Below are 57671 nucleotides of genomic sequence, written 5' to 3' on the forward strand. Positions count from 1 at the left end.
AGTTTCTGGTTATAGATTTCAAACTCGCCACCAGTTTGACCTTGTGAAGCATAACCTTTAACAGTTACAGAAGCAATATCACTACCTTTCACAAATTTAACAAAAGAAGCTATCGCATCTTTGCCTTTAGTATTTAGATCAGTGCTATCATACGCAAATTTAGTATCTAAATAAACAGTAACATCATCACCATCAACAGTATAGCAAGCTACTCCATCTTTAGTTAAGTTGAAGTTACCTTCGCATTGTTGAATACCTTCTGGAAGAGTATATTTACTCTCATCAACTGTAGGGATTGTTTCTGCAGCAGTCTTAGCACCGTTATCTTGTATCGCTGATGTATTTTGAGCATTCTCATCACCACCAAAGAACCAAGTTAAACCAGCACCAATATTATTTGTAGCACCCATAGCATTAGAGCCTGTGCCCACTGGAGCCATTGTTTGAATATATCTATAGTCAACACTTGCCTGAACATGTCTTGATAGTTCAAATTTAAGACCACCACCAACATCCCAAGCACCAGTTGCTTGACCTGATAAATTACCCCAACCAGCACCAGCAGCAGCATATGGAGTAAACATAGTACTATTACTCAGATTAAGGACACCTTCACCTATACCAGCAAAATGCTTACCTACCATTTGATTATATTGAACAGCAAAATATTTATTGATGTTATAACCTAAAAGGAAATTAGCTGCACCACCTGAAGGGGAGTTACCACTATCCGCAAGACCACTAGCACCTACACCTAGATACCATTGACCTGTTCTATCCTGAGGACCCCAAGTATCATTCTCATTCGTTATAGAGCTATAAGTGCTAGCAAATGGAGTAATAATAGAATTATCACTAACACTAGAAGCCTCTGGCTTATCCATTGTAGATGATACATCAGTTGTCATACTAGTATCAGTATCAGCTACTGCATCAGCAGCGAAAGAAGCTGTAAAAGTACCCAAAAGCACTGAAGTAGCTAGAACTATTTTCTTAAGTTTCATTATAGTAAATCCTTATTTTTAAAAGTATTAACACTTAAACTAAACTGTATTAAGTAGGTGAATCGCCGTGATTATATATCACATATAAAAGCTTTTCAATCCTTTTCAAAACGAAAAAACATTTTATTCGACACAAATCACCAAAAATAACTAAATTTTTTTTCAGTTATTTTTAAATAAATTCTATAAGCTTACTAATATAGGCGCCTTGTCATAACTCTTATTAGCTGAAATTACGCACTATACTTAATCGAGTAGACAAACTCTAATTACTCAATGCATTTGCCCCATTTAAACTGTATGAAAACAGTTAATTCAATCATACTTTTATAAAGAGCCTAGAAATAAATACTTATTAATTACAATAAGACTTACTTATAAACCACTTGAGCATTATAGTCCCCGTCTACAAAACGGAATTCACCATCTAGAGCTTTTATAATTCATTTTATAAGAAATTGGTTTCAGAAATATAGATAGAGATATTAAATTTGATTATAGATCTTACAAACAAGGTTAAGACATGAAGTTCTCAACACCATCTTTAAAATCAAAGCTGTGCTCTGCTGTAATATGTCTTACAGTTTTTGTTGTAGAACGCATTACTACACTATGAGTAACTGCAAAAGAACCACGAAGTGGGCTTTTAATACGCTTTACACCTTGAAGCATATTACCGTCAGTTACACCTGTTGCAGCGAATATAATATCACCTGAAGCAAGATCATCTATATCGTATTTTTTATCAAGATCTGTAATACCCCACTTATGTGCTCTTTTAATTTCAGCATCATCATGGAAAACAAGTCTTGCTTGCATTTGTCCACCTAGACACTTTAAAGCAGCAGCAGATAACACACCTTCAGGAGCACCACCTGTACCTATAAACACATCTATACCAGAACCTTCCGTAGCTGTAGCTATAACTCCAGAAACATCGCCATCATCTATAAGTATTACTCTAGCTCCACATTCACGAGCTTCTTTAATAATACTTGCATGCCTTGGTCTGTCCATAGTACATACAACTAACGCTGACATATGAACTCCTTTATACTCAGCAATTCTTTTTAGATTATCTGTCACAGAATCATCAAGATCAACTATGCCTTTAGGAGCAGTAATGCCACCTACAGCAATTTTCTCCATATAAACATCTGGAGCATTTAAGAAACCACCTTCATCAGCCATTGCCAATACAGTTAGCGCATTAGCACCACCTTTAGATGTGATTGTAGTTCCTTCAAGTGGATCCAAAGCTATATCAACCTTACAGCCACCAGCACCAACTTTCTCACCAATATACAGCATAGGAGCTTCATCCAGCTCACCTTCACCAATAACTACAGTACCATCAATATCAACGTCATTAAAAGCCTTTCTCATTGCATCAACAGCCGCCTGATCAGCAGCTATCTTATCACCTCGACCCATTTGTCCCCAAGAAGCTAATGCTGCCAACTCTGTTATTCTTACTGCTTCAAGTGCTACTTTTCTGTTCATTGATATATCCCTTCTGTGTTTTTTACTATTATTTGATTATAGGTTTTACAAAATCTTCTATTGTTACTTTTAGATCAGTAAGTTTGCCATGAAAAAAATGTCCTACATGATTTTTCTTTACTAATGTCAAATCTGAGTTCACCTTATTTAGCACAAAATCAAAAACTGATGATGCTCTAACCGTATCATCATCTATACCCTGTACAACGAGCCACTTAACATCCCTAGGTTGAGGATAACTAGTAAGATCAAATCTGTCAACAGCTGGCGCTACAGTAACCAAGATATTCGTTTCTAAAATGCTCGAAAGCCCTTTATATGCGATAGCTCCACCAAATGAGAATCCACATAAAATAATCTTTTTAAATTGGGTATTAGTTTTAATCCAATCATATACAGAAAGTAAATCCTCAAGCTCTCCAATCCCATCGCCATACTGACCTTCACTATTTCCAACCCCACGATAATTAAATCTATAAGACTCAATGCCAAGAGTTTTCATTGCTCTTGAAATAGTCGTAACTACTTTATTATGCATAGTCCCTTGATATAGTGGATGAGGGTGACAGATTATAGCAACAATATCTTCACTAGAATTTTTTACTTCATCATGAGCTACTTCTAGCTTTCCAACATTACCATCAATCAAAAAAACACTCATCTTGCACCTAAGATTCTGAAGTTAAATCACAGTCTTCTAACTTTATAAGCTTGGTCTTCTTAATATATTTATAACCAAAGTATAATGCTACAAAGCCAAAAAAACCTACATATGTTGTTATGAACTCAAATAAAAGACTAGCCCAACTTCTATCATAATTAGAAAAAATCACACCTGCTTGGCCTAATATTATTATAGATACAAGTAGTAATGCGAATATAGGCGCAAAAGGGAAGAATTTTGCTACAAATGGAAGATCTTTAAGGTTCTTACCTTGCTTAATATAAGCTCTTCTAAAACGATAATGACTTATAGCTATAGTAAACCAAGCAATAAAGCCTGCTAAACTAGAAATATTCACTAATAGACCAAAAAATCTATCTTCCCCAACCAACGGTTCAAAAATAAAAGCTGATCCAATCAAACATGTTGCTAATAAAGCATACATTGGAGTTCCATTAGAATTAGTTTTTGCAAAAAACTTAGGTGCTTGATTAATTTTGGAAAGATGCCACAAAACTCGGGTAGCACTGTACATACTAGCATTACATGCTGAGATTATAGCTGTTAAGATGATAACATTCATTATAGTTGCTGCCGAACTTAAACCTATATCTTGAAAAACGATTGTAAAAGGACTAGCAGAAACATCTTCACTAGCTGCCCCATTTATTAAAAACGGGGCATTATATGGGATAAGTGTACTAATAACAATTACAGCCAACACATAAAACAAAAATAGCCTCCAAAATGTTTGCTTAATTGCTTTTGGAATTGAAGTACTGGGATCTTTGGCTTCTCCTGCTGTAACACCTATAAATTCACTACCTTGAAATGAGAATCCTGCTATCATAAATACGGAAATAAAGCCTAGCCACCCATTATGAAAAGGAGCGTCTCCTATATGCCAGTTATGAAAACCAATACTCTCATGATTACCAACCAACCCTAATATAGATAAAAATCCTACTACAATGAATATAATAACTGTAGAAACCTTTATGAAAGACAGCCAATATTCAAACTCACCAAACACTCTGACAGACAAAAGATTTATAATAAAAACTAACGCAAAAAAGCCTAGTCCCCATAGGATAATTGAAGTACCAGGAAACCAGTACTGCATTACTACACCAGCAGCCACAATTTCTACAGCTATCGTAATCGCCCAGTTAAACCAATAACTCCACCCTGTACTGAAGCCAAGAGCAGGATCAACATAACGAGTAGCATATTCACAAAATGATCCACTCACAGGCCTATGAGCCGCCATCTCACCCAAGCTAGTCATTAAAAAATAAACCATCACCGAAATCACAATATATGCAAGCACTGTACCTCCTGGGCCTGCATCTGCTATTGCACCACCAAGAGCTAAGAATAGTCCTGTACCGATACAACCGCCTAAAGCTATCATCGACATATGGCGGGATTGTAAACTTCTATTTAACTTTTCTGACATTTATACTATCCTTTTTTTAACAATTCATACTTAAAATTTATTACTAAATAAATTCTCTGAAAGCTTTCAAAAATCAAGAGGCTGAGACCCTGCATATATTTATGCTAAGACCAGAAGCTCTCCACACTCAAGCAAGTGTGACAGTTCTAACACCTTTCAGTACTAGACCCAAAAAATCAAATCATAACTTTTTGACTTTTTTCGGCATAATCTCTAGAAACATAATCATCATTAAGTGTTATGACTTTCAAATTAGTTCTATAGAATTACGCATCCTCTTCTTTTAAAATTATCTGTGGTAAAAAACCGACATCACTAAGTGTAACATAGCAGACCAAAAGCTGTCAAACTGACCTTCTAGCATCAAGTCTCAACAGAAGGTTTCTTTCTCTCATACATAACCCAGTAAATAAGCCATGTACAAATATAGACAAACACCCCACAGAAAATCACATCACTAAAGAAGTGTCCTCCTTGTGCCATTCTCATCCAACCTAACCCTCCTCCAGCTAATATAGCTGCAGTAAAAGCTACCAGTTTCTTTTTACGAGTCACTAAAAGTGGCATAAATGCAAACAACCAAAACCCCATTGATGCATCACCACATACAAAAGAGCAGTTTTTACCACATTGATTGGATATAACAAATGGTTTTTGAAAAACCATATCACCAGAGAATTCTTGCACCATAACAGGTCTAGGCCTACCCCAATGATCTTTAAATATATAGTTAACGACCAATCCTGGTCCTATCCACAAGCAAACTGCAACAAAAAAAACTTCTTTGCGATGCTTAATCTGAAAACATTTGATAAATAACGACCCTAGGAGAAAAAGAATCACACCAATAGAAAAAAATATTGGAAAGAATCTAGCAAACCAGTGTAAAAATCCAAGAACCCCATCATAACCACCAACAAAACCTTGCGTTGAAGGATCATAAAAATGACTAGCTACATCTATATCAACATTAGGGAAAATTAAGAAAAATAGCCATACCAAAAAACAAACTACTATACCAAGTGCAACATGCATTTTCGCCAAAATATTTCTCCTTAGCTATCTTAAGATATTTTAATTTATAAAGACTCTAACATTTTTATGCTTTTTTTTGTTAGAATATCCTTTGATTTTATTAACAAGCTTAACACCTATATTCTATACAAAACCATGACAGATAGTAAACATAAAAATACAAATCATGCAGTTGGAAGGCTTAAAATTGCTTTAGTCCTAATATTAGCAGCTATAGTAATCTATCTTTTCATTGCTCTTTTCACTTTTAATATCAATGATGCTGGCTGGAGTAGTATCTCTTCAGAAACTATCACAAAAAATTATGCCGGCCCTGTTGGAGCGTATATTTCTAGCTTCCTACTAGCAATATTTGGTGTAATTGCTTTTTTAATACCTTTTTTAATAATTGACATCATCCGAGTGCTACTCATAAAACCTAAAGACGAGCAGCTTAGCTATGTTATGTTTACAATCAAAATCATTGGAATAGTCATTTTCATCCTTTCATGTACTGGTCTTGCTGAATTATATTTAAGCTTTGCAAACTATTGGGTTCCTCAAAGATCTGGAGGTATTCTTGGATATGAGAGTGCAAAATTTGTAGTTAAATACCTAAGTACTGTTGGTGGATCTTTTACTCTCATCATAACTCTTTTTGTTGGACTAACTCTTTATTGTGGAAATTCTTGGTTAAACTTAATAAAAGAAGTGTCAAAGTTAATAACTAAAACTCTTGCATATATTGCTACCTCTAAACCTAAAGAAAAAGATAACATTAATAGGATTGATGATTTTGAGGAATTTAAAAATAAATCCTCCAACTTATCAAAAGATGAAAAAGCATCAACAAACATAAGTTTAGATAATAAAACAGATCAAAGTGTACAGCAAAGTGATGAAGATACTTTTAGAGAAATTTTAGGTCACCCTAACAACGATGAAGAACTTACTTTTATAGATAATAAATCCTTTGAAGAAGACTCAGAAGAAAATATAGTTAACGGATCTGAACATGGAGGTTTTGAACCTGTAGTTCCAGAAGAAATAGAGTCAACTGAGACTAAAAGATTCGATTCCTTTGAAGAGTTTGTAGAAGCTACTCCAGCCCCAGTAATGCCTAAAGCTAAAACTGAGCAACCATTAAATAACCAATCTGTTACACAGAATAATCCAGTTAACAATGCAGTTACTACTAGAGACAACTTTAAAAAAGTTGGACTGCCGTCAATTGACCTACTCTTAGAACCTGAAGATAAAAAAATAGTTGTATCACAGCAAGAACTCAATGAAACATCCTCTTTACTAGAACAAACCCTAAATGACTTTAATATAAACGCTAAAGTTGTAGGTGCTTACCCAGGCCCCGTAATTACAAGATACGAAATAGATTTAGCTCGTGGAACTAAAGTAAGCAAGCTTGTTGGCATATCTCAAGATTTGGCTAGAGCATTATCAACTACAGCTGTAAGGGTTGTTGAAGTAATCCCAGGCAAGCCTTATGTAGGTCTTGAATTACCTAATCCTACACGTGAAATGGTTCGTATTAAAGAAGTCCTAGGCTGTCCCGAATTTTTAGACTCTAAATCCCCAACACTAATGGGAATAGGTGTTGATATATCTGGTAAACCAACTTTTGCTGAACTTGCTAAAATGCCACATCTACTAGTAGCTGGTACAACAGGTTCTGGTAAATCTGTAGGTGTTAACTCAATGATTATAAGTATGCTTTACAAATGTACTCCTGAGCAACTTAAATTCATTATGATAGATCCAAAAATGCTGGAACTTTCTATCTATGATGGTATCCCTCACTTACTTACGCCTGTAGTTACAGATATGACAGAGGCTGCTAATTCTCTTCGCTGGTGTGTAAAAGAAATGGAACGCCGTTATGCATTAATGTCTGCAGCTGGTGTAAGAAATATTGCCTTACTAAACGATAAAATTGAGCAAGCTGAAAAAGATGGTCGCCCACTTAAAGACACAATGTTTATTAAGATGAATCCAGAACGAGCACATGAAGCACCAATACTTACTAAGATGCCATATATCGTAGTTGTTGCTGATGAGTTTGCAGATATGATAATGGTAGTTGGCAAAAAGGTGGAAGAACTTATTGCTAGACTCGCACAAAAAGCTCGTGCTGCTGGTATCCATATTATATTAGCAACTCAAAGACCTTCAGCAGATGTGGTTACAGGACTTATTAAAGCAAATATTCCAACAAGAATGTCTTTCCAAGTTTCTGCAAAAATTGATTCTAGAATTATGCTTGATCAACAAGGAGCTGAGCAGCTCTTGGGGATGGGTGATATGCTATATCTAAAACCAGGTTTAGGAGCTCCTATGCGTATCCATGGTGCTTTCGTCGATGATAACGAAGTACATAAGGTTGTTGATGCTTGGAAAGAGTATGGTGCTCCTGAATATATTGAAGATATCTTAGAAACTAGTGAAGATGGTGAAAATGGTTCTAGCGGAGATAATGGTAGCAGTGAAGATCCTCTATACAATGATGCTGTTGAAATTGTAATCAAATCTCAAAAAGCTTCTATTTCTGCAGTGCAAAGAAAATTAAAAATAGGCTATAATCGTTCAGCTAGACTTATGGAAGAAATGGAAGATAACGGTATAGTTTCCGAAATGAACCAAAATGGTATGCGTGATGTACTAATAAATAGGGAACAATAATGAAAAAAATAATCCTAACTATATTTATCACACTTCTAGCTACAACACTTTTTGCTTCTCCTACGAACGATTTAATTTCAAAAATTAAAAATATCAACTCAATGTCTGCTGACTTCACACAAAAACTTATCGATGGTCAAAATAACAGCAACAATAACTCAAAAGGTATAATGAGCCTTAAAAAACCTGGTGATTTTAAATGGGTTACAAAAACCCCAAACAACCAGCAAATAGTGTCAAATGGTGCAAAATTATGGATTTATGACGCTGATTTAGAACAGCTTATTATTAAAAAAGTTTCTAATAATATCGCTCAATTTCCTTATTTAATTTTACTATCTAAAAATGCAAATAACTTAGATAAGTTATTTAACATAAAAGAAAAATCAGAAAACACTTACATCCTAAAGCCAAAAGATGATGAAATGATAAATAGCATTACCATTAAATTTGATAGTAGTGGTGAGCTAGAATGCTTAGAGATCTCAACATCTTTACATCAATACACTCAAATAAAATTTGATAATGTAAAAATGAATACCTCAAATATCAAAACTGAGGATTTTAATTTTAAAACTCCAAAAGGAACTGATGTAATTGATGAGACCAAAGCTTAACACTCGCCCTGATACAAAATGAGATATTTGTCGTAAAGGAGTTTATGTCTAATTTAAGTATCTACTTAGGGTTATATCTTCCATTCTATTTCACCAAGATTATTTTTCTGTAGATAATCATTGGCTAAAACAAAATGTCCACAACCTAAAAACCCTCTATATGCAGATAATGGCGATGGATGTGAAGACTCTAGCACCAAATGCTTAGATGAATCAATCAAAGACTTTTTTTTGCGTGCATGAGCACCCCATAACATAAATACAACATTTTGCTTATACTTAGAGATTTTCTGAATCATAGAATCTGTAAAAGTCTCCCAGCCAATATCTTTATGGGAATTTGCATTGTGAGCTTCAACAGTAAGAGTAGTATTTAGCAAGAAAATCCCCTGTTTTGCCCATTTTTCAAGATTACCATGAGTTGGGATTTGAAATCCTTCAACACTAGCTTCCAGCTCTTTATACATATTGCGCAAAGATGGCGGAATGTCGACACCTTTTTGTACAGAAAAAGCTAGCCCATGAGCTTGATTGTAATTGTGATATGGATCCTGCCCCAAGATAACTACTTTAAGATTATCAAATTCTGTTAATTTAAAAGCATTAAAAACATTTTCTTCAGCAGGAAAAATAATTTTACCCTGCTCTTTTTCAGCCTCTAAAAAAGAGAGTGTTTGCTTAAAATATAGTTTTTGCTTTTCTTGTGAAATAAGATCTAACCAATTCATTAGGACACTCCTAGAGAGTTTTTTGAAATTTCAGGAAAATATTAGTTGTAGAAGATTATTTAATTAAAGCTTTATAAATAGAATCTTTCAACTCAAGTCTTTGTTTTTTAAGATCCTCAAGTCGGACATCTTCAAACTTACCAGTGCTTTCTAAGTTGAATACTTCTTTATCTAAATCCTCATACTGTTTCATCTGCTTACTTACATGATGGTCGGCTTTGATATTATGAATTTGTGCTTTTAGTTCTGGAAACTCTTTTATTAATGGATGATGCTCTAACATATGAACTCCTTTTACATTGTAATGTACTTTACACAATACCACCAATATTACTAAATTTAAAGGCTCACAGTAAATATTTGAAAAGTAAACTCAAACATCAAAAGACTGTCGATTTAACAAAAATAAAAAAACAAAATAAATAAAAAAGTTATTTATTAGCTATTGCTCGATAAGTTTCCATTACGATAGCATCTGTAGGATCCATCTCTAAAGAGACCTCATAAAGCTTTTTAGCAATATCATCATAAGCAGGTTTTGTAATCCCTTCTTGATCAAGTAGATATTCAACATATCTTGTAGCTCTATCTATCAGCTTATTATTGCCTGGTGTTACAAAAGTCATGATATTACTAGTGAAACGACCTAGTCTAGCCATTACAAGTGTAGAATGGCTATTCATCACCATTTTTATAAGCACTTGAGAGCTTAATTCAGACATATCTTTATACTTTATCTCTAATTTTGTATCGGCATAGTTTATAACAAACATATTTTTAGCACTTGATACTTCAATTACTTGATGATTAGGCAACACACTTCTTCTTTCTAATGCTTGTAAAGATATATCAAAACCTTGTAAGTTTTTAACACCCGTTTGCTCTTTTGAAAAGTCCCACTCTAGCGTTCTAGGTTCATGGTTAAGAACTTGATCCCACACATTTTCTTTGGCACTGTCTTTCACAGCTAGATAACAATAACTTGAAACAGGGTTCTGATGGTTTGTATTTTCAAAAGGATTTACACTAAATGTTGGTGTGCGTTCTGTTGTATCTGTAAGTACAGTTAAACCTAAGTTACTATCAGTAAGGTAAGTTGCATAGCCTCCTTGCTTATAACAATTAGATTCAAACTGTGTAAACTTAGCAACTTCATTACAATCAAGATTTCTTAACGCATCAAGCAAAGCATCGCACTCTTTAGCGTAGTCAATATCTTCAATGATAGAAAATAATGCCAAACCAACAAATAGCGTTTGTACAGAAGTTGCTTGCATTCTTGTACTTCCGGCTAATGCCATCGAACCAATTTCAATACAAACATTTTTTACATCATCCGCTTTTATAAGATCATCCGAGCGTTTCACATTAGCTAAAAGTTCATCACCATTACAATAAACCAACCATGGATTATATTTTGAATGCTCTCGTGCATACTCAACTGTTGAAAGTACGAAAGGTGTTTCACCACCCTCTGTAACACCAACCATCATATCCTGCTCTGTAAATCCAAGTTCTTTTATGTGGCGAATAGCATACTCTTCATAATCTTCAAAACCTTCAACAGAACGAACTAAAGCACCATCACCACCTGCCATGAAGCCAATTACTTTATCTTTTAATTCAGCTGGAGCCCTACTTTTCCATAAACTTTCAATAAACATCGCCAAACGACCAGTTGCACCACAACCTGATATATAAACTCTACCTGATTGCATTACTTCAATTAAATCAGCTTTAAGCTCATTAATTTCCGCACCATACTCTTTAACTTTAGTTATCGCATCAATATCTACCGCTCTAATCATCTCTACAGCTTTACCTAGACCCGAATCTGCCATTTCGGCAAGCCCTACTGTTTCAGGGTTAGGTTTTTCTGTTGTTAAGTGACCTAGTTTGAATTTTTCACGATTGTCCCAAAAAAAATTCCAGTCTTTAATAAGTGCCATTTTTTATACTCCTATGTTATACATTTTTATATTCTCTAATAATTCCTAATATTTTTTAAACTTTGTTCAAATAGAATTTTTCCATTTTCAAAATATGTTTCAAGCTGGCTTTCCAAATGATACTGCCCTATATCGTAACTATCATCTAGCACTATTGTTTCATATTCACCATGCTGATTTTTTATCAAATCTAGTCGCCCTTTTTTAGACTTTTTATTAGGGTCTGTAATAGGGTTTTTCGATACTGTACAAAGCTTACCATCTTTTATAATTGCAGAACATTTTATTGCAAACTTAAATGAATCACGATTAAGAGATGACTCAAAGTTACCTTGTAACAATGCTCCACCCATACCAAATGCAATATTCTCAGCTGAATATCTGTGCTCTTGCATTGCTAAAAGTATCTCTTCTATAAGATTAATATTTACTCCATCTCCTTGGATAAGTGCAACATTTTTAATAACTTTGTAACCTTTAGAGTTGATTGTTACACCAAAACCTTTTTCTAGCTCCTCAAGTGCATATAAAATATTATCTAAAGCATCTCCTGAATCTGGTCTGATAACTAAATTTGCTTTTTTCTCAGCTATCTTATCTTTGAGACTAACCCAAGTTTTTATTGCTTTTTTAAAATCCCAGCTATCTGAAACGCAACCATATAGTACACTAGCATCACCAAATTGCTCTATCATATTTTCAAAAGCTTGTTTTTCACACTCTGAACCTTCACCCCAACTTGTAATAGTTGAATGCTCACTTGCTGGTATCGAAAAACCTGCCATTTGCTCATCATAATAATCTTTACAAACTCTCAACCCTGCTAGTGTGTCTGTGCCCATAAAGTTAGTCAAATGAGCAGCTCCACCTATTCCTGCTGACTCTTCAGATGAAACACCTCTATAACCAAAATCATGAAGCATAAAATTTAGTTTATCTAGCGTATCTGACGTTTGTTGAAGATACTTTTTAATAGTTTCTTTTATATTTGAGCTTATTGAAGCGACTGTTGTTGGGTACCATACTTTTAAAAGCAAAGTTTCCAGCATACCTGGTAACCATGCAAGCTCTTCATCTGTACTTTCTATAGTCATTAAGACATTGTGTGTTGGCACCATTGAGCCCTCTCTCACAGCTCTTACCCTAACTGGAAAATAACCATTATGCTTTTCTAAAACTCGTTCAAAACCTTTACGGTAAAAAACCAAACCATGAGCTTTCAAAACTTTTTCAGCTTCATCAATCATAGCTAGCGTTATTGGTTGGCTTAGATATTTTTTAAGATAATACTGTAATCCAAAAAACCTGGTAACACTTCCAAGATAAGCATTTGCCACACCTCTACTTTCCATATAAAAATGAGTGTATGTAGTGTTTTTAGGATACTGATAGGGATGTGAGTGCTTATAACTATCTGTCATAAGAATCAAATTCGAAGGATTCATAATACTAAATTAAACAACGATAAAATAAGCTTGTAAGATAATTATAAACAGATAGATATTAAGAAGGAAATATTTTTAACCTTTAATGTTTCTTTCGACAAGTCTTAAAAGGTTTTGCATGTATTCTAATGAAACTTTTGTTTTGTCTAAAAGAGGATTATATTCTGCAATTTCAAAACAAACTAAACTGCCAAAATTAATTTGTCTAATAGTGTTATAAAAAACTATTGAATCTATACCATCTTCAAACGGCGTACCGACAGCATCAAGATTTGTTGAATCAAGACCATCCAAATCAAAACTAATACCAACATTTCCATTTGTGATTTTTTCTAAGCGTACAAACTCTTCTAAGAAGATCTTTTCAAAATTCTTAGTATTTAAATCTTCTTGATAATAAATTTTAACGCCTAAGCTGTCAAGCAACTCTTTTTCTGGAGCCTCGTAAGACCTTATCCCAAAAAACACTATATTTTCAGGTTTTAATTTTGGCTCATCATTTAATATTTTCTTCAACTCATCATGACCATAACCAAGTAGATGAGCAACTGGCATACCATGTATATTGCTAGTATATGAAGTTCTGGTCGATGACTATCCAAATGTGCATCTATCCATATCAACCCTAACTCATTATTTTGCTTTTCTTCATGTTGCCATAGCACAAGAATGATCTCCCCCAAGAACTAAAGGAAACTTATTCTTATCAAGTAAGTCTGAAACTTTCATTGCAACTTTATTAAAGTATTTTGCCATAGTTTCAACTTCTGATCGACCACCAATATAATTAAGAATCTGAGAGTCTATTCTTCTATCCCTAAGAGCATCTAATAAAACATATGGTGCTCTACCACAACCTATTTCACGCCCAGCATTTCCTATTGCTACGCCGATTGCTTCTACTTTCTTCATAAAAACCTCTGCTTATATAGCTGAAAATAAATTTTTAGGATCTTTGATTGGTGGAACCATTTCCATATCATGCCCTATATCGTATTTTTCTGCTAACTCATAAACCATACGAAGTACTGAAAAATCCTCTACAGCAAAACCTACAGAATCATAAATTGTAATTTCTTGATCGTTTTCACGACCTTTTTTAAGTCCTGCTGCAATTTCCCAAACTTCTGCATGAAGTACCTGCTCAACCTCTTGTTCTGATAAGTTTTGAATTTCTCCTTCAATCATTGATTGCTCAGTGTACTCAACAACAACCTTACCTTTAAATAATATCTCCGATTCAAGTTCTGTTTTACCAGGGCAGTCACCACCAAGCCCACTAATATGCATACCTGGTTTGACCCATTCCTTTTCAATTACAACAGCATGAAGCTTACAGGCAGTACAAACTACTATTATGTCAGCTCCTTCACAAGCATCTTTAGCGTTGTTGCAAGCAACTAGCTCAAGCCCTGCATCTTTCATATTATTAGCATATTTTTTCATCGCCTCTGGATCTGTATCAAAATACTGTACTTTCTCAATTGGACGAATAAGCTTATGTGCTAAAGTTTGAAACTCACTCTGTGCTCCAGTACCTATAAGTGCTATAGTTTTACTATCTTTTCTAGCCAAAAAATCTGCCGCTAAGATTGTAGCAGAAGCTGTTCTAAGAGCTGTTAGTACTGTCATTTCAGATATAAGTAGAGGATAACCATACTTGATTTCATTCAATTGCCCAGTAGCAACAACTGTTTGTTTGCCTTCGAATGGGTTTGCTGGATGTCCGTTAACACATTTGTATGCAAAAAGCTCATTATCTGCTGTAGGCATAAGCTCCAAAACTCCACCAGGAACATGCGCTGCATAACGAGGCGATTTATCAAACTCATTCCATCTGATAAAATCGTCTTTTATATAATTTTTAAGATCTCCCATAAACTGGTTAATCCCATGCTTTTCTACTATTTTCGCAACATCTTGTACTGATAAAACTTTCATTTTAATCTCCTCACTTTCAATTTACTTAATCACTATTATAATTCAAATATTTTACTTTAGACAGTCAACTCCTGCCTCTTACTATTGTTTAATAAAACAAAGCAAATATCATAAAGATAACTGCTATTATGAAAATCAGTGCTCTAACACCTCGACCACCGCCAAAGAAGTAAGAGCCATCACGATTATACTTATCAAATAATTTACAGGACACACTAGCAGGCAAAACTATAGAATAAGCTATACCTGCAAACCCTGATACAGCTAGAGCTAATACAAATATATCATTAAAGTATACCGCTATCAACAACGATGGTATCAATACTATTGCTCCAGCAATTATACGACCCTTTAAATTAGGACTTAATTTTAAAGCATCAATCCAAAAATCAATAAATGCTAGTGATATCGTAATAAATGATGCAAACAGACTAACATTTAAAAAAATATCTAAAGCACTAACTGCCAATGAACTTGAGCTGCTTTGTTTTATTATTGAAACAAGTCCGTCGAGTGTCGGATCAGCCATAAATATCTCATCTGCCCCAGCATGCTTTATGAACCCAGACATAATAACAACCCATAGTGTATATATAACACAGGTTATAAAGGTACCTATAAGTATAATTTTTTTAATCTCTTTCTTATTTTCAGGCCCAACATAATTCACAATACTTGGTAATATAGATTGATATGAAAATGCCAAAATAACTATGAGAGTTGCTTGAGTTATAGCTGTAAAATTCATAGGTACTACAAAAAGACTTTTAAGATCAATATACCTTGACAACAGTAATATCACCAAAACCAGGGAAATTAACTTAACTGTCATAACAACTCTATTAATTTTCTCGGAATACTTCATACTACCGATGAGAACTATAGATAAAATAGCTGTAAATAAAACTTCTGCAATTGAGGGGCTTATGCAACTGTATAAGTTAATATTACAAGCATTTGAACCTAATAAAGAAGGTACCGCACCAATATAAGCTGTCAAACTGGCATATATAGCCACTGAAAATGCTATCAATGTTATTATCTTACCAGGCATACCAAATGCTTCTTGAGCTAGAGATGTATAGTGATTCCTAAATTTTGGCAACTTCGTACTGACCTCAACGACCAACATCCCAGATATAGTCATTAATATATACATTGAAATAGTTAAGACTATAGTTGCAATAATTCCTACTTTAAATGCCATTATTGGTAGTGCAAATATTCCACCTCCGATCATAGAGCTTATGACCAATAAAACACAACCACAATATTTAAAAAAACCGACATTACTACTCAAAACATTTTACTCCTACTAAGGTTTAGTAATTAACTTTAAAATCAATAAAAAACTTCTGCCAACATGCATCTGGCACTTCCGCCACCAACTGTTTCAATATTTTTAATGCTGCACGGAAGACAAGTTATATAATTAGTCATTTTATCTAGCTGTTGCTGAGTAAATCCGTTGTGAGCAGTTTCCGATAAAACTAAGAAACTTTTACCTTGCTTATTTTTCACTTCTAAAACGTTACCACACATTTTATACATTTGATCTAGAGATATATCTATGATTATTTTATTTGCCTGCTCCAAACTTTCAACTACACTTTGTCTTTCTAAGTCTGACCTTATAGATTCCAAACAAACAACAGCAACATGTTCACCAACACTCATCATCACATTCGTATGATAAATTGGTCCTTTCTTATCAAAACTTGTAAAGGTAACCAATTTATAACCAATTTTCTCACATACTTTTTTAGCTAAACTTATATCTGCTCGAGGTGATACAGACATATAAGCCACTTTAAACTCATGATCAAATATAAAAACTCCTGTGCCCTCTAGAGCTTTTGAAAAATCTCCACGAAAATCTAAAACCTTATATTCTTTACCCGTATTAGACTCCAAGTTTTTCAATAAATTTTCAATTTGAACTTCATTACGACGATTTTGTGTATACATCGGATAAATAAAAACATAAGGATTACCATTTATAATATGTGTTGAAAACCAGTTGTTTGGAAATACAGCATCAGGAGTGTTATCGTTAGATTCTAAAGTAATAACATCAATACCTTTTGATTTGATATTACAAACCATTGTTTTAAACTCTTTCAATACAGCAGTTTGTAATTGCTCATTTGTAATATCAAGTTTACTTTGAAAAGAGTTATTAACTGATGTTTCTTGGTTGAAGCGAAAGTGCTTAGGTTCAACCATCACGATAGTATTAGCAATATTTTTTTGTTCCATTTTGACAGTATATTTAAAAAAGACTGACTATCACTATATATTTTTAAACAGTATATTTCCAACTTATTTCCAAAAAATCCTGAAATAGACCTCATATACTCAAAAAATAATATTAATATAAAAGCAACCATTACTTTAATAAAAACAAATATACTCAATTCTTAAAAATCATTAGTTTTTAGCAGGACAAAGCAGACAAATAACAAATATAGCGTTATAATTATTCATATTTTTATTTATTATATAAAACCTTAAACTTGAGGATATCATGAAACAAACTACTCTTTTAGTCATCCTAGATGGATGGGGATATAGTGACAATGATTATTTTAACGCTATAAAAAATGCTGATACTCCAACTTGGGATAGTATTTGGAATGAGTTTCCTAAAACACTTATTAATGCATCGAGCCTAGAAGTTGGACTACCTTCAGGTCAAATGGGTAATTCCGAAGTAGGCCATGTAAATATCGGTTCAGGCAGAATTATCTATCAAGAACTTACTAAGATAGGTAAAGCTATTGCTGAAAAAACATTTGAGCAAAACCCTGCACTTTGCCAATCTATGGATAATGCTATAAACAATGATTCTGCTCTTCATATCATGGGATTGCTATCAGCTGGTGGTGTACATTCTCATCAAGAGCACATATTTGCAGCAATAAAAATGGCAAAAGATAAAGGTGTTAAAAAAGTTTATATTCACGCATTTTTAGATGGCCGAGATACTCCGCCTCGCTCTGCAAAAGAATCTATTGAAGCTACAGATAAACTTTTAAAAGATTTAAATATTGGTCATATAGCTTCTGTATCTGGTAGATATTATGCAATGGATAGAGATAACCGTTGGGATAGAGTTGAAAAAGCTTACAATGCAATAGTAGAAGCAAATGCTGAATATACTTGTGACTCAGCTTTACAAGCATTAGAACAATCTTATGATAGAGACCAATCTGACGAGTTTGTACTACCAACTTGTATCTCAAACAATGGCTCTACTATAAAAGTAGAAGATAACGATAGCGTATTGTTTATGAATTTCCGTGCGGATAGAGCTCGTGAAATAAGTCATGCTTTTACAGATAAAGATTTTGATGGTTTTGAGAGAAAAAGACCTTTAAACATAAACTTCACAACTCTTACTCAATATGATTCTAAGCTTAAATGTCATGTAGCTTACCCTCCAGAGCAACCTATAAATACTCTAGGTGAAGTACTAGCTAACAACGACAAAACCCAACTAAGAATCGCTGAAACAGAAAAATACCCTCATGTAACTTTCTTTTTTAATGGTGGTAAAGAAGATGAATTTGTAGGTGAGGATAGATTACTAATTCCATCACCTAAGGTTGCAACTTATGATTTACAACCTGAAATGTCTGCACCTGAACTTACTGAAAAATTAGTAAATGCTATCAATAGTGGCAAATATGATTGTATAGTTTGTAATTATGCTAACTCAGATATGGTTGGACATACTGGTAATTATGAAGCTGCTATGCAAGCTATTGAGTATCTAGATAAATGCTTAGCTACTTTGAAAGACACTATCTTAAACAATAATGGCAATATGTTCATTACAGCTGACCATGGTAATGCTGATGTTATGGTAAACCCAGACACTCAAAAACCACATACAGCCCACACTACAAACCTTGTACCATTTGTTTATGTTGGTCAGCATACTGCTGAAACTACAGTAGAAAATGGTAAAGGAAAACTTTCAGATATTGCCCCAACAATGTTACAAGTAATGGGAATTAAACAACCTAGTCAAATGACTGGCAAATCTCTATTTAACTTCGATAAATAAAAGGTATAAAACTAATATGCTTGACGCTAAATACATCAAAGATAATCTCCAAGAAGTAGCTGACAGACTAGCTACTAGAGGCTATAAATTAGACACAGAACTTTTTGAGAAAAATGAAGCAAAAAGGAAAGAACTACAAGAAAAAACTCAAGAACTTCAATCAAAAAGAAATACCACTTCAAAAGAAATTGGTAAAAGAAAAGCAAAAGGCGAAGATGCCAGTGACATTTTTGCTAAAGTTGGTGCAATAAATGAAGAATTAAAAGTTGTAGAAAAAGACTTAAAAAAACTTCTTGAAGATATAAATCAACAGCTTCTATCTATGCCAAACATTCCAAATGAAGATACACCAATAGGTAAATCTGAAGATGATAATGTTGAGCTTAAAAGATGGGGAACTCCTCGTGAGTTTCATTCTGAAGCACAAGCGAAAGACCATGCTGACTTAGGTGAAGCACTTGATATGATTGATTTCCAAGTTGCTGCTAAAATCACAGGTAGTAGATTTGTAGTTCTTAAAAACAAGATTGCAAAGTTACACAGAGCTTTAAGCCAATTTATGCTTGATATTCATACAGACAAGCACGGTTATGAAGAGCTGTATGTACCTTTCATTGTAAATAAAGATAGCTTATACGGTACTGGTCAACTTCCTAAGTTTGGTGAAGATTTATTTAACTTAGAAGGTGACTTTAACTATAGTCTTATCCCTACTGCTGAAGTCCCTCTCACTAATATGGTTAGAGATGAAATACTTGATACAGAATCTTTACCAAGACTATATACTGCTCATACACCTTGCTTTAGAAGTGAAGCAGGATCTTATGGTCGAGATACTAAAGGGATGATTCGCCAGCATCAGTTTGAAAAAGTTGAACTCGTGCATATAACTACTGCAGAAAAAGGTGAAGAGTCACTTGAACTACTCACATCTCACGCAGAAAAAATATTACAAAAACTAAACTTACCATATCGTGTAATGCGTTTATGTACTAGTGACATGGGCTCTCATGCTAAAAAGACTTATGACTTAGAAGTTTGGCTACCTTCTCAAAACACTTACCGTGAAATATCTTCATGTAGTTGGTGCGGGGATTTCCAAGCTCGTAGAATGAAAGCTCGCCATAAAAATGTCAGCATGAAAAAACCTGAGTTAGTTCATACATTAAATGGTTCTGGACTTGCTGTTGGTCGTACACTTTTAGCTGTTATTGAAAATTATCAGCAAGAAGATGGCTCTATAATTGTGCCTGAGGCTTTAGTCAACTATATGGGTGGTATCTCGGTTATTAAATAACTTATAGCGTAAAATCATTTTTTTTGTTATGATTTAGTTGTAATCAATACTTTAAAGGAGTGATTATAATGTCAGAAAAAATGCAAAAAACCAAAGTCTCTACCGCAAAAACTATGGAAAACAAATATGGTGAAGAGAATCATAAGCACAACAAGAATACACTAAAGCATAGAGATCACGAAAAATCTCATCCACACACTCAACATGGTGGTGATCCAAATCAAAATAAACATGCTGTCCAAACACATAGTGACCCAGATAGTCACAAACATCATAAAACTAAACACCATGATCATAAAGAGCATACGAGAGAACACCATAAGAAAAGTAAATAACATAATCCAAATATAAACCACTAACCTTTTGAGGTAACAATTCAAAACACCTCAATAGTTAATATTAAGAGTTTATACGATCTAAAACGACTCTCCCTAAATCAATAAAACTACTCTAAATAGTGATTAATTTTATAATCTTTTAATGGTATTATACAAATATTAATCCTTTAAAATCTTTAAAATGTATATAGCAGGAATAGAAGCTGGCGGAACCAAGTTTTTCACAACTGTTGGCGATACGGAAGGCAATGTAATTGAAAGACATCGTACAGATACTACCACTCCAGCTGAAACAATGGCTGAAACCCTTGAAGTTTTAAAAAACTATCAATCCAAATACGATATCAAAGCTCTTGGACTTGGTTGTTTTGGGCCAATAGATATAAACCTTAATTCTCCAACTTATGGTTTTATTACCAATACACCTAAAATTGCTTGGCAAAACTTTGATATTGTTAGTTCTATTAGATCAGTATTTAATGGTCCTATAAACTTTAATACCGATGTAAATGCTGCTGCAATCTGTGAGCAACTTTGGGGATCAGCTCAAGGGCTTGAAAACCTGATGTATTTGACTATCGGTACAGGTATTGGTGGTGGTGCAATATGTAACAACCGCATAGTTCAAGGTGCCACACATACAGAGCTCGGTCACATAAACATTTCCCAGAATCCAAATGATGATTTTGTGGGCTGTTGTCCTTTTCACAACAATTGTCTTGAAGGATTAGCCTCTGGTACTGCTGTAAATACTCGTTGGGGTGTATCAAATGCGAGTAAACTTGCTGATGATCATATTGCATGGGTGTATGAAGCTGAATATCTAGCAAAAGCTATTGTAAGCTTCATATTTACACTCTCACCTGAAAAAGTAATTTTAGGTGGTGGAATAATGAATAAAAATATTCTTTTTACTAAAGTCAGAAAAAATGTGAAAAACCTTCTCAACAATTACTTTGACTACCCTTCTCTTAAAAATATGGACAACTTCATAGTCCCAGCATCTTTTGGTGATAATACAGGTGTTAAAGGCTCATTAGCATTAGCTTTAAATCTATTAAATGAAAAATAATCTCCCTTAAAAAAACCTGCCTTACATATAACACTTTATCTTTATACTCTAACTTATGTTTAGTGAGTAATTTGGGTTCTTAATTTCATTTACACTATTATCAGAATACTGTTAAACTTTAATATACCTCTAAGTAAGTTTTGGTAATGTGAATGATAAATCTACTAGAATCTCTTAAAAGAGCCTTATACAACCTTAGAAGTAAACTTTGGTATAGACCATTATCCTATAGCCTTATTGCTATATTGTGGGTTTATCTATGCTTTTTACTTCAAGAGCTCGATGTAAATATCCACTCAACTAAAATAAACATAGAAACTGTTAATTCTCTATTATCTATAATTACAGGCAGTATGCTTGCGGTAATTGTATTTACAGTAGGTTCAATTGTCACAGCTTATAATTCTGCTAGCAACTCTGGTACGCCAAGAATCCTTTCTTTACTACTAAGAGACAATACTTCTCACGATGCTACATCCTGCTTCATAGGTACTTTTATCTATGGGGTTGTAGCTACTGTAGCTATTAAATCAGGTATTTTTGATGAAACAGGAATATTTCTTATTTTTCTTATCACAATAGCTGTATTTGCCTGGGTTATTTTTACTTTTATTGTTTGGATTGATAGTATTGCAAAGCTTGGTCAGGTAAAAACACTGATGAACAAGACTGAATCTCAAGCATTAAATGCTATACAAAAATATATATCCGATCCATACCTTGGATGTAATCGATTAGAAAAAAATAAGCTTCCGAATAATACCAAAATAATTTATGCTAATGAATATGGTTATTTAAATGGCATAAATATTGAGGGCTTAAATGCGTACTGTAAAAATGCTAATATAAAGCTTTATATTACAAAACATAAAGGCGAACATTTAGCATGCTCTGAAGTTTTAGCTCATGCAAAAGCTTCAAAAACTTTATCAGATGAACAATTATCAGACATAGCATCTTACTTTACGATTTCTACTGAAAAAAGTTTTTTAGACGATCCTGTCTTTGGGGTTGAAACACTGAGTGAAATAGCTGCAAAAGCTCTTAGCCCCTCTACTAATGACCCTGGCACTGCTATACATGTGATTGATGCTATTAATCGCTGTCTTAAAAAGATATTTACTGAATCCTCGCAAGACCATCAAATTAATTATGAACAACTATATCTTAGAGAAATTTCTATAGAAAGATTCATCAAAAGTAGCTTTGAATATATAAGAGTTTATGGTGGTGGAAACATTATGGTTGCAAAACGAATCCAAAAAAGCTTGATACATATATCTAAGCATCTCAATGGGCAAAATAAAAAAGTTGTTTTAGCATATGCTAAAAGTTGTCAAAAACAAGCTGATGATCAGCTAACTTACGACTTTGAAAGAAAAGAATTTAACGATATAGTTAAAGAGTTAAGCAAGTTTGAAAGTTAAATAACTATACATTCTTATACCATATTTGCTAGAATCTTCTTACATCTTCAAAAAATAATTATTTTGTGATTAATCGTATTCGTTCAAACCATATCCTATCAAAATCATTAATGACAATGTTTGTTCAAGCTCTAGGGCAAGGCTGTGCTTTTATAACAGCTATAATGCTTGCTAGACACCTTACAATGGATCAGTATGGATTTTATATATTTGGGGTTACAGTAGCAACTATCTTAGCTGTTATTGCTACTATGGGAGCAGGTGGGATACTTGCTCGTACTTGGGGTAAATCAGATGAGTTGGGTTTCAAAAGAGATCAGGAGACTTTTTTAGCACAAAATTGGTATTTCAAACGCGGTTTGGTCTTAATCATTATCGTTTTAGCACTAATTACTATACCCAATTATTTAAGTTCATCTACAAACCTTATTCAAACATTTGCGCTACTTTTTGCAATACCTTTTTTTATAGCAAACATATTACAGTCATTTTTTGTTGCCAAGCGAGTTGTTGTTTATGCAAACCTTATCCAATTAGGCTTACGACTAATAATGTTTGCTATAGTTTCATACTTTTTCTTTATGCAGATAACTAACTCAACTATCTTGATCGCTTTTATAGCTATATGTATGTTCAGTTATATTTTCATGATATGGTTAAAACAACTCAAAAACTATAGTTTTAAAAGCTTTAAACCTGCTGGAAGCAACTTATCTTTTGCTTTAATGCAATGGGGGTTACTACTTTTATCTCAGATAGATATTATAATATTAAAAGTCTTTAGTGATACTTCAAATGTTGCATTATTTGGTGTTGCACTACAACTTTCTGCTTTAGTTAGTTTTGTTCTAAATGCAGTAAATTCAAATGTATTATCTCAAATAGCTGACGATTATAAAAATTGCTCTAAAGAGGTTTTCCAAGGAAGAATAACATCTTACACTAAAATTATCTTTATACTTTCCATATTTGCAATAAGTGGATTAATAATTTGCGGTTACCCAATAATTTTATTATACGGTGAACAATATACAGCTTCATATTATATTTTTTGTATTTTAATGGTTGGTCAAATTATAAATGTACTGTCAGGATGTGTAGCAACTATACTTAACATGGCAGGGTTTGAGAGAAAAACTTGTATAGCATTTTACTTTGCTTTAGCCATAAATATAATTTTGGGTATATTCCTAACTCTAGAATATGGAGTATACGGCTTAGCAGTTGCTTCTAGCCTTTCAATGATATATTGGAATATACATTTACTATATAAAGTGATAACCCTGATAGGTATAAACCCCACTATATTTATCAGGAAAAAAATTAATTAGAATCGTCAGCAAGAGGTGTGCTATCATCAGCAGCATTATTTAACTTCTCAGAAACCTGGTCAACAGTATTATTAACAGTTTCTTTCGCCTGATCAACTGGACTACTATTAATATTGGCTATTAGAAGCAAAGAACCTGATATAAGCAAAAATATAACAAGAGGAATATTAATTGTTAGCTTAATTTTTTTAAGTATTTTTTTCATAGATTGCATTTATTAGCTTACTTGATCTTCCATACCTTTGTTAAAATCATCAACGGCAGCATCTGTTTTAGCTTGTATATCTTTAGCCTTTTGAGAGCTGCTATCAGCCATATTTTTAGCACTGTTCGTTGCATCATCCGCTTCATTTATCATGGTGTTTTTCATACCTTCAGCTTTGTTAGAAACATCATCTGAAGTAGAACCCATACTTGTTGTTGCATCATTTGCTTCATTAGACATAGCATCTTGCATATCATCAACTTTATCAGATGTATCATCTGCTATAGATTGTGCTTTAACCTGGGCATCATCGATCATCTTATTCATATCATCTGAACTTTGACCAGTTTTCTCAGCTACAGAATCTTGCATTGCATCTAATTTTTCTGATGCATCATCAGTCATATTCTGCGCTTTATCTTGAGTATCATCAATAGCCTGATTCAGAGAAGCTTTAGCTGATTCAGACTTATTAGAAACAGTATCATTCATATTTTGAGCATTTGTTTTAACACTATCAGACATTTCGCCAGCCGATACAGATGCTTGATTTGCTTTATCTTTAGCAGAGTCTGCAATTTGTCCAACCTTTTCACCAGCATTATAAGATGCACTTTCAGTATTCGATGAACTCATTGCAGTTGCTATTAATGGCGTTGTAGATAAACCTAGTGCCATCATTGCTAAACAAATTTTTTTCATAATATATCTCCATGGTTTATTATGTAAACTTACAAATCGTATATCTATACGCTACCATAAACACTGCAGTATTTCTAGCGTTAAGCTCTACTAATAAACAATAAACTCAAGATTAAAAAAATAATTTTCTTTGGAAAAAATTAAGTGTGAGATGATTTATATAATGACATTTTGATAAATTTTAGAGCTTACTATATTGAAAAAGAAGATTTTAGAGCTTCAGCCTTATCAATTTTCTCCCAATTAAATTCAGCTAGCTCTCTACCAAAATGTCCATAATTAGAAGTCTTACGATAGATAGGTCTTAAAAGATCCAAATTTTCTATAATCTTACCAACTCGCAAATCAAAAACTTCAGATACTATTTGCTCAATTTTACTATCTGCAACTTTACCAGTACCAAATGTATTTACCATAAGAGAAACAGGACTAGCCACTCCAATTGCATAAGCTACTTGTACTTCACATTTATCTGCTAAACCTGCTGCCACGATATTTTTAGCAATGTATCTACCCATATAAGCACCTGAACGATCAACTTTTGATGGATCTTTACCAGAAAATGCACCTCCTCCATGATGAGCTGCTCCACCATAAGTATCAACTATAATTTTACGACCAGTTAATCCACAATCTCCTTGAGGTCCACCTATTAAAAACACACCTGTTGGGTTTATGTGATATTTAGTATCCTTAGTAAGTAAATCGGCTGGTATAACTTCTTTTACTACCTCTTGTATGATAGCGTCATGAAGATCTTTTTGAGAAATGGTTTCATCATGTTGAGTCGATAATACCACTGTATCAACAAATTTCGGCTTACCATTCTCATAAGCTAATGTAACTTGTGCTTTAGCATCTGGACGCAACCAAGCAAGTTTGCGCGATTTTCTAAGCTCAGCTTGTTTCCTCATAAGTAAATGAGAATAATATATAGCTGCAGGCATAAGTGTCGGAGTCTCATTAGTTGCAAACCCAAACATCAAGCCTTGATCACCAGCACCTAAATCGGCCAATGAACCACGATCAACACCCTGAGCAATATCACTAGATTGTTTACCAATAGCATTTATTACTGAACAAGTCCTACCATCTATACCTTTTTCAGCATTATCATAACCTGTCTCTGTAATAACATTACGCACTAATTCTTCTATATCAACCCATGCAGAAGTTGAAATCTCGCCTGCAACTAATGCCATGCCTGTCTTAACTAGTGTTTCACAAGCTACACGAGCATTTTTATCTTGTTCTAAGATTGCATCTAAAATTGCATCTGAAATTTGATCAGCAAGCTTATCTGGGTGCCCTTCAGAAACAGACTCTGATGTAAATAAATAATTTTTCGACATTATTATTTCTCCTTTTAATTGTGAGACTGCTAAAAGGTTTTCTGGAAAGACTCATAAGAGATTCTTAGAAACGCTTTAGCTTGTTTTTTATGGTCGCAAGCAAGTTGTTTGTTAAATTCAGCGACGAAAATAATTATATATGATGTTATTCATAAGTCAACTATTGACTTTTGCATCAATAGTCTTTAAAGTTATGCTATTAAATTTTTGAATATATTTTGCTAAGCAGATGGCTGCTCTACTTAGTTTAATGACTTTTTAATATACAAATAATAATTGGAGAATAAATAAATGGTAGTAATCCGTATGGCTCGTGGTGGAGCAAAAAAGCGTCCTTTCTATAGAATCGTAGTTGCTGACAAAAGAAGCCCTAGAGATGGTAAATTCATCGAAAGATTAGGTTTCTTTAACCCTGTAGCTAAAGGTGGCGAAGAAAGATTAAAACTTGATGTTGCTAAAGCTCAAGAATGGATCGCTAAAGGCGCTCAACCATCTGATAGAGTTGCAAGCTTAATCAAAGAAGCTCAAAAAGCTGCTGCTTAATAGCACACTTCAAATTCTAAAATTTTTATGACCGAAGATTTCGTTGAAATAGCTCGTATTGGAGCTACTTATAAACTCGATGGCGAACTCAATCTATACCCTATAGCAAACAGTATTGAAACACTTTTAAGTTATGGTGATTGGTATATCCAATTAGCAAATTCTCAAGACTGGCAAAAACTTAGCGATGAAAATGTCTTCCGTCGTGCAGACAAAATCTACATCAAATTTGCAAATATTGATAACGCAAATATCGCTAAAAAATTTGTGAATGCTATGGTAGGTGTGCCTAAGAGTGCTTTACCTGAGTTAGGTAATGATGAGACATATTATGCAGACTTGATTGATTGTTGTGTCACCAATACATCTAATGACTCTTTTGGTAAGGTTGTTGATGTAATTGATACAGGCTCAAACCAAGTTTTGATATGTCAACTTGATAAAGATGAATATCTTATACCTTATATCAAACGATATATATTATCAGAAAATATTGCTGATAAAAAAATCACTGTTGACTGGGAAAAAGATTACTAATTTTATAACAACTAGTAGTCTACTAGATCCATCAAAATCTCTTACAAATTTTATAGACAAATAAAACTTTCCCTTATCTTTTGAGCATTATTCAAAAAACCATTAAAACTGTTGATTTAATATTATTGTACAAGAAAACAATATCGTTGAACGAAGTCGAAGTCTCAGTTTTCTTTGTATTGTAACAGACATTTTGACAGATGGTTGCTAAGTACTTAATGATCTTTTGGTATTAAATCAATAGTTTTTTATTATTTTCAGCAATTCCTATAAAGATAGATTTTTTTAGAGAAAAATTAGAAGAATTTTATAGATTAATTATTTAACTACAGGGTCAAGTTCACCTTTTTCATATAGACCAAACATAGTCTCAAGCGATGTAGCATTTATTTTGCTAGCTTGACCAGCTGAACCAAATGCTTCGTATCTAGCAGCACATATTTCAGACATAGCTGCTTTTGCTACAGCATTATATTTGCGTGGATCAAATTCTGCTGGATTTTCAGCCATAAACCTTCTTATCGCACCAGTAGCTGCCATACGAAGATCTGTATCGATATTTACTTTACGCACACCGTACTTAATAGCTTCTACGATTTCACTTACAGGTACGCCGTAAGTTTCACCCATAGAACCACCGTAATTATTGATAACTTCTAACCAGTCTTGAGGTACAGATGAAGAACCATGCATTACAAGGTGAGTGTTAGGGATTCTAGCGTGAATCTCTTTTACTCTGCTTATAGATAAAACATCACCTGTAGGTGGCTTAGTGAACTTATAAGCACCGTGAGAAGTACCTATAGCAATTGCTAAAGCATCAACCTTAGTTTTCTTAACAAAGTCAGCAGCCTCTTCAGGATCAGTAAGCATTTGATCCATAGATAAAGTACCTTCTGCGCCAACGCCATCTTCTTCACCAGCTTGACCAGTTTCTAAAGAACCTAAACAGCCTAACTCACCCTCAACAGACACACCACAAGCATGAGCCATATCTGTTACAGTTTTAGTAACATCTACATTGTACTCATAGCTAGCTGGAGTCTTACCATCACTCATTAACGAGCCGTCCATCATTACAGATGAAAAGCCCAACTGAATAGATCTTTGACAAACTGCAGGAGATGTACCATGATCTTGGTGCATACATACAGGCAGATGTGGATACTCTTCAATAGCAGCTAATACAAGATGTCTGATGAAAGGAGCACCTGCGTACTTTCTTGCACCTGCAGAACCTTGTAGGATAACTGGTGAGTTTACTTTATCAGCAGCTTCCATCACAGCTCTAACCTGCTCTAGGTTATTTACATTAAACGCTGGAATACCATAACCATTCTCAGCAGCATGATCTAAAAGTTGTCTTAATGAAACTAATGCCATTTTATTCTCCTCTTTATTTTGTTATCTTACTTGACCTGCAATTATTACTTTAATCTTATTTGAGCTACCATGCACACCCATGCTATCCCCACTTGTAAGCACTAAAATATCACCATCTTTCGCATAGTTTCTACTTTCTAATTCCATACAAGCAGATCTATTTACATATAGTTTAGACATTCTAGTAGAGTCGAAATGTATCGGCACAACACCTCTAAATAATGTCATAGCTCCTAAAGTTGTAGCATTACGCGATAGTGCATAAATCGGTAAAGATGTATTTATACGAGACATCCAACGCGAAGTATTACCACCTTCTGTAAGCACTATTAAACCTTTAGCATTAATTTCATTTGCTATCTTAACAGCAGCTACAGATACAGCTTGGTCAACACGACTACAATCTGCAATCTTAGGTTTTTTAACCATATGACTATACTTACTATGTTCTGCAGAATCACATATGCGCGACATCGCTTCAATTGTCTCTACAGGATAGCTACCAACAGCAGTCTCTGCTGAAAGCATCACAGCATCAGTACCATCAAACACGGCATTTGCCACATCAGATGCTTCTGCACGAGTTGGAGACGAGTTATCTATCATAGATTCCATCATTTGCGTAGCTGTTATAGAACCTTTTTCATTTTGGCGAGCTGTTGTAATTATTAGCTTTTGTGCAGCCGGTACATTTTCATCACCAATCTCTACTGCTAAATCACCACGAGCAACCATCACCATATCTGAAGCATCAACTATAGCTTTAAGATTATCTTTAAGTACGGCTTCTGCTCTTTCAATTTTAGCAACCATAGCAGGCTTCCAACCAGCTTCATTTACTAATTTGCGAGCATAGTCCATGTCTTTACCATCACGCACAAAAGATACTGCCAAGAAATCAACTTGTAGCATTGCAGCTGTTTTGATATCTTCAATATCTTTTTCAGTCAAAGCAGGAGCTGTTAAACCACCACCTTTTTTGTTGATACCTTTGTTATTAGAAACCTTACCACCTACTAAAACTTTAGTTGTCGCTTTATTTCCTTTTACAGACTCAACCTCAAGCACAATCTTACCATCATCTACTAGTAAAATATCTTTCGGCTTAACATCTTGAATAAGCTCTTTATAATCAATGCCTACACTTTTATCATCTCCCTCTTCTACACCCAAATCTGAATCCAGAATAAACTTTTGACCTTTTTTAAGCATTTCAGAACCATTTTTAAACTTTGAAAGCCTAATCTTTGGTCCTTGTAAATCAGCCAATATACCCACATAAGTATCTTGCTCTTTAGCAATACTGCGGATTAAATCAACTCTTTTACGATGATCTTCTGGTGAACCATGAGAGAAATTACACCTTACGGCATTTACACCAGCTTTTATCATAGCTGTAAGTACTTCTTTTGACTCACTAGCTGGACCAAGCGTTGCTAATATTTTAGTTCTTTTCATCGTTATTTTCCTTTAAGCTTTAGCTTGTGCTTTTTCTTTTAGTATTTCAACAGCAGGTAATTCTTTACCTTCAAGAAACTCTAAGAACGCTCCACCAGCTGTAGATATATAAGAAACTTTATCTTCTATATCATACTTCTCAATTGCTGCGATAGTATCACCACCTCCAGCGACAGAAAAGCCTTTTGATTCAGCTATAGCAAGAGATAAAGTTTTTGTTCCTTCACCAAAATTATCAAACTCAAATACTCCTAATGGACCATTCCACAAGATAGTATTAGAATCTTTTAAAAGTTTGGCGATATTTTCAGCAGACTTAGGACCTATATCTAAAATTTGCTCATCATCTGCGACATCTGTAACATCTTTGATAGTAGCTTCTGCAGTTTCGCTAAACTCTTTAGCTACTCTTACATCAACAGGTATAGGCACTATTACGCCTTTAGCTTTTGCATCAGCCATAATTTCTTGTGCTTCTGCTACCAAATCTTCTTCATAAAGAGATTTACCAACATTGTAACCACTAGCTTTTATGAAAGTATTTGCTATACCACCACCAACGATAAGTACTTCAACCTTATTTACAAGGTTATGTAATACAGATAGTTTAGTAGATACCTTAGAACCACCAACTATAGCAGCCATTGGCTTTTTAGGCTCTTTTAATGCTTTTTCTAATGCTTTAATTTCTTTTTCCAGCAATAGTCCAGCACAAGCTGTTTTAATGTATTTTGCAACACCAAAAGTAGTCGCTTGAGCACGGTGTGAAGTAGCAAATGCATCCATTACAAATACATCTCCTAGAGCAGCTATATTTTTAGATAAATCTTCATCACATGCTTTTTCGCCTTTATTGAAACGCACATTATCACACATAACAATATCGCCAGCTTTAGCTTCAACACCATTAAGCCAATTTTTTTCAAACTTAACAGGTTTATCAATCATCTTAGCTAAGGCTTTAGCAACTGGTTCTAATGAAAATTGAGGATCATATTCACCCTCTGTAGGACGACCAAGGTGAGATAATAGTATAACTGCCCCACCTTGCTCAAGAATATAAGAAATAGTTGGAACTGCCGCTTCAATCCTTACTTTACTTGTAACTTTACCATTTTTAATTGGTACATTAAAATCAACACGTACAACTACTTTTTTATTTTTTAAATCAACATCTTTTAAGTTTAAGAAACTCATTTAAATCCTCTAACTATAATTTTGCAAAATGCTCTACAACTCTTACCATTTGGTTAGTGTAAGACATCTCATTATCATACCAAGATACAACTTTAACCATTGATTTGTCACCAAGGTCTGTTACTTTAGTTTGTGTAGCATCAAATAATGAACCCTCTTCAATACCGATAACATCACTAGACACCAACTCCTCTTCAGTATAGCCAAATGATGGCGTAGCTGCGGCTTTCATTGCAGCATTTACACTGTCAGCTGAAACTTTATCATTTACAACAGCTACAAGTTCAGTTAATGAACCAGTTGGTACAGGAACTCTTTGAGCAGCACCATCTAATTTACCTGCAAGCTCTGGAATTACTAGACCAATAGCTTTAGCTGCACCAGTTGAGTTTGGTACAATATTTGCAGCAGCAGCACGAGCGCGACGCAAGTCACCTTTAGCATGAGGTCCGTCAAGAGTGTTTTGGTCACCTGTATAAGCATGAATTGTAGTCATAAAACCTTTCTCTATACCAGCTAAATCATGTAATGCTTTAGCCATAGGAGCAAGACAGTTTGTAGTACAAGATGCCGCTGAGATAATTTTATCATCAGCAGATATAACATTTTCATTTACACCATAAACTATAGTTGGAAGGTCATTTCCAGCTGGTGCAGAAATTACTACTTTTTTAGCACCTGCATCTATATGAGCCTGAGATTTAGCTTTTGATACATAAAAACCAGTACACTCAACAACCACATCAACACCTAAATCGCCCCAAGGTAGTTTTGAAGCGTCTGCTTGTGCATAAATTTTAACTTCTTTACCATCAACAGTGATGGAGCTTTCACCAGCTTTTACAGTATTTGCTTTAGCATATCTACCTTGAGCAGTATCATACTTTAAAAGGTGCGCTAACATTTTAGGATCCGTAAGATCATTAATAGCTACCACCTCAATACCAGCTTTACCAAACATTTGACGGAAAGCCAATCTACCAATTCTACCAAAACCATTTATTGCTACTTTCATTTTATTCTCCTGTTTATATATTCTTAAAGATATTTCGCAACAATTTTGCTCAAATCTTCAACTGTGAAACCAAAATATTTCATTAAATCATTTATAGGTGCTGACTCACCAAATGTAGTCATTCCTTTCACCTCGCCACCTGCTTTTGGCATATGTTTATACCACATATCTCCTTGTGCTAACTCAACAAAAACTGCAGGTATATCTTGCCTGATCACTTTATCTTTATAATCTTGCGATTGCTTTTCAAACTCTTCTACACACGGAATAGAGACAACATTTATATCCACACCTTTTTGCGCATATTCTTTAGCAGTAGTTACAGCAAGCTCAACTTCTGAACCTGTAGCTACTAATGTAATTTTAGCATCTTTATATTCACTAACCAAATACCCACCTTTAGCAACATTAGCAGCCTTCTCTAAACTATCAACACACGGAGTAAGACCTTGTCGTGTAAGCACCATTACAGAGGGAGTATCGCTTGATTTAATAGCTTCTTGCCATGCAATCATAGTTTCCACAGCGTCCGCTGGACGCCATACATTTAAATTAGGAATTAATCGTAAGCTTGGCACATGCTCAACAGGTTGATGCGTAGGTCCATCTTCACCAAGACCAATAGAATCATGGCTCATTACATGTACTACAGGTTGTTTCATTAATGCTGACATTCTAATAGCATTTCTTGAATAATCACTAAACACCAGGAATGTACCACCATAAGGCTTTAATCCACCATACAAACTTAAACCATTCATAATAGCAGCCATACCAAACTCTCTAACACCATAAGATAGATAGTTAGCACCTTCATCCGTATTGTTTAACCAAACAGATCCCGACCAGTTAGTGTTGTTTGAACCAGTAAGATCTGCCGAACCACCAAACATTTCAGGCATATTCTGGCACAACACCTCTAGAGCCATTTGCGATGCTTTACGAGTTGCCACTTTTGAAGGGCTCTCAATTTGATCTTGAATATATTTACTTATTTCTGAATCAAGCATACCAGGAAGTTCTTTTGCAAGTACTCGTTCAAGCTCTTGGTATTTTGGTAAAGACTTCGCTGATTCCCAAAGTTTATTCCAATTAGTTTCTAAAGCGACACCCTTTTCCTTAGCATCCCAAAACTTATAAACTCTTTGTGGAACCTCAAAAGAATCATATTCCCAAGCCAGTTTTTTAGCAGCCGAAGTTCTTTCTTCAATAGACAATGGCGAGCCATGAGCTGCTGCTGTGCCTGCTTTTTCAGGTGAACCAAACCCTATAACTGTTTTACAGCAAATCAGCGTTGGCTTATTTGTCTCAGATTGAGCCTTAACTATTGCTTGTTCGATTTCACTCATATCGTGACCATCAACAGCTTCAATAACATTCCAACCGTAAGCCTTAAATCTTTCAACAGTGTTATCAGTAAACCAACCTTTCGTATCTCCATCTATAGAGATATTATTATCATCCCAAAAAGCAATCAATTTACCCAAACCTAAAGTCCCTGCTAATGAGCAAGCCTCATGAGAGACACCTTCCATAAGACAACCATCGCCTAAAAACACATAAGTATGATGATCAATCACTTTTTTATCTTTAGAATTATATCTGTCAGACAAAAGCTTTTCACCTAATGCCATACCTACAGCATTTGCAATACCTTGACCTAGAGGGCCTGTTGTAGTTTCAACTCCTGGAGTATAACCATACTCAGGATGACCTGGGGTTTTTGAATGTAATTGACGAAAATTTTTAATATCATCAATAGACACATCATAACCACTAAGATGAAGCAAAGAATAAAGCAACATTGAACCATGCCCATTAGATACAACAAACCTGTCACGGTTTATCCAATTTGGGTTTTTAGGATTATGCTTTAAAAATTTAGTCCATAAAACTGTTGCGATATCCGCCATACCCATTGGCATACCAGGATGTCCAGACTTTGCCTTTAGCGTAGCATCTATAGATAAAAATCTAATCGCATTCGAAAATTCTTGAGAGATTGTAAGAGACATTATAGTTCTGATCCTTTTAAATAATGATTATTTAACTTTAGTAAACGAAACTCACACAAATGATACCCCAGCAACTTTAATAAAACAACAAATCACGCTACAATATTCACAATTAAACCTCATAAATATATTAAACCACAAAATGAAAAATCATTACCTAATAAACCATGTAGGATATACCAAGCAAAAAAGGGAACTTATAGGTTATACGGTTATCATAGATAAACCAAAATCCTTTTGTGAAGTAATGGAAAATTCTCCTCACTCATTCAAATGCAATTTCTCATTTTTTGAAGAAAAAAATAAAACTTGCATAAAATACGACATTTCGGCTAGTCTCCGCTTGATATGTCAAAATACTCTTGAGGTGTTTGAGCAACCATTTAACGCAGCAAACACCATTATACTAGTAGAAGATGATCGCCTAGCAAATGATAGCCAACATGAGCCTTTCATCTGCGAAGATGCAAACATCGACTTGCGTGATATTATCAAAGAAGAGATACTCCTAGATTTACCCTTAGTACCAAAAAAAGCAGGTAGTACTTGTAAAAGTTCAAAAAAACATTCATACTATAGCGACCAAGAAAATGTTACACAAGAAAAAAAGAATCCTTTTGAAATTCTAAAATCATTGAAGTAACATATTTGTAAACACTAACAATATAAATAATAAACAAAATTTCTACCGGAGGTTTATTTAAAATGGCTGTACAAAAAGTAAGATCAAGCAGATCAAAAAGAGATATGAGAAGATCACATGATGCTTTAACAAGCGCAACTTTATCTACTGATAAAGCAACTGGCGAACTTCATCTTAGACACCATGTTTCACCAAATGGCTTTTATAAAGGCAAAAAAGTAGTTGAAACAAAATCTGAAGACTAATACCAACATTAAGAATACACTCGTGAATGTGCGTATTTTTTCAACATTTAATCTATTAGGAAATATTATCTAAAATGAGTTATAAAATATCTATAGATGCGATGGGCGGAGATCACGGTCTTAACACTACCATCCCTGCAGCTCTTGAAGCTGTAAAGAAAGATTCAAACTTACAGATAGTTCTTGTTGGAGATCATCATAAAGTAAAAAGAGCTTTAGACAGATATTCAAAAGTTAAAAAGATTAAACTTCCTGTTTTACAAAAAATAGCTATTCATCACGCGAGTGAAACAGTTGCCATGGATGAATCTCCAGCTGATGCTGTCAGAAAGAAAAAAGATTCATCAATGCGTGTCGCAATAAATCTTGTCAAAGATAATTCTGTTGACGCTTGTGTGAGTGCTGGTAACACCGGCGCACTGATGGCAACATCCAAGTTTGTGCTAAAAACAGTTAATGGTGTAGATCGTCCTGCTATTGTATACGCACTACCTGCATTTAATAGAGAAACAAAAACCCTCAGCAAAACGTATATGCTTGATTTGGGAGCCAATGTTGTTTGTTCCTCTGAACAACTATTCCAATTTGCAATCATGGGTTCAATATTAGCTGCTAGTTCAAAAGGGATTGCTGAACCAAGAGTTTCTCTTCTAAACATTGGTGAAGAAGAAATGAAAGGCTTAGATAATATAAAAAACGCATCTAAGTTACTTCAAAACTGTGACTTCATAAACTATAAAGGCTATGTCGAAGGCAAACACATCTTTGATGACGCTACAGATGTTGTTGTTTGTGATGGCTTTGTTGGAAATGTTTCTTTAAAAACAATGGAAGGCACACTTCGCTTAATTGAAGCTCTTATAAAGAAGTCTGTAACAGAAGGGTCTTGGTTAATGAAACTTCCCACAATAATGGCTCTACCAATTTTCAAAAGAATGAAAAAGAGCATGAACCTGGATAGCTTTAATGGCGCATCTCTACTAGGACTAACTGGTATAGTAGTTAAAAGTCACGGTAGTGCAAGCTCTAATGCTTTTGAAACTGCCATTTTTGAGGCTGTAAAAGAAGTCAAGCATAACATCCCTAAAACTATCCAAGAATCTATAGAAAAAGTTCTTTAATTTTTCCATCCATGATACAATACCTAATATTTAGTGAGTTGCTAAAGCTTCTCACGGGTAATACTTTACTATTATTAAATCAACTTAGGTAATAATAAATGTTTGCACAAATATTAGGTACAGGAAGCTACCTACCAGAAAAAATATTAACTAATGATGATATAAGCAAATTTGTAGACACTTCTGATGAGTGGATAAAGCAGCGCGTCGGTATTGAAAGACGTCACTGCGCCAATGAGTCTGAAACAACCACATTCATGGCAACTCAAGCTGCAAAAAAAGCTTTAGAATCTGCTCAAATTGATGCTCAACAGATTGACGCTATCATTGTAGCTACTAGCACTCCAGACTATATAATGCCGTCTACAGCGGCAACAGTTCAAAATGAACTACAAATAGAAGGCTATAATGTAAGGTGTTTTGATGTATCTGCAGCTTGTAGTGGTTTTGTCTATGCTTTAGATATGGCAAAGCAATATATTGAAACTCAAACTTGCAAAAATATCCTAGTAATTGGTGCAGAAAAAATGACTCGTGTTCTAGACTGGAACGATAGAGGAACTTGTGTGCTTTTTGGTGATGGTGCTGGTGCTGTTATAGTCTCCCAGAGTGAAGAGAAAAAGATTTTATCCTCACTTTTATTTACAGATGGTTCATGCATAGATATGTTAAATGTACCAAACAACCTACCAGTAAATCGTGGTGACACAGTAGACATAAACGCTCATTTAATTATGGAAGGCAACAAAGTATTTAAATTTGCAGTTTCTCGACTTTCATCTTTAGCTGAACAACTTATAACTGATGCGGGTATTACTGCAGCAGATATTGATTGGTTAGTACCACATCAAGCAAATTATCGAATTCTAAACTCTACAGCTAAAAAAATAAATATGCCAATGTCAAAAGTTATTACTACGCTTCAAGATCATGGTAATACTTCTGCAGCATCTATACCTCTAGCTCTAGACCATGCTGTAAAAAACAACTCCATTAAAACTGGTGAGACAATTATCTCAGAAGCATTTGGTTCAGGATTCGTTTGGGGCGGCTTTATCGCTAAAATGTAATTTAAATTTTTTGTTTATAATTAAATAGGAGAAAATCATGTCAAATAAGATAGCTGTTGTATTTCCTGGTCAAGGTTCTCAAAAGTTTGGGATGCTACAAGATTATTATAATAATTTTGAAACATTTAAAAACACTATTGATGAGGCCAAACAACATTTAGGTTATGACTTATGGGATATAATTCAAAACAATGAAGAAAAGCTTAATAAGACTGAATATACACAACCCGCACTTTTAGCAACTAGCTATGCTATTTTTAAAGTATTAAAAGAGCAAAAACCAGATTTAGAAATTTCTTTTTTAGCTGGACATAGTCTTGGTGAGTACACAGCTCTTTTAGCAGCAGGCTGCATCTCTTATAAAGATGCTCTACAACTAGTATCTACTAGAGGTAAATTAATGCAAAGTGCTGTAACAGACAAAGAATGTGCTATGAGTGCAGTATTAGGCTTGTCTAATGAAGATGTTGTTACTAGCTGTAAAGAAGCTTCTGATGTAGGTGTTGTTGAAGCTGCAAACTTTAACTCAACTGGTCAGGTAGTTATTTCGGGTGAAAAAATTGCTGTCGAAAAAGCAAACGCTATAGCAAAAGAAAAAGGTGCAAAACGCGCACAAATACTAGCAGTAAGCGTACCATCGCACTGTTCACTAATGAAAGAAGCTGCAAGCAAATTTGAACAAGAGCTAAACAGTGTAGAGTTTAATGCTCCTACAACAGCTATAGTACAAAACTTTGATGCTAAATCTCATAGTGATTTAAATGAAATTAAGCAAGCTACCGTTAAACAACTGTACAAGCCTGTTCTTTGGACTCAATCAGTTGAAGAGTTAGCTAAACTAGGTGTATCAGAAATTATTGAATGTGGTCCAAATAAAGTGCTTTGCGGCCTGATGAAAAGAATTGATAAAAGTTTAACTTTAAAAGATACAAACTCTACTGAAAGTTTAGAAAAAATTTAATGCAAAAAAGGAAGAAACATGTCTTTAAATAAAAAAACTGTTTTAATAACTGGCGCAAGTCGCGGTATAGGTAACCAAGTAGCTCTTACAATGGCTGAAAAAGGTGCTTTTGTTATAGGTACAGCTACTTCTCAAGCATCTGCTGAAAAGTTTGAGCAAAATATGGCTGAAAAAGGCTTCAAAGCAAAAGGAATGGTTCTAAATATTTCAGATGCTGAAAGCATTAAAAATCTTTTCTCAGAGCTTAAGACTGAAAAATTAGCTATAGATATTTTAGTAAATAATGCTGGTATCACTCGTGATAACTTAATGATGAGAATGTCAGATGATGAATGGAATTCTGTAATCAACACTAATCTAAGCTCTATTTTCAAAATTTCAAAAGAATGTATTCGTGGCATGATGAAAAAGAGATGGGGAAGAATTATATCTATTGGTTCAGTAGTAGCTTCGGCAGGTAACCCTGGACAAGCGAATTACTGTGCTGCTAAAGCTGGTGTAATAGGTTTTTCTAAATCTTTAGCTTACGAAACATCTACTCGTGGAATAACTGTAAATGTAGTAGCTCCTGGTTTTATAGCAACAGATATGACTGATAAGCTTACTGACGAACAAAAATCATTTATAGCAACAAAAATACCATCAGGTCAAATGGGAGAGCCTAAAGATATAGCTGAAGCTGTAGCTTTCCTAGCTTCTGATGGTGCAAGATACATAACTGGCCAAACAATTCATGTCAATGGTGGCATGTATATGGCTTAATTTTTTGCAAAAATATTGCAAAAAGCGATAAAAAATAATATTATTGCTGTTGAACTATTAATAATTAAATTTTCAAAACAAATAAAAAGGAAAAAAAAATGAGCGCAAATGAAGTATATTCAAAAGTAAACTCTATCATTGTTGAACAATTAGGTGTTAAAGAAGAAGATCTTAAACCAGAAGCTTCTTTTATTGATGACTTAGGTGCTGACTCTTTAGATACAGTTGAGCTAGTAATGGCTCTTGAAGAAGAATTCGATACTGAAATCCCTGATGAAGATGCTGAGAAAATCAAAACTGTAAAAGATGTTTACGACTATATTGATTCTAAAGTAAACTAATCAAAATTAATCTCTTAGCTGCATGAATATTAAATAATATTCATGTTTTTTCTCAAAATATAATAAACAGGTTATTTTGATATGAAATCTAATCGTAGAGTTGTTGTTACTGGCTTGGGTATGGTAACACCATTAGGACACGATGTACCAAGCACATGGTCTAATGTGTTAGCTGGTGAAAGTGGTGTTGAAACCCTCACAGGTTTTGATACAGCTGCTCCAGACATAAGTGAATTCAAAGTTCGATTCGCTGCAAGAGTCAAAGATTTTGATGTAAATGCAATGGTGGGTAAAAAGGATGCTAAAAGAGTTGATCCTTTTTGCTACTACGGCATTGTAGCAGCTAATGAAGCAATGAAGGATGCTGGAATTGAAAACCTAAGCGAAGAAGAAGCTTTTCGTTTTGGTGTTGCAGTCAGCTCTGGTATTGGTGGTATAGAGACTTTAGAATCAACAAAAGCTACTATAGATGCCAAAGGTCCATCAAAAATATCTCCTTTTTGTATACCATCATCAATCATAAATATTCTCTCAGGAGTAATATCTATAAATCATGGTTTACGTGGCCCTAATGTACCTATAGTTACAGCATGTACAACAGGTACTCATAACGTAGGTATGGCTGCTAGAATGATTGCTTATGGTGATGCTGACGCTATGTTAGCTGGTGGTTCAGAAAAAGCGAGTAATGCTATTGGTATAGGTGGTTTTGCTGCTGCTCGTGCATTATCTACTCGTAATGATGATCCTAAAGGAGCTTCTCGTCCATGGGATAAAGATAGAGATGGCTTTGTATTAGGTGACGGTGCTGGTGTTCTTGTACTAGAAGAATATGAGAAAGCTAAAGCTCGTGGTGCTAAAATATACGCTGAAGTAGTTGGGTTTGGTATGTCTGCTGACGGTTATCATATGACAATGCCTTATGCAGCTGGTCAAGAAAGATCTGTACAAAATGCAATTGATGATGCTGGCCTTACAAAAAACCCTGATGCAATTGACTATGTTAATGCTCATGGAACATCTACACCCCTTGGAGATGTTCAAGAGAGTCAAGTAGTTGAAAAAGTAATTGGTCAATATAGAAAAGATCTTGTAATGAGCTCTACTAAATCTATGACTGGTCACTTACTTGGTGCTGCTGGTGCAATTGAATCTATTTTCAGTGTACTATCTATCAGAGATCAAATTGCTCCTCCAACTATCAACTTAGAAAACTTAGATGATGGCTGTAACTTAGATTATGCTGCAAATACTGCTAAAAAAATGAAAATTGATTATGTACTAAATAACTCTTTTGGGTTTGGTGGCACAAATGGTTCTGTAATTTTCAAAAAAATCTAACTTATCTTATAAATAAAGGTGAAACATTAAAAGCCACTATCTGTGGCTTTTTTTATTACTAAAACTGAGAAAAAAATGAATATTCATATTATAAACTTAAAATACACAGTGAGTGAAGAAGAAGTCGCTCGTGTACGTCCCGCTCATCGTGAATTTCTTGATACTGGTTATACCCAAGGAATTTTTATAGCATCTGGACCTAAAGCTGATAAAACTGGTGGAATTATACTTGCATCAGGAGATATTGAGCTGATAAAAGATTTTATAAAGAATGATCCCTTTTATAAAAATGGAACTGCTAAATATAGCTTTAGTACTTTTAATGCTGTTAAGCATATCAATGAACTGGATTTTATTAAAGAGTAATTAATATCAATATCAAAAGCAATAATCAAGACAACCAAAAATGTCTATTGCTATTTTAATGATAGACTGTAAAATACAATATCTATTTAGACTATCTTTCAGCAGCAATGAATAACCTCATCAATCTAAAAAACAAAACCTTAATAACTCTAACATGTTACTTATGTTACTTTTTCACTGCAACAGTTGTTATCGTAACAGGGACAGTAATGTTACCAATATCCAAATATTTTAACATCCCTATAGATGCTGTCGGTTTTGCATTTACATACGTGAATGTATCTATGTGGCTAGCAATACTTGTAACTGGTTACTTGATGACTAAATTTTCTATTAAAAAAATACTATTAATAGCTTCTGCTTTAGGTGTATTAGCATCAATATATACAAACATATTCCCTTCCTTAAGCACACTAAAACTTATGCTAGTGTTTGCCGGCATAAGTGGTGGCTTCTTTATGGCTGTGGGTAGTTATATGATTGTGCATATGTACAATGATCATAAAGTGCGAGCTAAAAACATCTTATTTACAGATTTTTTCTTTAGTTTTGGTGGTGTACTAACGCCTATTATCGCTTCTTGGTTGATAACTAAAAACTTAGAGTGGTATCAGATCTATCTTACTTTGCAAATTACTGCCATTGCAATATTTGTATTAGTAATCATCTCTGACTACTCAATATTTGATAAAAATAAAACTCTTAAATCCGAGTCTAGTTTAAGCTTAAAATCCTGGAATAAATCACTATACTTTATTGGAATTGCAGCATTTCTATTTTTACTTGGTCAGTTAATCTATGTAGGGTATGGCCCAGCATACTATGAAAAAATTCTTGGTTGGAGTGCTGTAGATTCAAGTAGACCTCTGGCATACTTCTGGGCAGCTCAGTGTGTTGGTTTATTTATAAGCCCTATTATCGCAAAAAAAATCCCCCTAAAAACCATCCTACCGATATTTATGGCAATATCAACAGTATTGTTATATTTCATGATATTTGCATCAAGTATAAATATCTCTCTAGGTGCCGCTGCAATATTTGGTTTATTTAACTGCTATGTATATGCTGGACTACTAGCTTATGGAACATTCCAAATGAAAACACCTCCGCCCACACTAATTACAACTATATTACTGTTTGGTACAACAGGTACAGCATTATCAACAACTCTTGGGGCATTCATTTTAAGAAAGAGCGGAAGCTTAGTTGCTGTAATGAACTCTGTGGTTCTGTTTTATTTTATTTGCTTAGTGTTTATTATCTTAGCTGTCATTTTCTCAAAAGAGTCTGAAAATAAAGAATCAAGCCACTAGCATACTCTTCCCATAGCCTATATCAAAGTATCTAATATCATATATAAATCTTTCTGAGTTTTATTTATATAAAAATTAGGTTATCCTACGACACAAATTAAATCACTATCAATAATAAACGATGAAAAACTTCTTTACTCCAAATATGATACTAGGTGTACTTCTTGTAGCGATACTTGCAGGTATATCTTATTTTATAGCTGAAATTCCTGCTATTAAAAGTCTCGGAATCAGTCCGCTAATTATAGGTATAGTACTTGGTATGGCTCTAACTCATACTCCTTTAAGCAAAATCATCCATCAATGGAAAGCTGGGATTGTCTTTAGTGCTAAGAAAATTCTTAGATTTGCAATTATATTTTATGGTTTTAACCTTACATTTCAACTTATAGCTTCAGTAGGTCTTGCTGGACTTTCTGTTTCAATAATAATGCTCGTATCTACGCTTATATTAGGTATCGTATTAGGCACAAAAGTTTTTGGCCTTGATAGAGACAGCTCTATACTTGTATCTGCTGGTAGTGCTGTATGTGGTGCTGCCGCTGTACTTGCTACAGAAGGTACGCTTAAATCAGAACCATACAAAGCAGCAATGGCTGTGGGTACTGTTGTATTATTTGGTACAACTGCGATGTTTGTATACCCTATCCTTATGAAAGCAGGTCTTTTAGGAAATCTATCTGATATACAGTACGGAATATTTGCGGGTGGTTCAATTCATGAAGTAGCACAAGTTGTAGCTGCTGGTAGTGCAATAAACCCTCATGCTGAAGAAGTTGCTGTAACTGTTAAAATGATCAGAGTAATGATGCTTGCTCCAATGCTTGTTGTTATAGGTATCTGGCTTGCTAAAGCTGCTGCTAGTACTATTGGTAATACAGATGAGACTGCGACTTCTGTTAAACAACCGTCTCTTATGAAGATCATTCCATGGTTTGCTGTTGGCTTTATTGTAGTAGCTGGTTTTAACTCGTTAGATCTTCTACCAGTATCAACTGTTAATCATATTCGTTTTGCTGACCAATTCTTATTAGCAATGGCTATGACAGCTTTAGGTTTAGAAACTCATGTATCGAAATTTATTCAAGCAGGTATCAAACCATTATTGCTTGCTTTAATCTTATTTGCATGGCTATTTTTTGGTGGTCTAGCAATTACTTACCTAATTACTGCTATTATCTAAGTTTATTTAAGCCTTAACTATCCTAATTTAACTTGAAATAATGTATCATATCTAAAAATATTAATTCAAAAATGTTATTCTTATGAAACCTATTCTAAATGCAATTACAACTATCACTCGTAAAGCTGGTAGATTGATTGTTCAAGCTCAAAATGATCTTGGCTCTATAAACATCTCAAAAAAATCAGATGGATCTATTGTAACTAATGTTGATGTGGCTGTTGAAAATTTTTTAGTCGAAAATATTAAAAAGTCTGGCTACGATGATTATTTCATTACAGAAGAAAGTGGTGAATTTGGCAATAAAGACAGTCGTTTTACATGGATAATAGATCCTATAGATGGTACTAATAATTTTGTCCATGGTTTACCTAATTGCTGTATTTCTGTGGGACTTAAAAAGGACGATGAATTTGTATTAGGGGTTATTTATAATCCTTCTTTAGACTTAATGTTTAGTGCGTACAAAGGTGAAGGTGCTCAGCTTAATGGTCAAAGAATAAGAGTTTCTCAAGCTAAGGACCTTAAAGACACTTTAATCTCTGCCTCACTAAAGTACTCCCGCAAAATTTTCAAAGATAGCTATATAGCTGAAATGGTTATGCTGCAACAGGAAATATCTGGCTATAGATACTCTGGTAGTATCGCTATGGATTTAGCTTACCTTTCAGCAGGCTATATTGATGGTTTATGGGCATGTGGTCAAGTAAGAATATGGGATCTTGCAGCAGGATTTGTTATAGCTAAAGAAGCTGGTGCATTAGTAACTGACATCAAAGGTTCAAGTAAACTTGAAGAATCAACTGTAATGATTGCTGCTAATAAAAAAATCCAACCAAAACTTTCTAAAATTCTAGCTAAACATCTTAAATAATGAACACTAGATCTATTGCCGCTAAGTCGATAATAGATATAGTCGACAATAAATATTCTCTACTGACTCTTGATAATAAGCTCTCAAAACTAGAAATATCTGCAGAAGATAAATCTTTTGCTAAGCTACTATGCTATGAGTTTTTTAGGAACTACTATTCTTTAGAGCAAATCATCGCAGAATATACGAACTCTAAAACAAAAAAAACTGTAAAGCTACTTCTAATGCTTGGGCTATTACAGCTTCTAAAGATTAACCAACCAAGTTATGCAAGCATCAATGAATCCGTCAATGCCTGCAAGGATTTAAACATTACCTGGGCGAAAAAACTCATTAATGGCGTATTACGTAATATCCTAAGAAATATTGATGCTATTGAGCTTAAATTTAATAAATACTCAAAAGTTGATTTACCTCAGTGGTTAATAGAAACTATAAAGCAACAATACCCTAAAAAACTTGTTGAAATAGCAGGTAATCTAAGCCATCAGGCTGATATGTTTATTCGCTTAAACCAAACAAAGAATTTTCAAGAAGTAATCAACTTTCTTGATGACAATAAGGTAATATATTCTCAAACAAGCCTAAAAAATTCTCTAAGACTTAATAGTGCTATAGATGTAAAACATAACGAACTTTTTTACAAAGGTTATTTTACTGTACAAGACTTATCTGCTCAATATGCTGGTGTAATTATCAATCCTCAAGATGATGATATAATTCTTGATGCTTGTGCTGCACCAGGTGGAAAAACTTCACATATACTTGAGCTTAATCCAAAAGCAAAAATCACAGCGATAGATATTGTCGATAAAAGATTGGAGCTATTAAGGAGTAATCTTAATAGAGTCAATGCCGATAATACTGTTAGAATGCTAAAGCATGATCTAACTAAAAAACTTAATGGCAGATTTAACAAAATAATCCTTGATGCCCCATGTTCAGCTATTGGAACTCTTCGTCGCAACCCGGATATAAAAGTGCTTCGTAATTCTAAAGATGTAAAAAATATTCAAGAGATACAACAAAACATACTTCAAAATCTTTGGGATAATAACCTAACTGAAAATGGTTACTTACTATATATAACCTGCTCAATCCTTAGACAGGAAAATCAAGAACAAATACAATCATTTTTAGATAAAAATACAAATGCTGAGATTATTAAAATAGATATTTTAAAAGAATATGAAACAGACTACGGTTATCAGATATTACCAAGAAATGATAAAGGTGATGGATTTTATTATTGCTTAATTAAGAAAGTATTTTAGATTTTACTAATCTTAGAGCCTCCTCCTGAGAAACTCCTAATCTTAATTGATTTATTTCATAAGGATTACCAAAAAATATATCAGGAATTCTATCTTCAATTTCAAACCCTAAATTTGAATAAAATGCTAATGAATGCATGTCAGAACAATAAACATAAGTTCTTTCAATCTCATAATTTTCTAGAATATATGCAACCATTTGCTCACCATATCTTTTTCCAAAATATACAGGATTAATAGGTGTAAAAAGAATATCTTTACCACGAATACAAGCAAAACCAACAAACTCATCACCTAACCACTGAGTGAAATAATTAATATTAGGGTCTTTTAAAAATTTCTCTTCAAACTCTTTTTCTAGTTTTTTAATTTCTCTAGTAGTTAAAAAGTAACAAGTAGTCAAAATACATTCTGACCAAACGTATTTCATTTTTTCATGATCTTGTGGTGTTGCTTTTCTTATGTCCATCAATCTTTATTTACCTTTTTATTGTTTGTGAATTTACAGATCCTACACTTTCATAGTATACGCGAATATTAATGTGATATGAAATAATATTTACCAAAAATTAAACTTTTATTTTTTATGAAATTGCTCTTTTAATAACTTCTCTCTCATCAAAAAACTCTTTAACTCCATTTTTATCAAGATAGCACTCATGCCCTTTTCCAGATAAAAGTATAATATCTTGTGCACTTGATTTTTCTATAGCGTAGTTTATAGCTTCTTCTCGTGACTTTATGAAAGTATGATAATTAGAAAACCCCTCTCTAATATCATCAAAAATATTTTCAATATCTTCAAAACGATTATTATCTTCGGTAACTACTATTTCATCTGCATATTTTTCAACTATAGTTGCCATCTTAGCCCTTTTTGAGCTATCTCTATCACCACCGCAACCAAATATACACCAAAGATCAGCTTGTGAATAAACTCTTAAACTCAGTAATGCTTTCTCAAGTGCATCTGGCGTATGTGCATAATCAATTACAATTTTTGCACCGCTAGAAAGGTTTATTATCTCCATACGACCTTTTACAGGCTTTACTTTTGGTACACTTGCTAAAAACTTGTTTTTAATTACCTGACCATCACATGCAGCTATACTTAGAGCTAAATTTGTTAAATTGAAATCTCCAACTAAACATGTTGTAAAGTAGCCTTCACTTTTTTGATTTAAAAACAATTCAAAGCTTGTAGTCATATTTTTTATATTTTTAACATCTATATACACATCAGCTTGTTTAGACTTTAAACTTACAGTAACTACTTCACAGCTGCACATATCACATAGTTTTAAACCATATTCATCATCTATATTTATTACTGCTTTCTTTAAATTATCAAACTTAAACAATTGAGCCTTAGCAAGGAAATAATTATCCATAGTTTTGTGATAATCAAGATGATCGTGGCTTAAATTACTAAAAACAGCTACATCGAAGTCTAAACCTTTAGTTCTTTGCTGGTCTAAGGCATGCGAAGATACTTCCATCACTAGGTTTTGGTAATTTTTATGGTCTGATAATTCACTATAAAGTGATAAAACATCCAAAGTTGTATGTGTACTTTCTTTTAAATCGGGATAAATACCATTTCCATTAGTACCAAGAAGTAAAGCTTTTTGATTATCTAAATCTAGTAACTGAGAAATATAGTTAGAGATAGATGTTTTACCATTAGTGCCAGTAATTCCAACAACATTTTCTGGCTTCTTATAATCATAAAACCACTGAGCCAAAGTTGCTAGCTTATTTTTTAGATCCTCGACATATATAACAGCTGGTAATTCCCCTTCGCCTAGTGAAGGGGTGGATTGCGAAGCAAGACGAGGCAGTTCTTTATCAGTTAATACTAGCTTTACACCCTTAGCTAAAACATCTTCAATGTACTTATTTCCATCTGTCACCTGTCCTTTAATAGCAACAAAAACTGACAAATCATTACATTTACGACTATCTAAATATAGTGAATCAACGGGAATATTTTGAGAATTATTACTTTGAATTTTTAGAAAATCTAAAACTTGAAGTACAGATTTCATTATCAGCTACTTTTTGAAAGCTGGAAAACCCAGTTTTTCTCTTGAATTATAATACTCTTGAGCAACCTGTAGCGCTAACTTTCTTACTCTCAAGATATAACCCTGTCTTTCTGTAACAGAGATAGCATGGCGTGCATCGAGTAAGTTAAATGTATGAGATGCTTTTAATACAAATTCATAAGCAGGTAATGGCAGATTTTTCTCAACCAATCTATACCCCTCTTTCTCAAGTAAATCAAACTGTCTAAAAAGCTCCTCAACATTCGCTTCTTCGAAGTTATAAGTAGACATCTCTATTTCATTTTGCATAAACACATCACGATAATATAAAGGTCCATTTTGAGTATTTGCCCAAAGTAGGTCGTACATACTATCTACATTTTGAATATACATAGCTAATCGTTCTAAACCGTAAGTGATTTCGCCCATAACAGGTTTACACTCAAGTCCGCCAACTTGTTGAAAATATGTGAATTGAGTAATTTCCATACCATTTGACCATACTTCCCAGCCAAGACCCCAAGCACCTAGCGTTGGTGATTCCCAGTTATCCTCAACAAAACGGATATCATTTTCTAAAGTATCAATTCCAAGTTCTTTTAGTGAGCCTAAATAAAGCTCTTGAATGTTATCCGGTGAAGGTTTCATTACAACTTGGTATTGATAGTAATGTTGTGTACGATTTGGGTTTTCACCATAACGACCATCTGTTGGTCGTCTTGATGGTTGGACATAAGCTGCTGTCCAAGGCTCTGGACCTATAGCTCTAAGCGTTGTAGCAGGATGAAATGTACCAGCCCCAACTTCCATATCTAAAGGCTGTATTATTGCACAACCTTTAGATGACCAATAGTGATGTAACTTTAAAATAATTTCTTGAAATGTAAGCATTTTATAATGGTATTTAAATTTAAAATATTAGCTAAGATTTTAGCACATTTCATGTTTGATAAGTATTTTAGGCAATTAGAAAATTAAGAAATATTTTTACTTTTCTACTTTCGTATAAATTAGACCAGCAAATAGTGCCCATAGATAGTTAAATACAATATTCATAATGAAAGTTGTAGACCCTGCTTCAGAAGCAAAAAACCCTTTACCTTGTAGCGGCATAAGCACTATAAAGTTAAAAAATATAACAGCAAGGCCTATAACCGAACTCTTGATTAAAATGTTTTTTGATAAAGGTAACGCAAAAAGTATCGCCCAAACACCTCCCCATATCATTAAACGATATAGGTTATATTTAAAGCCATCATCTAGCGTAATTGCTTGTTCACGAATTAATGTGAATATACACAGTAAAACACCTGCACTAATTAAACCACTCATAAAACCGACAAAAGATTTATTTGCAAAATTTCTCATTATTTTTCCTTATGTTGTTGATATAAATAAAATTCATAACAACGATATAGCGTTGTCCATGAAACTAATATAGTATAGATTATTCCTAAATAAAATACTGTAGATGGTAATAAAATCATCACGATGAAAAATAAAAATGTTTCAGCCCTTTCAATAAGCCCAGGACTATAATAAAAACTCTTCTGTGATGAGTTTTCACTAAACATTCCTACAAGTAAAAAACTATACATACAAAAAGCAATCGACATAGTCATCATAAAACCTACCCATAGAGTGTCTGGTTGATTGATGAAAATTGCAATTATGATAAAAGCCTCTACAAGCCTATCACTAATTATATCTAGTAATGTGCCAAAATTTGATGAAGTTTTTTGTAACCGAGCAAGTGAACCATCAAGTATATCAAGATACCCTGAAAACAATAATAATGCTACACATAAATAAGGATTAACAAATAAACTAATAGCACAAAATAAACCAACAATAGTTGCTAAAATTGTGACAGTATTTGGTTTAATCTTATCAGCTAAGAACACTGCCACACAATCCACAAATTTAGTCTGAAAAAATGGTCGTAATTTTTGTTCTAACATATTTTTTTACCAAAAACTTTCATCATAAATCTAACAATTTTTTTTACTTTAGGACTATAAAGTGTTGGCGTAAAATAACTACCTGCAACTCGTTTATTTAGCTCACTAAGTGTTGGATACGCAACAATATGCGATGTCATAGCTTTTATTTTAAGCTTATTTTTAATAGCTATAGTCCATTGAATTATTAGCTCACTAGAGCTTTTACCAACGATAGTGGCTGACAATATATATCCCTTTTTATCAACAGCAACTTTAACTAACCCTTTAGTGTCTAATCCTGCTTGAGCTCTATCATTATCAGAGTAAGAGATCTCTAGAATTTTAGCTCCTTGCTTAATTGCTTGCTCTATAGATATACCGACATGAGCTATCTCAGGTGTTGTATATATTGACCATGGTAGGCTTGTATAACCAACTTTTGCTGGAAGCTTAAATAAAACATTTTGAATAACTATACCTGCTTGATACCCTGCTACATGAGTAAACTGATACCCTCCTGTTACATCACCAATAGCAAAAATATTTTTATGATTTGTGCGTAACCTATTATCAACAACGATTCCTTTTTGAGTATAGTTGATATTTGCATCATCAAGACCCAGTTTAGAAAGATTTGGTTTCCGTCCAGCAGCTACAAGTATATCTGAACCAGTAAACTTCTCTCCATTACAGTAAATAACTTTTTCATTATTTTCAGTGACAACCTTCTCAATGTCAGCCTTTGTAATAATTTTAATACCTTGGCTTTTTAGTTCACTTATAACAATCTCTCTACAATCTTTTTCAACCATCGTTAGTACACTATCAGATACTTCAAAGACTGTAACTTCACAACCTAAAAGAACATGTGCTTGAGCAAGTTCTATACCGATTGGACCACCTCCAATTACAAGTAAATGCTTTGGTTTATCAGCAACTTCAAATATAGTTTCATTAGTGAGATACTCTACTTCATTTAAACCATTGATAGGTGGAATACTTGCACTCGAGCCTGTTGCAATAACTATATATTTTGCCTTGATAATCTTATCACCTGCTTTCACAGTATGACTATCAACAACCTCTCCAAAATCCTGAATAACCTCAACGCCTAAACCTTCAAATCGCTCAACCGAGTCATGTGGTTCAATTTTTGCTATTACGCTTTTTACATGTTGCTGAATTTTTTTATAGTCCGCATTTATACCTAATACCTCTATACCTAGATTTTTCGCTTTTTGAGTATTTGCAATAACTCTTGATGCTTCAATCATAGCTTTTGAAGGCACACAGCCATAGTTTAAACAATCGCCACCCATTTTAGAGCCTTCACATAGCACAACTTTTGCACCCATTTGAACAGCACCTGCAGCAACGGATAATCCCCCTGAACCTGCTCCTATTACACAAATATCAGTTTTTATCATAACTCTGCCTTTTGAACTTTCTTTTTAAACTTCTTCATGAAAATTGGAAATAATGATAATAGTGCAAGTGCTACTATTGGTAATATAAATTGTGGTGCGAATATAATACCTAAATTAATATCTCCGCCCTGCTTCAACACAAAACCAAGACTTGTACCAACCCACACATATATTGCACTTCCTGGAATTATCCCCAAAAGTGTTGCCCAAAAGAAATCTTTAAACTTAATATCTAATACGCCCGCTGCAATATTTATTACAAAAAATGGAAATATAGGTATCAGTCTTAAAACAAGTAAGTAATTAAAAGCATCTTTTTCAAATCCAGCTCGCATTTTTTCTATGCTTCCACCAGCTTTTGACCTTAGTGACTCACCAAACGCTGTTGTAACTGCAAAGTAAACTAAACAAGCTCCAAAAGTCGCTGAAAGCACGACTAATATTGAGCCAAATAAAGCACCAAACAAAAGTCCACCTAGTAAAGTCATAACCGTCGCACCAGGTATAGAAAAAGCTACGACTAAAACATAAGTCACTAAGAATATAAATGATGCTAATAAAAAATTATTAGCTGTATACGTTAGTAGACTTTGATAATTCTCTTTAAGAGCATTCAATGACAAATAGTTTTGCCCACCAAAACTAAAAAAAAGAATAATCCCAAGCAGTAGAACTATAATTGGTAAAAATTTGTATTTATTTTTATCTTGTTTCATTTAGGTTAATATATAAATTATAATATAACTATATCCTACACTATGTTAAATAAAACTCACCTGCTTTCTTTGATTCAAGTAAATAAATTTTCTTCAGTTAAAACTTTTTGTGCTCAAGAAATAACCACTCCGATAGGCACAATTCTAGCTATTGCTGATAATGACCTTTTATATTATTCAAGCTTTATAAATGAAAGCTCTATCCAAATAATAAGAAATCTTCTTAATAACTACAATGGCAAACTTTCACTACAATCGAATAAAATACTTGAGTTAACCAAACATGAGCTAAACAGTTATTTTGATAACAGTCTTAAGAAATTTACGATTCCCTTAAAACTTACAGGCACAGAGTTTCAAGTAAAATGTTGGCAAGAACTATCAAAAATACCTTACGGTAAAACTATTAGCTATTTAGATGAAGCTATGAATATCGGTAAACCAACTGCTTTTAGAGCTGTAGCAAATGCAAATGGTAAAAACTTGTTCCCAATAATAATCCCCTGTCATCGAGTGATAAACTCTAATGGCAAAATTGGTGGCTATACAGGAGGTATTGAGAAAAAAATCTTTCTGTTAAATATAGAAAAAGCACTAACTATATAACGACCTTCTTTCTAAGACTATACTCATACATTAAAACACCAACTAGAGAAACAACTCCAGCAAATACAACCATATATACAGGTATCATCAAGCTATTTGTGATAGATACAAGGTAAATAGTCAGTGCTGGAACACCTGATGAAAACACCAGATAACCTAAATTATAAGCTAGACCATAGCCACGGCATTTATATTCATACCTAAATAACTCAGGTATCAAGACATTATAAGTTGAAGCAAAAAATCCCATAATTATAGACATAACAATAAAACAAGAATATATGTTTTTATCTAACAAAATATTCTTATATAACAATGGTGTAATAGCCAAACTTAAAAGCACGAGTAAAACAAACATTTTAGTCCTACAAACATAATCACTTATATAGCCACCAATCACACAACTAATAGCCATAATTATAGAGCCGCTTAACAATACTCCTGAAACATCAAACTTAGAGTTTAAATAAAGCTTATAAAATGTTGGTAAAAACATATATAGCTGAGTTGTTAGCATTGCAATACAGGCAACTAGAGCTATTCCAATAGCTATTTTCTGAGTTAGTTCACCAAAACTAGATTTTTTAGAATCATCATCCAATATAACTTGAGGTAAATCTACGATCCCTCGCCTTAAAAAGAATAGTATAAAAGTAAATACTGCACCTAAAAAGAAACCTATTCGCCAGCCATAATTATCAATAAATGCCTCACTGGTATAATGATACAACAAAAATAAAACTAATGACGTCATCATAATACCTATACTTAGGCAACAAAATACTAAACTCGTTACTAGCCCTTTTCTTTTAGGATAATTTTCAACTATATAAATGACCGAAACCGGAATCTCAGCACCTATAGCTAAAGATTGGATACAACGCAAACTTACAAAAAGCACAGTTGCTAATATACCTATATGCTCTACAGTTGGTAAAAAAGCCAATGCAAGCGTTGAAAAAAACAGCAAGAACATATTAAGTCTTAAAATAAATGCCCTACCTTTTTTATCTGCTAAATACCCGAATCCCCATGCACCTAATGGTCTAACTAAATACCCTACTATAAATACTGAAAATACTAATAAAGTACTACTCACACTACTAGATTCATTAAAGAACTTCTGACCAATAGTTACTGCAAAAACTGAGTATATTGCTAAATCATAATACTCAAAAGCCGCACCTAATGTTGTAAAGAGTAACTTACTATATTTTTTCATAACAATTTAGAGGAATAATCTTGCTGGTTATATTAATGACTGAACTATTTTAAACAACTATTATCTAGCAAAGAAGCTTTTTTTTAGATAAACCTTAAGAGGTAAATACAGAAATACTGTTCGAGCTACATAGAATATTAACAACGAAATCCATAACCCATAATTTTGAAAACCAGAAAGTAAGTAAACACTTAGCAAATAGACTATAGCTGACAAGACCATTGCATTTCTCATAACTGTTGTTTTAAGCAACCCTACAAACACCCCATCTATCCAAAAACTGAAACTTGCAACCAACGGTAATGCTATAGAGAACATTATGTAATTATTAATCTGAATTTTCACACTTTCAATAGAAGTAAATAAACCTATAATCTGCTCAGAAAAAATCCCATAAAAACAAGTCAAAGCAAATGCTATGGCTATACATTGAATAAATGTTTTATTTATAATTTCATTAAATTTATTCTGACTTTTCTCAACATATGCCGAAGCTACTAGCGACTCCGTCACATTTGCTAAAGCATCTAAAAACAATGCTACAAATAATCCAACTTCCATTAATATGGTATTTGCAGCAAGTACATCTTTGCCATAATGACTCGAAAATAAGTAAAAAGAATTAAATGCTAATAGCAAACATACCGAACGAATAAATATATTTGTATTTAATTTTAAAAAAGGTGTGTACTCTGAAAATTTCAAAAAATCTGACTTATATATAACTTGATTAAACTTAACACCTTTAGCAGAAAAGTACCTACATGCCACAACGCTCAAAAACACAAAATTTATAAAATATGAAAATACCAATGATAATGCTATCCCTATGACATTAAAATCATAAACCTTAACAAATATAAGACTAAAAGAAATCCCACTTGCCATCAAAATCAAAGAACTTTTAAGCACCACCTTTGTATGGTTTATACCAATGAAAAATCCTATAAAAATATAGTTTAATAGTGCAAACCAGAGTGTATATATTCCAATATTATAAAAAGCTATAAAAAGCTTTTTTACTTCGTTATCAACACTAATGACCTTCAATAAAAATAATAAAATAAACGGTTTAATAACATAAACAAATACCGACAATATCACTGCAATAATACTCGCACGCATAACTAATATAGCCAACTCTGTGTCTCTATCATCACTAATTGGAGTTTGAGCAACTAATCCAGTAATGCTCATCCTAAAAAATGCAAATAAAAAACAAATTACTGTAATTACGGATACTCCTAACCCCGTAGCGGCTAGGTAACTACTACTATGCAAATGTCCAATTAATGCTGTATTTACCATACCAACAACTGGCAAAGTCGTATTTGAAAGCATCAATGGTAATGACAATAGAAATATCTTTTTATGCATCTTTTGTGAAAATAAGTTTTACAGACTACATTGATTATACATATAGGTAATCTAATAACAAAAGTTCTTAATAACTTAAGTTAATAAGACTTGATATTGTTGTTAATTTTAGATAGTTGTATGCAATTTTTGATAACCATTAAAAATAAAAAGTAATGTTACTATTGAGCATGGAAACAGTTAATTATATATCTTTAATGTAATTTACAGTTTTAATAATTATTACTGTTTCCTGGTGACTATAATTTGTAATCTTCATTTTTATAGTCCTATAATGAATGTGTAAGCATAAATGTTTACATTTATTAATAACCTTGTAAGGAGAATTCTTATGAAAGTAAAATATAAAATACTGTCAATAGTTACTACAGTTTTGATGGGAACATCAGGGTACTCTGCTGAAGTATGGTCTACTAATAATTTAGGCTCATATAACGCTGGTGATAAAGTGGAATTAGATGGTAAAACTTATCAATGTAAAGCATGGCCAGCAAGTGGTTGGTGTAAAATAGCTGCATATAAACCTAATGGAGCATATGGAAGTGATGCTTGGAATAAAATTTCAGATACCACCACAAATGATGATAGTTCCGGCGATTCAAATAATGATGACAATAGCAATACTGATAGTGATGACAATGCTAACAATACCGGCTCAGAAGCTTGTCCTGCAATGCCAAACCAAGTTGATGATTTTAAACCTCAAGGCCCAGGCAACTGGAATGGCTATGCTAAAGATGCCTTTGTAAGATTTGAAGGTGCTATATATAAATTAACAGATTGGTGGACAGCTTCATCTCCAAAGCAAGATCCAGACTGGAAACTATGTGAAGCTGGTCAAGCTCAAGAAAAAGCTACTTTAAGTATAAAGATAAATAGGCCTAGCTTTATAAATGAGAGTGAATCTCCAAGCGTTATTGTATTTAAAAATGAAAACTCAAATCAAATCGAGGTTGCAGAAATAACTGATGCAAAGTGGGATACTCCTTTTAACCTAGAAGTACCAGCTGGCGACTTACAAATATTTGTGCCAGCCATTGATGGCAATACAGGTTCTGCTGATAATGCTAATATTACAATAGCTAAAAATGAAACTAAGTCTGTAGAGATAAACTATCAACAAGCTGCTCCAGCTGAAGAGGGTGCTCTAAACATAACCTTTAACAACTCAGATAAACCAAACGAAGCAGTACATTATAAAATTCTTGATAAAGACGGTAATATTGTTAGAAATGGTTATACTGATTTCAGTTTGCTACTAAATATAGATGATTTACCAGCTACTGAAAGTGGTACAAATTATAAAATCTCATTTGATGACTATATTCAGAATGGATATAAATATAGTGTCGGTGATATTGATGCTACCGTTTACCGTCACAATACTGCAGATGTTAATCTTGAATTTACTAAACAAGCTCTTCCTACTCAAAATGTAAGCTTAAATGTTTCAGGTATTCCAGATGACAAACAAGCGGTACTAACATTAGTAAATGAAAAAGGACAAACAAAAGAAATACAGCTAAACTCTTCTAAAGACTCTTATAGCTTTGAGCTACCTAGTGATGATACTACTTACAATATTACATTATCATCAATAGTTGGTTATACAGCCTTTATAAGTGCTAATTCTATATTTGCTGATTCAAATAACTCATCTACCCATAACCTTTCGGTTGAATTTAGAGAAAAGCAAACTTCAGATTCTAACTGGCCAGATAGAGTTGTTGTAGGTTATGTCAGAGGTTATGACGCTGTTTGGAAAACTCAACCAGATACTACTGATGACATGATCTCTAAAGCAGCTGATCATGGCTACAATGTATTTGTATATTCTTTTGCAGGTCAAAAACCTGGCGGTGAGGTATTTTTTACT

The 57671-nt window shown here is 33.7% G+C and carries 52 protein-coding genes, 4 pseudogenes and 1 riboswitch (2 of these 57 only partly in view); of the genes and pseudogenes, 26 read left to right on the plus strand and 30 right to left on the minus strand.

The window, feature by feature from the left end; genetic code table 11:
• The 5 genes from CDH04_RS07520 to lpxF all read right to left on the minus strand — a co-directional run.
• On the minus strand, positions 1-1004 hold the 5' portion of the coding sequence (locus CDH04_RS07520; RefSeq protein WP_112870437.1) for an OmpA family protein. Its footprint begins 175 nt before the window's first position; only the first 1004 of its 1179 coding nucleotides appear in the window; its start codon is at positions 1002-1004; its stop codon lies beyond the left edge, outside the window.
• A 516-nt stretch (positions 1005-1520) separates the two neighbouring features.
• Positions 1521-2507, minus strand: a complete 987-nt coding sequence (gene glpX, locus CDH04_RS07525) for a class II fructose-bisphosphatase (RefSeq protein WP_112870438.1) — start codon at positions 2505-2507, stop codon at positions 1521-1523.
• 28 nt (positions 2508-2535) lie between these two features.
• Complete coding sequence (locus CDH04_RS07530) at positions 2536-3168, minus strand: alpha/beta hydrolase (protein ID WP_112870439.1); 633 nt, start codon at positions 3166-3168, stop codon at positions 2536-2538.
• A gap of 7 nt (positions 3169-3175) precedes the next feature.
• Complete coding sequence (locus CDH04_RS07535; protein ID WP_112870440.1) at positions 3176-4630, minus strand: amino acid permease; 1455 nt, start codon at positions 4628-4630, stop codon at positions 3176-3178.
• A gap of 106 nt (positions 4631-4736) precedes the next feature.
• A riboswitch (Lysine riboswitch) is annotated at positions 4737-4918 on the minus strand.
• Positions 4919-4993: 75 nt separating this feature from the next.
• On the minus strand, positions 4994-5665 hold the full coding sequence (gene lpxF / locus CDH04_RS07540; protein ID WP_409254766.1) for a lipid A 4'-phosphatase LpxF: 672 nt from the start codon (positions 5663-5665) through the stop codon (positions 4994-4996).
• Positions 5666-5800: 135 nt separating this feature from the next.
• Here lpxF and CDH04_RS10135 point away from each other — a divergent pair.
• The 3 genes and pseudogenes from CDH04_RS10135 to lolA all read left to right on the plus strand — a co-directional run.
• A pseudogene (locus CDH04_RS10135) lies at positions 5801-6332 on the plus strand (DNA translocase FtsK 4TM domain-containing protein); the annotation flags it as partial.
• A gap of 533 nt (positions 6333-6865) precedes the next feature.
• Positions 6866-8338: pseudogene (locus CDH04_RS10140) on the plus strand (DNA translocase FtsK); the annotation flags it as partial.
• Positions 8338-8955 (plus strand): outer membrane lipoprotein periplasmic chaperone LolA, encoded by a 618-nt coding sequence (gene lolA, locus CDH04_RS07550; RefSeq protein ID WP_112870443.1) that lies wholly within the window; start codon positions 8338-8340, stop codon positions 8953-8955. The pseudogene CDH04_RS10140 and the gene lolA, both read left to right, overlap by 1 nt.
• A gap of 71 nt (positions 8956-9026) precedes the next feature.
• Here lolA and ung read toward each other — a convergent pair.
• From ung to ctlX, 8 genes and pseudogenes are all read right to left on the minus strand, one after another.
• Positions 9027-9695 (minus strand): annotated as a pseudogene (ung, locus tag CDH04_RS07555) (uracil-DNA glycosylase); the annotation flags it as partial.
• A gap of 43 nt (positions 9696-9738) precedes the next feature.
• Positions 9739-9966, minus strand: a complete 228-nt coding sequence (locus CDH04_RS07560) for an HP1242/YdcH family protein (RefSeq protein WP_112870445.1) — start codon at positions 9964-9966, stop codon at positions 9739-9741.
• A 148-nt stretch (positions 9967-10114) separates the two neighbouring features.
• A complete protein-coding gene (locus CDH04_RS07565) occupies positions 10115-11632 on the minus strand; it encodes an N-acetylmuramic acid 6-phosphate etherase family protein (protein WP_112870446.1) in 1518 nt (505 codons plus the stop codon).
• 35 nt (positions 11633-11667) lie between these two features.
• Positions 11668-13077 carry a nicotinate phosphoribosyltransferase gene (locus CDH04_RS07570; RefSeq protein ID WP_112870447.1) on the minus strand — a complete coding sequence of 470 codons (1410 nt, stop codon included), beginning with the start codon at positions 13075-13077 and terminating at the stop codon, positions 11668-11670.
• Between the two features lie 75 nt (positions 13078-13152).
• Positions 13153-13989 (minus strand): annotated as a pseudogene (locus CDH04_RS07575) (arginase family protein).
• A 12-nt stretch (positions 13990-14001) separates the two neighbouring features.
• Positions 14002-15018, minus strand: coding sequence for an ornithine cyclodeaminase (locus CDH04_RS07580; protein WP_112870448.1), 1017 nt, complete (start codon positions 15016-15018; stop codon positions 14002-14004).
• An 88-nt stretch (positions 15019-15106) separates the two neighbouring features.
• Positions 15107-16318 (minus strand): aromatic amino acid transport family protein, encoded by a 1212-nt coding sequence (locus CDH04_RS07585; RefSeq protein ID WP_112870449.1) that lies wholly within the window; start codon positions 16316-16318, stop codon positions 15107-15109.
• Between the two features lie 41 nt (positions 16319-16359).
• Positions 16360-17277 (minus strand): citrulline utilization hydrolase CtlX, encoded by a 918-nt coding sequence (gene ctlX, locus CDH04_RS07590; protein WP_112870450.1) that lies wholly within the window; start codon positions 17275-17277, stop codon positions 16360-16362.
• A gap of 268 nt (positions 17278-17545) precedes the next feature.
• Here ctlX and gpmI point away from each other — a divergent pair, with 268 nt between their 5' ends.
• The 6 genes from gpmI (at position 17546) to CDH04_RS07620 (ending at position 24555) form a co-directional block, all read left to right on the plus strand.
• Entirely contained in the window at positions 17546-19090 is a 1545-nt protein-coding gene (gpmI, locus tag CDH04_RS07595) for a 2,3-bisphosphoglycerate-independent phosphoglycerate mutase (RefSeq protein ID WP_112870451.1), read from the plus strand.
• Positions 19091-19106: 16 nt separating this feature from the next.
• Complete coding sequence (serS, locus tag CDH04_RS07600; protein ID WP_112870452.1) at positions 19107-20387, plus strand: serine--tRNA ligase; 1281 nt, start codon at positions 19107-19109, stop codon at positions 20385-20387.
• Positions 20388-20455: 68 nt separating this feature from the next.
• Positions 20456-20722: a hypothetical protein gene (locus tag CDH04_RS07605; RefSeq protein WP_112870453.1), complete on the plus strand. Its 267-nt coding sequence runs from the start codon at positions 20456-20458 to the stop codon at positions 20720-20722.
• Positions 20723-20906: 184 nt separating this feature from the next.
• Positions 20907-21797, plus strand: coding sequence for an ROK family protein (locus tag CDH04_RS07610; protein WP_112870454.1), 891 nt, complete (start codon positions 20907-20909; stop codon positions 21795-21797).
• A gap of 152 nt (positions 21798-21949) precedes the next feature.
• On the plus strand, positions 21950-23224 hold the full coding sequence (locus CDH04_RS07615; RefSeq protein WP_112870455.1) for a DUF2254 domain-containing protein: 1275 nt from the start codon (positions 21950-21952) through the stop codon (positions 23222-23224).
• Positions 23225-23289: 65 nt separating this feature from the next.
• Positions 23290-24555 carry a lipopolysaccharide biosynthesis protein gene (locus tag CDH04_RS07620; protein ID WP_112870456.1) on the plus strand — a complete coding sequence of 422 codons (1266 nt, stop codon included), beginning with the start codon at positions 23290-23292 and terminating at the stop codon, positions 24553-24555.
• On the opposite strand, the gene CDH04_RS07625 is transcribed toward CDH04_RS07620, so the two are convergent.
• From CDH04_RS07625 to metK, 3 genes are all read right to left on the minus strand, one after another.
• Positions 24548-24760 (minus strand): hypothetical protein, encoded by a 213-nt coding sequence (locus CDH04_RS07625; protein ID WP_112870927.1) that lies wholly within the window; start codon positions 24758-24760, stop codon positions 24548-24550. The genes CDH04_RS07620 and CDH04_RS07625 overlap by 8 nt on opposite strands.
• 12 nt (positions 24761-24772) lie before the next feature.
• On the minus strand, positions 24773-25462 hold the full coding sequence (locus CDH04_RS07630; RefSeq protein ID WP_112870457.1) for a hypothetical protein: 690 nt from the start codon (positions 25460-25462) through the stop codon (positions 24773-24775).
• 191 nt (positions 25463-25653) lie between these two features.
• A complete protein-coding gene (gene metK, locus CDH04_RS07635) occupies positions 25654-26814 on the minus strand; it encodes a methionine adenosyltransferase (RefSeq protein ID WP_112870458.1) in 1161 nt (386 codons plus the stop codon).
• A 291-nt stretch (positions 26815-27105) separates the two neighbouring features.
• Here metK and rpsP point away from each other — a divergent pair, with 291 nt between their 5' ends.
• Positions 27106-27357, plus strand: a complete 252-nt coding sequence (gene rpsP, locus CDH04_RS07640; protein WP_112870459.1) for a 30S ribosomal protein S16 — start codon at positions 27106-27108, stop codon at positions 27355-27357.
• 27 nt (positions 27358-27384) lie between these two features.
• Positions 27385-27894 (plus strand): ribosome maturation factor RimM, encoded by a 510-nt coding sequence (gene rimM / locus CDH04_RS07645; RefSeq protein WP_112870460.1) that lies wholly within the window; start codon positions 27385-27387, stop codon positions 27892-27894.
• 318 nt (positions 27895-28212) lie between these two features.
• Here rimM and fba read toward each other — a convergent pair whose 3' ends face one another.
• From fba to tkt, 5 genes are read right to left on the minus strand one after another with little or no spacing between them, the layout of a single operon-like run.
• Complete coding sequence (gene fba / locus CDH04_RS07650; protein ID WP_112870461.1) at positions 28213-29277, minus strand: class II fructose-bisphosphate aldolase; 1065 nt, start codon at positions 29275-29277, stop codon at positions 28213-28215.
• Positions 29278-29298: 21 nt separating this feature from the next.
• Positions 29299-30735 (minus strand): pyruvate kinase, encoded by a 1437-nt coding sequence (pyk, locus tag CDH04_RS07655; RefSeq protein ID WP_112870462.1) that lies wholly within the window; start codon positions 30733-30735, stop codon positions 29299-29301.
• A gap of 12 nt (positions 30736-30747) precedes the next feature.
• Entirely contained in the window at positions 30748-31932 is a 1185-nt protein-coding gene (locus CDH04_RS07660) for a phosphoglycerate kinase (RefSeq protein WP_112870463.1), read from the minus strand.
• 13 nt (positions 31933-31945) lie between these two features.
• On the minus strand, positions 31946-32947 hold the full coding sequence (gene gap, locus CDH04_RS07665; RefSeq protein ID WP_112870464.1) for a type I glyceraldehyde-3-phosphate dehydrogenase: 1002 nt from the start codon (positions 32945-32947) through the stop codon (positions 31946-31948).
• Between the two features lie 23 nt (positions 32948-32970).
• Positions 32971-34962 (minus strand): transketolase, encoded by a 1992-nt coding sequence (tkt, locus tag CDH04_RS07670; protein WP_112870465.1) that lies wholly within the window; start codon positions 34960-34962, stop codon positions 32971-32973.
• A 142-nt stretch (positions 34963-35104) separates the two neighbouring features.
• Here tkt and CDH04_RS07675 point away from each other — a divergent pair, with 142 nt between their 5' ends.
• From CDH04_RS07675 to rsmB, 13 genes are all read left to right on the plus strand, one after another.
• A complete protein-coding gene (locus CDH04_RS07675; protein WP_112870466.1) occupies positions 35105-35605 on the plus strand; it encodes a YceD family protein in 501 nt (166 codons plus the stop codon).
• Positions 35606-35667: 62 nt separating this feature from the next.
• Positions 35668-35850, plus strand: coding sequence for a 50S ribosomal protein L32 (gene rpmF / locus CDH04_RS07680; protein ID WP_112870467.1), 183 nt, complete (start codon positions 35668-35670; stop codon positions 35848-35850).
• A 74-nt stretch (positions 35851-35924) separates the two neighbouring features.
• Entirely contained in the window at positions 35925-36971 is a 1047-nt protein-coding gene (plsX, locus tag CDH04_RS07685) for a phosphate acyltransferase PlsX (RefSeq protein WP_112870468.1), read from the plus strand.
• A 98-nt stretch (positions 36972-37069) separates the two neighbouring features.
• Positions 37070-38041, plus strand: coding sequence for a beta-ketoacyl-ACP synthase III (locus CDH04_RS07690; RefSeq protein WP_112870469.1), 972 nt, complete (start codon positions 37070-37072; stop codon positions 38039-38041).
• A 37-nt stretch (positions 38042-38078) separates the two neighbouring features.
• Positions 38079-39002: an ACP S-malonyltransferase gene (fabD, locus tag CDH04_RS07695; protein ID WP_112870470.1), complete on the plus strand. Its 924-nt coding sequence runs from the start codon at positions 38079-38081 to the stop codon at positions 39000-39002.
• Between the two features lie 18 nt (positions 39003-39020).
• Complete coding sequence (gene fabG / locus CDH04_RS07700) at positions 39021-39764, plus strand: 3-oxoacyl-ACP reductase FabG (RefSeq protein WP_112870471.1); 744 nt, start codon at positions 39021-39023, stop codon at positions 39762-39764.
• 98 nt (positions 39765-39862) lie between these two features.
• The gene (acpP, locus tag CDH04_RS07705) at positions 39863-40105 is read left to right on the plus strand and encodes an acyl carrier protein (protein WP_112870472.1); all 243 of its coding nucleotides are present in this window, start codon (positions 39863-39865) and stop codon (positions 40103-40105) included.
• Positions 40106-40186: 81 nt separating this feature from the next.
• The gene (gene fabF / locus CDH04_RS07710) at positions 40187-41446 is read left to right on the plus strand and encodes a beta-ketoacyl-ACP synthase II (protein WP_112870473.1); all 1260 of its coding nucleotides are present in this window, start codon (positions 40187-40189) and stop codon (positions 41444-41446) included.
• 75 nt (positions 41447-41521) lie between these two features.
• Positions 41522-41812 carry a YciI family protein gene (locus CDH04_RS07715; protein ID WP_112870928.1) on the plus strand — a complete coding sequence of 97 codons (291 nt, stop codon included), beginning with the start codon at positions 41522-41524 and terminating at the stop codon, positions 41810-41812.
• Between the two features lie 107 nt (positions 41813-41919).
• Positions 41920-43125, plus strand: coding sequence for an MFS transporter TsgA (gene tsgA, locus CDH04_RS07720; protein ID WP_112870474.1), 1206 nt, complete (start codon positions 41920-41922; stop codon positions 43123-43125).
• A 121-nt stretch (positions 43126-43246) separates the two neighbouring features.
• Positions 43247-44308: a YeiH family protein gene (locus tag CDH04_RS07725; RefSeq protein WP_112870475.1), complete on the plus strand. Its 1062-nt coding sequence runs from the start codon at positions 43247-43249 to the stop codon at positions 44306-44308.
• Between the two features lie 82 nt (positions 44309-44390).
• A complete protein-coding gene (locus tag CDH04_RS07730; RefSeq protein WP_112870476.1) occupies positions 44391-45182 on the plus strand; it encodes an inositol monophosphatase family protein in 792 nt (263 codons plus the stop codon).
• Positions 45182-46456, plus strand: a complete 1275-nt coding sequence (gene rsmB, locus CDH04_RS07735; RefSeq protein ID WP_112870477.1) for a 16S rRNA (cytosine(967)-C(5))-methyltransferase RsmB — start codon at positions 45182-45184, stop codon at positions 46454-46456. The genes CDH04_RS07730 and rsmB overlap by 1 nt, the downstream gene beginning before the upstream one ends.
• Here the strand turns inward: rsmB and CDH04_RS07740 are convergent.
• From CDH04_RS07740 to CDH04_RS07770, 7 genes are all read right to left on the minus strand, one after another.
• Positions 46440-46925: a GNAT family N-acetyltransferase gene (locus CDH04_RS07740; RefSeq protein WP_112870478.1), complete on the minus strand. Its 486-nt coding sequence runs from the start codon at positions 46923-46925 to the stop codon at positions 46440-46442. The genes rsmB and CDH04_RS07740 overlap by 17 nt on opposite strands.
• Positions 46926-47040: 115 nt before the next feature.
• Positions 47041-48504 (minus strand): UDP-N-acetylmuramoyl-L-alanyl-D-glutamate--2,6-diaminopimelate ligase, encoded by a 1464-nt coding sequence (locus CDH04_RS07745; RefSeq protein ID WP_112870479.1) that lies wholly within the window; start codon positions 48502-48504, stop codon positions 47041-47043.
• A 6-nt stretch (positions 48505-48510) separates the two neighbouring features.
• The gene (gene glyQ, locus CDH04_RS07750) at positions 48511-49395 is read right to left on the minus strand and encodes a glycine--tRNA ligase subunit alpha (protein WP_112870480.1); all 885 of its coding nucleotides are present in this window, start codon (positions 49393-49395) and stop codon (positions 48511-48513) included.
• Between the two features lie 96 nt (positions 49396-49491).
• Positions 49492-49872, minus strand: coding sequence for a membrane lipoprotein (locus CDH04_RS07755; protein ID WP_112870481.1), 381 nt, complete (start codon positions 49870-49872; stop codon positions 49492-49494).
• Positions 49872-50465, minus strand: coding sequence for a CDP-alcohol phosphatidyltransferase family protein (locus tag CDH04_RS07760; protein WP_112870482.1), 594 nt, complete (start codon positions 50463-50465; stop codon positions 49872-49874). Before CDH04_RS07760 ends, CDH04_RS07755 begins: the two co-directional genes overlap by 1 nt.
• The gene (locus CDH04_RS07765; protein ID WP_112870483.1) at positions 50459-51874 is read right to left on the minus strand and encodes a dihydrolipoyl dehydrogenase family protein; all 1416 of its coding nucleotides are present in this window, start codon (positions 51872-51874) and stop codon (positions 50459-50461) included. Before CDH04_RS07765 ends, CDH04_RS07760 begins: the two co-directional genes overlap by 7 nt.
• The gene (locus CDH04_RS07770) at positions 51871-52590 is read right to left on the minus strand and encodes a TVP38/TMEM64 family protein (protein ID WP_112870484.1); all 720 of its coding nucleotides are present in this window, start codon (positions 52588-52590) and stop codon (positions 51871-51873) included. Before CDH04_RS07770 ends, CDH04_RS07765 begins: the two co-directional genes overlap by 4 nt.
• A 42-nt stretch (positions 52591-52632) precedes the next feature.
• Here CDH04_RS07770 and CDH04_RS07775 point away from each other — a divergent pair, with 42 nt between their 5' ends.
• Complete coding sequence (locus CDH04_RS07775; RefSeq protein WP_112870485.1) at positions 52633-53196, plus strand: methylated-DNA--[protein]-cysteine S-methyltransferase; 564 nt, start codon at positions 52633-52635, stop codon at positions 53194-53196.
• Here the strand turns inward: CDH04_RS07775 and CDH04_RS07780 are convergent.
• Both CDH04_RS07780 and CDH04_RS07785 read right to left on the minus strand, forming a co-directional pair.
• On the minus strand, positions 53189-54418 hold the full coding sequence (locus CDH04_RS07780) for an MFS transporter (protein ID WP_112870486.1): 1230 nt from the start codon (positions 54416-54418) through the stop codon (positions 53189-53191). The two genes, CDH04_RS07775 and CDH04_RS07780, sit on opposite strands and share 8 nt — an antisense overlap.
• A gap of 60 nt (positions 54419-54478) precedes the next feature.
• Positions 54479-55774, minus strand: coding sequence for an MATE family efflux transporter (locus CDH04_RS07785; protein ID WP_234393379.1), 1296 nt, complete (start codon positions 55772-55774; stop codon positions 54479-54481).
• Between the two features lie 352 nt (positions 55775-56126).
• Here CDH04_RS07785 and CDH04_RS07790 point away from each other — a divergent pair, with 352 nt between their 5' ends.
• A protein-coding gene (locus tag CDH04_RS07790; RefSeq protein ID WP_162699216.1) for a glycosyl hydrolase family 18 protein crosses the window boundary here: on the plus strand, positions 56127-57671 show its 5' portion. Its footprint extends 831 nt past the window's final position; 1545 of the gene's 2376 nt are visible here — the first part of the coding sequence; the start codon lies at positions 56127-56129; its stop codon lies off the right edge, out of view.

It is taken from the genome of Francisella adeliensis, from assembly GCF_003290445.1.
GTDB lineage: Bacteria > Pseudomonadota > Gammaproteobacteria > Francisellales > Francisellaceae > Francisella > Francisella adeliensis.

Coding starts and splice junctions, on each gene's coding strand:
- glpX (WP_112870438.1), bottom strand. CDS start 2,507: ATGAACAGAAAAGTAGCACTTGAAGCAGTAAGAATAACAGAGTTGGCA.
- CDH04_RS07530 (WP_112870439.1), bottom strand. CDS start 3,168: ATGAGTGTTTTTTTGATTGATGGTAATGTTGGAAAGCTAGAAGTAGCT.
- CDH04_RS07535 (WP_112870440.1), bottom strand. CDS start 4,630: ATGTCAGAAAAGTTAAATAGAAGTTTACAATCCCGCCATATGTCGATG.
- lpxF (WP_409254766.1), bottom strand. CDS start 5,665: ATGCATGTTGCACTTGGTATAGTAGTTTGTTTTTTGGTATGGCTATTT.
- lolA (WP_112870443.1), top strand. CDS start 8,338: ATGAAAAAAATAATCCTAACTATATTTATCACACTTCTAGCTACAACA.
- CDH04_RS07560 (WP_112870445.1), bottom strand. CDS start 9,966: ATGTTAGAGCATCATCCATTAATAAAAGAGTTTCCAGAACTAAAAGCA.
- CDH04_RS07565 (WP_112870446.1), bottom strand. CDS start 11,632: ATGGCACTTATTAAAGACTGGAATTTTTTTTGGGACAATCGTGAAAAA.
- CDH04_RS07570 (WP_112870447.1), bottom strand. CDS start 13,077: ATGAATCCTTCGAATTTGATTCTTATGACAGATAGTTATAAGCACTCA.
- CDH04_RS07580 (WP_112870448.1), bottom strand. CDS start 15,018: ATGAAAGTTTTATCAGTACAAGATGTTGCGAAAATAGTAGAAAAGCAT.
- ctlX (WP_112870450.1), bottom strand. CDS start 17,277: ATGGAACAAAAAAATATTGCTAATACTATCGTGATGGTTGAACCTAAG.
- gpmI (WP_112870451.1), top strand. CDS start 17,546: ATGAAACAAACTACTCTTTTAGTCATCCTAGATGGATGGGGATATAGT.
- serS (WP_112870452.1), top strand. CDS start 19,107: ATGCTTGACGCTAAATACATCAAAGATAATCTCCAAGAAGTAGCTGAC.
- CDH04_RS07605 (WP_112870453.1), top strand. CDS start 20,456: ATGTCAGAAAAAATGCAAAAAACCAAAGTCTCTACCGCAAAAACTATG.
- CDH04_RS07610 (WP_112870454.1), top strand. CDS start 20,907: ATGTATATAGCAGGAATAGAAGCTGGCGGAACCAAGTTTTTCACAACT.
- CDH04_RS07615 (WP_112870455.1), top strand. CDS start 21,950: ATGATAAATCTACTAGAATCTCTTAAAAGAGCCTTATACAACCTTAGA.
- CDH04_RS07625 (WP_112870927.1), bottom strand. CDS start 24,760: ATGAAAAAAATACTTAAAAAAATTAAGCTAACAATTAATATTCCTCTT.
- CDH04_RS07630 (WP_112870457.1), bottom strand. CDS start 25,462: ATGAAAAAAATTTGTTTAGCAATGATGGCACTAGGTTTATCTACAACG.
- metK (WP_112870458.1), bottom strand. CDS start 26,814: ATGTCGAAAAATTATTTATTTACATCAGAGTCTGTTTCTGAAGGGCAC.
- rpsP (WP_112870459.1), top strand. CDS start 27,106: ATGGTAGTAATCCGTATGGCTCGTGGTGGAGCAAAAAAGCGTCCTTTC.
- rimM (WP_112870460.1), top strand. CDS start 27,385: ATGACCGAAGATTTCGTTGAAATAGCTCGTATTGGAGCTACTTATAAA.
- fba (WP_112870461.1), bottom strand. CDS start 29,277: ATGGCATTAGTTTCATTAAGACAACTTTTAGATCATGCTGCTGAGAAT.
- pyk (WP_112870462.1), bottom strand. CDS start 30,735: ATGAAAAGAACTAAAATATTAGCAACGCTTGGTCCAGCTAGTGAGTCA.
- CDH04_RS07660 (WP_112870463.1), bottom strand. CDS start 31,932: ATGAGTTTCTTAAACTTAAAAGATGTTGATTTAAAAAATAAAAAAGTA.
- gap (WP_112870464.1), bottom strand. CDS start 32,947: ATGAAAGTAGCAATAAATGGTTTTGGTAGAATTGGTAGATTGGCTTTC.
- tkt (WP_112870465.1), bottom strand. CDS start 34,962: ATGTCTCTTACAATCTCTCAAGAATTTTCGAATGCGATTAGATTTTTA.
- CDH04_RS07675 (WP_112870466.1), top strand. CDS start 35,105: ATGAAAAATCATTACCTAATAAACCATGTAGGATATACCAAGCAAAAA.
- rpmF (WP_112870467.1), top strand. CDS start 35,668: ATGGCTGTACAAAAAGTAAGATCAAGCAGATCAAAAAGAGATATGAGA.
- plsX (WP_112870468.1), top strand. CDS start 35,925: ATGAGTTATAAAATATCTATAGATGCGATGGGCGGAGATCACGGTCTT.
- CDH04_RS07690 (WP_112870469.1), top strand. CDS start 37,070: ATGTTTGCACAAATATTAGGTACAGGAAGCTACCTACCAGAAAAAATA.
- fabD (WP_112870470.1), top strand. CDS start 38,079: ATGTCAAATAAGATAGCTGTTGTATTTCCTGGTCAAGGTTCTCAAAAG.
- fabG (WP_112870471.1), top strand. CDS start 39,021: ATGTCTTTAAATAAAAAAACTGTTTTAATAACTGGCGCAAGTCGCGGT.
- acpP (WP_112870472.1), top strand. CDS start 39,863: ATGAGCGCAAATGAAGTATATTCAAAAGTAAACTCTATCATTGTTGAA.
- fabF (WP_112870473.1), top strand. CDS start 40,187: ATGAAATCTAATCGTAGAGTTGTTGTTACTGGCTTGGGTATGGTAACA.
- CDH04_RS07715 (WP_112870928.1), top strand. CDS start 41,522: ATGAATATTCATATTATAAACTTAAAATACACAGTGAGTGAAGAAGAA.
- tsgA (WP_112870474.1), top strand. CDS start 41,920: ATGAATAACCTCATCAATCTAAAAAACAAAACCTTAATAACTCTAACA.
- CDH04_RS07725 (WP_112870475.1), top strand. CDS start 43,247: ATGAAAAACTTCTTTACTCCAAATATGATACTAGGTGTACTTCTTGTA.
- CDH04_RS07730 (WP_112870476.1), top strand. CDS start 44,391: ATGAAACCTATTCTAAATGCAATTACAACTATCACTCGTAAAGCTGGT.
- rsmB (WP_112870477.1), top strand. CDS start 45,182: ATGAACACTAGATCTATTGCCGCTAAGTCGATAATAGATATAGTCGAC.
- CDH04_RS07740 (WP_112870478.1), bottom strand. CDS start 46,925: ATGGACATAAGAAAAGCAACACCACAAGATCATGAAAAAATGAAATAC.
- CDH04_RS07745 (WP_112870479.1), bottom strand. CDS start 48,504: ATGAAATCTGTACTTCAAGTTTTAGATTTTCTAAAAATTCAAAGTAAT.
- glyQ (WP_112870480.1), bottom strand. CDS start 49,395: ATGCTTACATTTCAAGAAATTATTTTAAAGTTACATCACTATTGGTCA.
- CDH04_RS07755 (WP_112870481.1), bottom strand. CDS start 49,872: ATGAGAAATTTTGCAAATAAATCTTTTGTCGGTTTTATGAGTGGTTTA.
- CDH04_RS07760 (WP_112870482.1), bottom strand. CDS start 50,465: ATGTTAGAACAAAAATTACGACCATTTTTTCAGACTAAATTTGTGGAT.
- CDH04_RS07765 (WP_112870483.1), bottom strand. CDS start 51,874: ATGATAAAAACTGATATTTGTGTAATAGGAGCAGGTTCAGGGGGATTA.
- CDH04_RS07770 (WP_112870484.1), bottom strand. CDS start 52,590: ATGAAACAAGATAAAAATAAATACAAATTTTTACCAATTATAGTTCTA.
- CDH04_RS07775 (WP_112870485.1), top strand. CDS start 52,633: ATGTTAAATAAAACTCACCTGCTTTCTTTGATTCAAGTAAATAAATTT.
- CDH04_RS07780 (WP_112870486.1), bottom strand. CDS start 54,418: ATGAAAAAATATAGTAAGTTACTCTTTACAACATTAGGTGCGGCTTTT.